The sequence below is a fragment of the Paramesorhizobium deserti genome (genome assembly GCF_001558695.1).
Taxonomy (GTDB): Bacteria; Pseudomonadota; Alphaproteobacteria; order Rhizobiales; family Rhizobiaceae; genus Paramesorhizobium; species Paramesorhizobium deserti.
This window is the reverse complement of the sequence record NZ_LNTU01000004.1, coordinates 1-56,241: the sequence shown is the minus strand read 5'-3', so window position 1 is coordinate 56,241 and position 56,241 is coordinate 1. Positions and strand designations below refer to the sequence as shown.

The following is a 56,241-nucleotide window of genomic DNA, read 5'->3' as shown; positions in this document are numbered from 1 at the left end:
ATCGCCTCACGAATGGCCGGTCGGCCCACGCCAAATCGCTCCATCAGAACGCGTTCGGAAGGCATCTCGTCTCCGGGCTGCAACTCACCTGACGTGATCATCCGTTCTAGTCGATCAAACACCTCGTCGGACAGTTTCCGACGGACAATTTGTTCGATGGGTTGGGTCATAATATCCTGCTGCTCAAATATCACCTCCCTACCATCATCTCCGTTGCTTCACAAAGCAACGGATCGAAAATCCATTCGCACCGAAATTTTGCTTTGCATAAATTGGGGTGCTCATTATACCAGTTGATGAGTTATAGCCATGACAATTCGAGCGGGCGAGAGGAGCAACTGCATTTCATGATGATTACGCTGACTTACCGCATCGAGACACCGGGTAGCGTCGAGGCAATGGCGGACAAGATTGCAAGCGATCAGTCCACCGGAACCTTCGTGCCGGTTCCCGGTGAGACCGAGGAGCTGAAGTCACGTGTCGCCGCGCGCGTACTGGCGATCCGCCCGCTCGATGACGTGAACCAGCCGACCTGGCCCGAGGTAGCTCATGGCACGCGTCTGCATCGTGCGGACGTCGACATTGCCTTTCCGCTGGACGCGATCGGAACTGATCTCTCCGCGCTGATGACCATCGCGATTGGCGGCGTGTTTTCCATCAGGGGCATGACCGGCATCCGCATCGTGGACATGAAACTGCCCGATGTATTCAAGCATGCGCATCCCGGACCGCAATTCGGCATTCCCGGCAGTCGGCGTCTCACCGGCGTTGAAGGCCGACCGATCATCGGGACGATTGTCAAACCGGCGCTGGGGCTGCGTCCGTACGAAACCGCGGAACTGGTCGGCGAGCTGATCAAATCCGGCGTCGATTTCATCAAGGATGACGAGAAGCTCATGAGCCCGGTCTACTCGCCGCTGAAGGAGCGGGTCGCGGCGATCATGCCGCGGATTCTCGATCACGAACAGAAGGCCGGCAAGAAGGTGATGTACGCTTTCGGCATCTCGCACGCCGACCCCGACGAGATGATGCGAAACCACGACATTGTCGCCAAGGCCGGCGGCAACTGCGCCGTCATCAATATCAATTCGGTCGGCTTCGGCGGCATGAGCTTTCTGCGCAAGCGCTCCAATCTGGTGCTGCATGCTCATCGGAACGGCTGGGACATGCTGACGCGGGATCCGGGCGCCGGCATGGACTTCAAGGTCTACCAGCAATTCTGGCGGCTGCTCGGCGTCGACCAATTTCAGATCAATGGCATCAGGGTCAAATACTGGGAGCCGGACGAGAGCTTCGTTTCCTCCTTCAAGGCGATCAGCACGCCACTCTTCGATGCCTCCGACTGCCCGCTGCCGGTCGCAGGCTCCGGCCAGTGGGGAGGGCAAGCGCCCGAGACTTATCGGCGAACCGGCCGCACCATCGACCTCCTTTACCTCTGCGGCGGCGGCATCGTCAGCCACCCCGGCGGTCCGGCGGCGGGCGTTCGCGCTGTGCAGCAGGCCTGGCAAGCGGCGGTCTCGGACATACCACTGGAAACCTATGCCGAAGACCATCCGGAGCTCGCCGCCTCGATCGCAAAATTCAGCGACGGCAGGGGCGCCTGAATGAACAGGCGATCTTGCAGTACATCTTCAAGCAAGACGCAACAACATAATGGTTATCTCATCATACCAGTTGACATGTAAATAGCCATTTGCGACAAGTGACCGGCTTATCAGAGGAGGATGGTAATGCTGACCTTATCCGCGAAATTAAAGACCGCGAGCATTATTGCGATTGCCATGGCATCTTTTGCCGCGACGCCAGCTCTTGCCGAAGACATCACGCTCTGGACCCTCAATTTCGACAACAATGCTGGCAACGAGGCGCTGAAGAAGGCGGCGACGGATTTCGAAGCAGCAAACCCCGGAACGCATGTCGAGATCGTTCAGCGCGCCGTCGACGAGCACAAGACCGCCCTGCGCGTTGCCGCGGGTTCCGACAAGGGTCCCGACATTTACTTCAGCTGGGCTGGCCTCGGTCTCGGCGGCGAATATGTGAAGGCTGGCCTCTCCCTGCCCCTCGACAAATATTATGCGGAATACAAGTGGGACGACGAATTGCTGCCGTCCGCCGCGGCTTTCGCAGACCTTTATCCCGGCGGCAAGCACGGCGTTCCGTTTACCTTCAAGGGTGAGGCCGTTTACTACAACAAGAAGCTTTTCGAACAGGCCGGCATTCAGGAAGAGCCGAAGACCTACGACGAACTTCTCGCCGCGGCGGAGAAGCTGAAGGCCGGCGGCATTCCTGCCTTCACCTTCGGCGGCACAGTTAACTGGCACGTCATGCGCCTCATGGACGTCATCCTCGAAACCAAATGTGGCGCCGAAAAGCATGATGCGCTGAAGGCGATGACGTTGGACTGGACCAAGGAGCCCTGCGCAGCGGAATCCTTCGCGGAATTCGCCAAGTGGACGAAGGACTATACGCTGCAGCCCTTCATGGGCATCGACAACAAGCAGTCTTACAGCCTCTTCACCGCGGGCCGCGCGGCTATGATGCTTGAAGGCGACTGGCTGGTCAGCCAGATGAACGGCTCCGGCGCTAATCTCGACGATTACGGTATCTTCCCCTTCCCCACCAATACCAGCCGCCTCTATGGCTTCGCCGAGTACAATTACATCAGCACCAAGAGCAAGAACCCTGACATAGCCGCGAAATTCCTCGACTATTTCCTGTCGACGAAGGTGCAGCAGGATCTGCTCGGCCAGCTGAGCTCGACCTCAGTCAACGAGAACGTGCAATATACCAACCAGAAGCCGCTCGAGGCGGAATGGCTGGGCATCTTCCAGAAATATGACAAGGTCTACATGAACGGCGACCAGGCTTTTCCGCTGGATGTGACGACCGAATATTTCCGGGTCATCAATGAGGTTGCCTCCGGCGGTACCGAACCGACCGAGGCGGCCAAGCAGTTGCAGAACTTCATCGCAAGCAGAACCTGATTCCTCCCCAAGGCCAGCCGATCGACCCAATCATCGTCGCGCGGCTGGCCCATTCTTTCGGGAGTTGGCGGCAATTGCCACCAGGAGGACAGCATGTCACTTCGACAATCGACACATGATCCGCGCGTGCAAGCGCTCGTCCTACTCGTGCCGGCGCTGGCGATCTATGCGGTCTTCGCGCTCTACCCGATGATCAATGTGGTGATCCTAAGCTTCCAGAAATGGAATGGGCTCGATCCCAATCGGCAATTCGTCGGCGTTGCGAACTATACGGCGATCTTCACCCGGGATCCTGTTTTCTGGGTGGCCTTCCGCAACACGGTGATCTGGACCGTGATGAGCCTGATCTTCCCGCCGGTTGTCGGGCTGCTCCTGGCGCTCAGCCTCAACCAGAAGATATTTGGCCGCAATGGCCTCCGCGCTATCTTCTATCTGCCAGTCATCATAGCGCCGATCGCCGTCGCCACCATGTGGAAGTGGATGTACGATCCGTTCTTCGGCCTGTTCAGCCAGTTGCTCACCTCCTGGGGTATGCAGGGCTGGATCAAGGATTGGCTGGGCAGCAAGGATATCGCCCTTTATTCCGTCTTCGTCGCCTATCTCTGGCAGACGGTCGGCTTCTCCATGGTGCTGTTCCTCGCCGGCCTGCAGAACGTCCCCCAGACGCTCGTCGAGGCTGCGCGCATCGATGGCGCCGGCCGCTGGGCAGTGTTCAAGCACGTGACCCTGCCGGCATTACGCCCGACGATCACCATTGTTCTTGTCCTTTCCATTATCTCATCCCTGAAGGCCTTCGACATCGTCTATGGCCTCACCGGCGGTGGCCCGGCCCAATCCACCCAGATGCTGGCACTATGGGCCTTCACGCAGGCCATGCAGATCTTCGATTTCGGGCGGGGTGCAGCGATTTCCGTCGTCCTCCTGCTGATCACCATGGCAGTCGTCGTTCCCTATCTCAGATGGACCCAGAGGCACGAGGAGGTTGAAGCGTGACAGCAATGCCAACCAACCACGCCGCCGTGCATCTCGAAGTCCAACTGTCCTCGATAAAGCGGGATCCCGTTCTGATCGGCCTCTGGATAGCGCTTGTCGCCGTGGCGCTCGTCTGGGTCGCGCCGTTCGTCTTCATCGTCTTCACCTCGCTGAAGACGCCGGCGGCGGTGACGAGCACGGGTGCCTTCGTACCGCCAACCGAGCTTGCCTTTGAAAACTACAGTGCTGCCTGGAGCCGCGGCAATTTCGCGAACTCTTTCCTCAACAGCGTGATCATCACGGTTATCAAAGTTCCCCTCGGGTTGTTCCTGTCGGCCATGGCCGCCTATGCGCTTGCCAAAATCAGACTGAAGATCACCAAAGCCCTGCTGCTGCTCGTCGTCTTCGGCACGATGATCCCCTTCCAGGTGATGCTTGCACCGCTCTTCACCCTGGTCAATTCCTTCGGCCTGATCGACACCTATCCCGGCGTCATCCTTCCCTATATCGCCTTCGGCGTTCCCTACCAGGTGTTCATCCTGCACGGCTTCTTCAGGGGCATTCCCAAGGAGCTCTCGGAAGCAGCCCTCATCGATGGCGCAAACCACTTCACCATCTTCCGGCGGATATTCCTCCCGGTGTGCCTGCCCGTGCTGGCCGCACTGCTTATCCTCGATTTCGTTTCGACCTGGAACGAATTCGCCATGGCACTGGTGCTGCTGCAGGATCAGCGCATGTGGACCCTGCCGCTCGGCCTGATGTCCTTTCAAGGCCAATTTTCGAGCAATTACGGCCAGCTCAACGCGGCGATCGTCATGACCGTGCTTCCGGCGACGATCGTTTATCTCATATTCCAGCGCTACTTCGTGTCCGGCCTCACCTCCGGCGCCGTAAAGGGTTGATCGCGAAATCTTTTTTCAGGAGGAGAGACAGAATGTCCGATGCAACAGTCGAGAAATGGGGTGTGTTCGAAGCCTCCTTCGATGGACCCGCCGACGGCAATCCCTATCTCGACGTGGCATTCGATGCCATCTTCACGCACAAGAGCCGCGAGGTCCGCGTGCCAGGCTTCTATGACGGCAACGGCACTTACCGCATCCGCTTCATGCCCGATATCGAGGGCGAATGGTCGTTCAAGACGCGCTCCAAGACTACAGCACTCGACGGCAAATCCGGCGCATTGACCGCGGTGGCACCTTCGGTCGGCAATCATGGGCCGGTGCGCGTACGCAACAAATTCCACTTCGCCTATGCCGACGAAACCCCGTTCCTTTCCTTCGGAACGACCTGCTATGCCTGGACGCACCAGCCACTCGAAATGCAAAAGCAGACCCTCGAAACTCTGCGAAAAGCCCGTTTCAACAAGATCCGGATGGGTGTGTTTCCAAAGGATTATCCATACAATGTCAACGAGCCGCTGCATGCTTGCTTTGAACGCGGAGCGGACGGGCGGGAAGACTTCGACCGCCCGAACCCCGCCGCGTTCCAGCATTTCGAAAAGCAAGTCGCCGCACTCTGCGAACTCGGGATCGAAGCCGATATCATTATCTTCCACCCCTACGATCGCTGGGGCTATGCCGATATGTCAGCCGAGCAGGATTTTCGCTATGTCGAATATCTGGCCGCCCGTCTTGCCGCCTACCGGAACGTCTGGTGGTCGCTCGCCAATGAATATGATTTCCTGATCAACACCAAGCCGATGGAGCAGTGGGACCGTTATTTCCACATCCTTGAGGAAAACGACCCCTACCAGCACCTGCGCTCCATCCATAATGGCGACGTGACGGCGAATTTCGATCACCGCAAGCCATGGGTCACGCATACCTGCATTCAGAATCCCGACGTCAAGCGGACCCAGGAATGGCGCGATGCCTACAGCAAGCCAGTCATCAACGACGAACCCGAATATGAGGGCGACATCCTGCAATCATGGGGCAATCTTCACGCGCAGGAGCTCGTGCACCGCTTCTGGATCACCATGGTGCGCGGCGGCTATGCCGGTCATGGCGAGACCTATTCCCATCCCGAGGACCTGATCTGGTGGGCCAAGGGCGGGGAGCTGCGCGGCGAAGCCTGGAAGCGCATCGGGTTCCTCCGGGATCTGCTGGAGGCCGACGTCAAGCATGGCCTCGAGCCGCTCGGCGCCATCGGCCAATGGCCCTGGTCGCGCGTATCGGGCGCGCGTGACGGCGACGGCGATTTCCGCTTGATCTATTTCGGCGAGCATCAGCCGGTGGTCTGGTCCACAGGTCTGCCGGTCGACGGCGACGATTACGATGTCGATATCATCGACACCTGGGAGATGATGATCACGCCGGCCGAGAAGGTGGAAGCGCCCGTTCAGCATCCGACGCGTCATGGCTCGGTCGTGCGCGGCGGCAAGCCGGATGCGGCCTTCGGTGTCAAGATCCCGCGCAAGCCTTATCAGGCGCTGCGCGTGCGCAAGAAGCGTTGAAGATATCAAGGGGTGAAGAATGTCTGGCCTGAGCATCGGCAACGTCAAGAAATCCTTCGGCGCGGTCGACGTCATTCATGGCGTTGACGTTGAGATCGCCGATGGTGAGTTCGCCATTCTCGTCGGCCCTTCCGGTTGCGGCAAGTCGACATTGCTGCGAATGATCGCCGGGCTCGAGGACATCACCGGCGGTCAGATCCGTATTAACGGGCGGGTCGTGAACGACTTGCAGCCGAAGGACCGCGACATCGCGATGGTCTTTCAGAACTACGCCTTGTATTCGCAAATGACGGCTTCCCAGAACATGGGATTCGCGCTGGAACTCGCTGGCGCGAAGCGGCCGGAAATCGACAAGAAAGTCGGCGAGGCCGCGGCCATCCTCGGTTTGCAGCCCCTGCTCGACCGCAAGCCGGCCCAGCTTTCCGGCGGACAGCGACAGCGCGTCGCCATGGGTCGTGCGATCGTCCGCGATCCGAAAGTCTTCCTCTTCGACGAGCCACTCTCTAATCTGGATGCGAAGCTGCGCGTCAAGATGCGTGCAGAGATCAAGGCCCTGCACCAGCGCCTGAAGACCACGATCGTCTATGTCACACACGACCAGATCGAAGCGATGACCATGGCCGATAAGATCGTCGTGCTCCATGGCGGCCGCGTCGAGCAAATCGGCAGCCCGCTCGAACTCTACGACAAACCGCGCAATATCTTCGTCGCCGGCTTCCTCGGCTCACCAGCCATGAATTTTCTCGAAGGAACCATCGAGGATGCTGCCAACCCCGTACTGGCGATGACCAGTGGCTCGCGCGTAAAGCTCTCGCGGGCACCGGCCAATTCCGTAAACAGGCCGTTGACGCTCGGCATCCGTCCCGAGGATATCGCCTTCGGCGGTGAGAGCGGCGTCGATGCGGTGGTCAAGGTGATCGAACCCACGGGATCGGAAACCCACGTCGCCGTGGAGATCGACGGCAAGGAACTGACATGGGTTGTTCGCGAACGCGTCGAACTCGCCCCGGAACAACGGGTGAAGCTCTCCTTCGAAACATCAAAGGTCCATTTCTTCGACCAGCAGACGCAGCAGCGTCTGGACGCCTGATCCGTCGCGTAGACGAGCACAAAGGACTGGGCGTCCTTCAAGGGCTCAACTCCAAGACAATTGATCTTTCGGCAATCGACCGCTCGGATCAAATACCGCTACCTTGTGCGGGAGATCCGGCCCCCACTCCCAAAGCACCAAGTTTAGATCATCCGCTTCGGCGCCTGGCGCGAAACTTGGTGCCAGGATTCCCGCAACGCCTTGCGTTACGAGCCGATCGTACACAGACCACGACGAGGGACGCTCACCGTCGGCAAGGGCATTCGCCCATGCGCAGGCCATCTCGTCAAGGTGGACCGAATAGGCTTTTCTCCCCTCCTCCGTGGTCAGGTCCGCTACATCTTCGCAGTCAATTGCGTAGGAGCATAAAACGCAGGGATCTATTCTGTGCGCAAATCCCTGATTGGCTTCCTTGACCGCCGTCATGATGCTCAAGCCGAGATAGAGCGCAGACACACCTTTCGGATTGAAACGCGCACCCCTGATCGCTGCTCCGTCGCCCGACGTAGGCTTGAAGGCCCATCTCGGATCATGCGCCCGGTAACAGGTCCCCACAAACCTCACGCAAATCCACCAAGAGCCATGTGATCGAGATAATCCCGAACGGCAGCGGCCTTGCCTTCCTTGACCAGCGCTTCCGCTGTTCGCGCCCCAAACGCTGGCAAAGGCTGGGCCCGATACCATGCCATGGCTTGCTCCTTACCACCGGCCCATTCGGTCACGCGGCTGATGATCTCCAGCATTTCAAGGAGGCGACTCTGCGTCTTCGGAGCACGGCTGCGCTCGGCGCGATAGAGTGTCTCTCGCGCCAGTCCCGCGGTCTCGGCAAGCTGAATCTTTGACATGCCGAATCCGTCCGCAAGCTGATCGATCGCAATCCTTCCGGCTTTATCCATATAGGACAAAACCAAGGGTTCGTTCTGCCTGGATACCTTCATGGCTTCGGCCATCATTGTCACCTTGTCATATATTATCACTCATTTTCTGTGCAAAATATATGACACAATGAGATGTTCCGCAATGCTTCGACGACAGGAACAACGGCAGATACGTCGACGCACGTCATCGAACCATGAATTGAGCCGGGGAAGCGCCTTTATGTGAAAATGGACCGGCACATACGAGAAGGTGCGCCGGTCAGGCGCGTCAGTTCTGGTGAGCGTAATTAGCCATGTTCCCGGGCGTGACCGGCTCAACCTGCAGGGATGGTTTTCTGGAAATCAGATTGGTGCAGGTCGCAGATCAAGCGCATACGATGATACGCGCGGCCTCCCGTGTCGGCAGCCGCGCGCCTAGACTTCTGCGTGAGCTTACACGCCGAGCTGCTGTTTCACCGGCAATTGCCGGATGCGCTTGCCCGTCGCCGCGAAGATCGCATTGGTGAGAGCCGGCGCGACCGGCGGAACACCCGGCTCGCCGACGCCACCGAGCGGCTGCGTAAAATCGGGGGCCGGCACCAGATGGATGTGAATCTCCTTCGGTGCGGCGTCAATGCGCGCCACCTCGTAGCCATCGAAATTACTCTGCTCGACGCGCCCGTCCTTGAAGGTGATCTCGCCGAAAAGCGTATTGCCGATCCCCATGATCGCCGCGCCTTCCATCTGGGCGCGGACGCGCTCGGGGTTCACCTGCGGCCCACAATCGACGGCCACGTCCATCCGCGGGATGGTCAGCGTGCCCTGATCGTCCACTTCGACCTCCGCCGCCACCGCCACATAGGTGACGAAGCTGTAATGGGCGGCAAGGCCGAGCCCCCTGCCCTTGGCCAGGTCGCGTCCCCAGCCGATCTTCTCGGCCGCCAGATTGATGACCTGCTTCAGGCGGCCGGTATCGAGCGGATAGAGCTTGGGGTCTTCCCCGTAGTTCCAGCTGTCGTCAATCATCGTCGGATCGATCTTGCGGTCGGGTCCGATCAATTCCAGCAGATAATCCTTGTGGTCGCGTCCAGCCGCATGGGCGAGTTCCGCCACGAAGGACTGGATCGCGAAGGCATGCGGAATGTTCGACACCGACCGGTACCAGCCGATCCGCGTCATTGCCGCGGCTTCGGGATTCTCGATCCGCACATTGGGGATGTCGAAAGGCAGGTTCACCAGTCCCATGCTGAGCTCGAACGGCAGTTCATGCTTCGGGTCCGGCCCGAAGATCGAGCCGATGGTCGGAGCGACGCTGCGGTGCAGCCAGGCGGCCGGCTTGCCGCTGGCATCAAGCGTCGCTTCGATCCGCTCCACGGAAACGGTGTGGTAATAGGAATGTCGGACATCGTCCTCGCGCGTCCAGGTCACCTTGACCGGCGCGCCGTCCATGGCCTTGGAAAGCAGCCCCGCCTCCACCACGAAATCCGGCTTCGATTTCCGCCCGAAGCCGCCGCCAAGCAGCGTCACATTGACGGTGACGTCCTCGACGGGAATGCCGAGCCGGCTGGCCAGCCGTTCACGCGTCGCCTGCGGCGCCTGCACGCAGGCCCAGGCCTCGCACTTGCCGTCGATGATGCGCACCGTCGCCGCCGGCGGCTCCATCGACGCCTGGGTCAGATGGGGAATGTAATATTCCGCCTCCTGCCGCTTCTCCGCCTTGGCCATCGCGCCGTCGACATCCCCGGCGTTTCTGACGACCTTGCCGGGCTTGCGCGCGGCTTCCTCCAGCGTCGCCCTATAAGTATCGGACGAATATGCCTTGTTGGGACCGTCGTCCCACGTAATGTTGAGCTTGGAGCGCCCCTGGATTGCGGCCCAACTGTTCCTGGCAATCACCGCCACGCCGCCGAGCGGCTGGAACTCGGATGGGATCGGCGTCGGCTCGATCGTCACCACCTTGAGCACACCGGGCACCTTCAGCGCCTCGGCATCATCATAGCTCGCAACCTTGCCGCCATAGACGGGCGGACGGGCGACGACGGCATAAACCATATCGGGCAGACGCGTGTCGATGCCGTAGTTGGCGCGGCCGGTCGTCATGTCGAACCCGTCGATCAGACCGGTCTCGCCCTTGCCGATATAGCGGAACGCGGAGGCATCCTTGAGCTTGACCGCATCCCCCTGCGGCACCGGCAGTTCCGCTGCCGCCTTGGCGACCTCGCCATAGCCGATACGCCGGCCGGATGGCTTGTGCACGATCTCGTGATCGGCAGCCTCGACTTCCCCCACCGGCACGTTCCATTGTTTGGCGGCGGCCTCCTCGAGCATGGCGCGGGCCGCGGCGCCGCAATGCCGCATCGGCATGAAGAAATGACGGATCGAGCGCGAGCCGTCGGTATCCTGATTGCCGTAGCGCGCTTCGTCGCCCTGCGCCTGGGCCACTTTCACCCTGGCCCAGTCCGCATCAAGTTCATCAGCGACAATGAGGGCAATCGAGGTGCGCACCCCCTGCCCCATCTCCTGCCGGCTACATGTCACTGTCACGGTGCCGTCATCGGCGATGGCCACGAAGACCTTCGGATCGTCGCGTATGCCGTTCGGCATGCCCTCGGCGCCATATTTGGCGTCCTGCGCTCTTGCCGACATATTGCCGGGAATGCCGACCGCCAGCACGAAGGCGCCCGCGCCAACTCCAGCGAGCAGACCGCGACGGCTGATATTGGTGATCGGGGACGATGGGTTGAAATGATGAGTCATAGCTTGGTCCCCTCAGTCGCGGCAGCCGCCTGCTTGATCGCGGCGCGAATGCGCGGGTAGGTACCGCACCGGCAGATATTGCCACTCATGGCGCTGTCGATATCCTCGTCGGTCGGTTGCGGCGTATCCTTCAAAAGCGAAGCGGCCTGCATGATCTGGCCGCTCTGGCAATAGCCGCATTGCGGCACGTTGAGCTCGCGCCAGGCGACCTGCAGCGGGTGATCGCCATTGGCCGCCAATCCTTCGATGGTGGTGATGGAGGTGCCCTCGGCATCGGCGATCGTCGTCTGGCAACTGCGCATGGCCGTGCCGTCGACATGGATGGTGCAGGCGCCGCAAAGCGCCTCGCCGCAACCGAATTTCGTGCCTGTCAGACCGAGTTCGTCCCGCAGATACCAGAGGAGCGGCATGTCGGGGTCGCCGTCATATTGCCGTTCCTCACCATTCACACGCAGTATCGCCATTGTTGGGTACCTCCTCAGGCCGGATCGTTGGAAAACAACCGAAAAGACCGGAGTATCATCCCCTATCCGGTTGAGGTAAAGGGCGCGCGGGACGGATCACTTATTTGTGTGTGAAGTGGCGGACTACTCACCTGTCCATCATCCGCAGAACGGCTGCCCTGCTCCGCTATGGTCGCTCTACGAATTGGGCGAGCTGCCCGACGACGGTCCCCCACCCGTCATAGAAGCCCAACTCCTCATGCCGGTTACGATCGACATTGTTCTTGTGCATGACATGGGCGAGGTAGTCGGTGCCGTCCGGATGGTCCCTGAAGGAGATGACCGCTGTGATAAAGGGCTGCTCCGCGGGCCGCCATCCACCGATCAGTGCATTGGTGAAAACGAGCCGTTCGCCTTCGCGGATATCGAGAAAGCAGGCGTCGAGATGCGGCATGAAATCGCCGTCTTCGCTCATCTCGGTCACGAACGCACCGCCGGGATGAAGATCCAGTTTTGCCACACGGCACTTGGCCGGCGCCGGAATCCACCACTGCGCCAGGCTCGCCGGGTTTGTCCAAGCGTTCCAGACAGCGGCACGAGGCGCCTTGATGATACGCGATATCGTCAGGTCGAGATTCGGATTGAACGATTGGCTCATTTGGATTTTTCCTTTTCCTGTTCGGTGATGACGAATTGTTCGAGCCTGTCGGTGCGGCCTTCCCAGATGGCGCGCTGTTCGGAAAGCCAGTCCTGGACGACGGCAAATTGCTTCTTCTCGATCGCGCATGTTCGGACCCGACCTTCCTTGCGTGTACGGATCATTCCGCTGTCCTCGAGAATATGGATGTGCTTCATGAAGGATGGCAGAGCCATGTCGAACGGCTCCGCCAATTCACTGATGCTTGCGGGACCTTTGCCCAACCGCCCCAGCACCGCACGGCGGGTGGGATCGGCAAGCGCTTGAAAGATACCGTTCAACTGCCCTGAATACTGATCCATAAGGCTAAGTATCATGGCAAAACACTTAGCGCAATGGCTAAGTTTCAGATTTGATGGTTAGGGAAATCCGTGGCCAATCATGTCACGACGCGTGGACTTTATGCCGATATCGGAATAACGCGCATAATGCCGATATCCGGATTGTGCCGGCATCTGTTTTGTAGAGCCGGAAGCGGTCGCCTCCGGCTCATAGGTATCGGCATAATCAAAGGGATTCGAGGAAGGCGAGGAGTTTATCATCCGGCCGATATCTTCCCGGATTGGCAGCGGGGGCCGTTACTCGGGCAAGCGCCTTCTCCTTGAGTCGCAAATCCGCATGAACATAGATCTGCGTGGTCTCGACATTCTCGTGCCCAAGCCATAGCGCGATAACGGTCTGGTCGACCCCATGGTGTAACAGCTCCATCGCGGTGCTATGGCGCAGGACATGGGGGCTGACCCGTTTGCCAATCAGCGACGGACACGATCTCGATGCGGTGAGCACGTGCCGGCGCACGATGTCTTCCAGAGCGTCGCGACTGAGCCGCGTTCCCTTGATGCTTGGGAACAGTGGATCGTCCTCGGCGCCCCCACGCTCTTTCAGCCAGACTTCCACCACCTTGACGGTTTCCCGTCTCAGAGGTGTGGTGCGATGCTTGCGGCCCTTGCCTTCGCAGCGAATGTGAGCCCCTCGGCGGATATGTTCCCGAGATCATCGGCACCCTCGGGAAAGCGGAAGTCCAGGAACTGCTCGGCAAACCGCCAACTGTCGATGATTGTGCGTTCGCTCAATCCCCGCTGGCGCCGCAAATAGTCTTCGTAGGCCGCACGCAATTCCAGGCGCGCGGCTTCTTTTGGTGACAGAGCTGGACGTTCCCGCGTCACACCGTGCTCCGAGAGGAAGCGAACGAAGTGTTTCATCACGAACCTTGCATAGGTTTCACGGGATTCTATCCATCCCATGGCAGCGACGAGTTCGAAGGTCGTGTTTCATCGAGATCGCATGCTGCGATCCCCGCAGCACGTATTGCCTTGGCAACATCATTTATGCAGCTCAGGTAGATTCTGACTGTGCTCTCCGCGTGATCGTGCTCGACCATCTCATCGACAAAGGCGACGAGATGGCCCTCGAACAATGAGAAGGCACAGGCATAGAAGTATCGGTATCGATTGATCGTCATTGTGATCTCCTTGTTTTTCAAACAGGGAGAGACGGCGAGCTCTTTGCACATAGCGCAAGGTACATGTCTCTTCACGGGACGAGCGAGCAAGCCATTCTATTTAATCCCTGCTTGGCGTGCGCCCGAATCACAGATGCCAGTTGCCGGCCGCATCCTTGATGGCGTTCGGCACAAGTGGTCCGGCATGGCGCTGGAATTCAATCCGCGGCGGAATGCTCTAACACAAGCTGCATCTTCATCCGCGTGATTGACTCGGGCCCACCCGCTGCAAGGTTTTCCGCGACGGTGCCCAATTCGGAGTCGGCAGCACGATAGCGATTCCCCCAGGAACCCAGATCCACCAGCATCGGCAGAAGATCGATCCCGGCCTGTGTCAGGCGGTAGACCGCTTTGAGCTTATGTCCGGGATCGTCGTGGCGCGTCACGATCCCCTCCTCCTGGAGGGTCTGCAGCCGGTCGGAGAGCGTGCGCGACGAAATACCTTCATCCGATTGCAGGAACTCCCTGAAGTGCTTTTTGCCTGCGAACATCATGTCGCGAATGATCAACAACGACCATCGGTCACCAATCAGTTCGAGTGACAGGTTGATGGGGCAGTTCGATTTATTCTTGGTTGACATTTCAGTTCCATTTTTAAATCACTTTACTATTGACATCATTTGGACTCGACGTCAACAGTTCCAATTGTAAAGCATAGTTGGAGCCGCACTGGCTTCCATCGTTCTTGGAAAAGGAAAAAGCTATGACCGAGGTGGATCAATCGAGGGGAGGCAAGCGCACCATCGTGGTGGTAGGCGCAACCAGCGAGGTCGGCGCCGTGGCATCGGCAAGACTGCAGCAACAAGGCCACACGGTGAGGGGCGTGGCTCGGGGTCTGGGCGTTGCGCTCACGGATCAGCACGCGCTGAATCGCACCTTTGCGGGTGCGGACTGCGCCTATGTCATGATCCCGTTCGACGTTCGGGCGCCGGACCCTCATCGCTTCGAGCGCGAAGTCGGCGATCGACTGGTCGAGGCGACCTCACGTCACGCCGCCTAAACTGGTAACCATTTATGGAACTGGACGATTCCGAAAATGAGAAAGCTAATTCTTCAGATGCAGATGTCAGTCGACGGCTTTGTTGACGCCGATGGCGACCACGATTGGCAGGTTTGGGGCTGGGGTGACGACAACCGCTGGGACGAAGCGCTCAAGCTGGATTTCAATGCCCACTTCCGGTCCATCGACACCATATTGTTGAGCCGCATGATGGTGGAGGAAGGCTATCTGTCCCATTGGGGCAATGCGGCGAAGAGATACCCGCAGGACCCGTTCTATGCCTTCGCGCAACGTATTATCGATGTGCAGAAGGTGGTGCCAAGCGACAGGCTGGAAAAGTCCCGATGGGAGCGTACGGTGGTCAGAAGCGGAGACCTTCCGCGTGAGGTTGGCGCGTTGAAGGCCGAGGAAGGTAACAACATCGCTGTTTTCGGTGGCACGGGATTTGCTTCGGCATTGATCGCGGCCGGGCTGGTGGACGAGTTCCAATTCTACATCAATCCTGCAGCTCTCGGCGGCGGTACCCGCATCTTCGACCAGAATGGCTTCCGCAAGCTCTGCCTCCTTGGCTCGAAGGCCTATGAATGTGGCATTGTGGTGAACCGCTACGCTCCGGCCGCCTAGGCGTGGTTCAAAATCACCTGGTGGGACAGGCTAACTCTGGGGTCGTCTCGGCCCTGGGAATAATCTTGTTGGACCATAAATGATGATTTCCAGCAGGCGTCAGCTTTCGAGGGCAAAGCCCAAGACGGTATGCGCCCCGGCCGATTTGTGCCGTAGCGCGAGCAAAATGGGGACGGCTGCAACAGGGTCCGATCTTTCATCTTCCCTAGATCGCTCTGATTATGCCTACATCATCGAACCAGAAGCCACTGCTTTCGGCTCCACAACGCGGATACCGGCATAATCCTGATGTCGGCATTATCCGCCGGCGCGTGCACGACAAATCAGTATCAGCTCAGAATCGATCACGCAGCGGACCAGGGTCTGGCGACATGACATGACCGCCGGCACTTCTTGCGACCATCGCAATGATGATTTCGTAGAGTTCGTCTTTCGCCTGCGCGGCCGTGATGTCTCCGGCCGCGGCCGCGCAGGATAGACCCTCGGCCGCACCGAGCATTCCCCAAAGACCGGCGGAGGCGATGTCACCGGTTGCCGAGAAGGGTGCAAGCAGGACCCGGCATTTTTCGATGAACGCCGCCTCGTATTGACGCTTGGTTCTTTCAAGCTCCGGCGAACCGGCGAGCGCCGCGATCACATCCGGTATCTCACGGCCCTGCAGAAGCACGCAATCGACATAGGACGAGGCGATCACCGCCGCCTTGGCCGCCAGTGTCGGCTCACTCGCCTGGAGCGCGGAATCCATGATCGTGGTCTGGCGTGCGTCGAATTCCTGATAGAGCGCCATCAGCAATCCCGACCGTGTGCCGAAATGGTCATAAACGACCGGCTTCGTCACATGCGCCTGCTCCGCAAGCCGCCCGAGCGTCAGGGCTTCCGTCCCCTCTTCCCGGATCAGCCGCCATGCGACATCCAGAAGCTGGCGGTGCCGATCCTCCCTCGCCAGACGGCGACGCGGCTGCGCACTGGATGTCTGTTCTCTGGCCTGACTTGACATGCTTATATACCAATAGTAACTTACTAAAAGTATATAAGACCCGTCCTTCCTTTGCAACCAGTCCACTGGAGTTTGCCATGCATACGCTTATCGTTGCCTCGCACCCTGACCGCGGATCGTTCACCCATAGCGCCGCCGCGCATCTTGCCGAGGGCGTCTCCCTGTTCCCCGGCAACTCCTTCGAGATAGCCGATCTTGCGGCGGAGGGGTTCGATCCCCGCTATACCGCGGCTGACATTGCCCTCCATCTCAGAAAAGCGCCGCCTCCGGCCGATGTCGCCGCCGAGCAGGCGAGGATCGACCGCGCCGATGCCCTCGTGCTGGTCTATCCCGTCTATTGGTGGTCGATGCCAGGGCTCCTCAAGGGATGGATCGATCGCGTCTTCGCCAATGGCTGGGCTTATGACGACGATTTCGAAACCAGAGTGGTGAAGAAGCTTCAGCATCTCCGGATCCATCTGGTGGCCATCGGCGGCGCCGATCTGCGCACCTACGCGCGGCACGGCTATTTCGGGGCCATGAGAACGCAGATCGATCATGGGATATTCGATTATTGCGGCGCACCGGTCGTGACATCCGAGCTCCTGCTGCCGTCGGAAACGGGGGATATGTCTCATCATCTCGAGACTGCGCGTAATTTCGGCCGCAATCTTTTCAGCGCATCACGGCAAAGCGAAGCCGCATGAACATCTGGGTTACGGGCGGATTTGCTCCGGATTATCCCGATGCGTTACCATTCTTCGCGGCGGGACAGGCGACGCCGTTTCCCTGCGGGAGCTTTCCATCGGGATGGCCCGCCAGTTCCGGATTGGGATCATAGAACGGGCCGACGACCAGAGGCCGGTCCGGCAATACCGATTGATCCGTGTCGGAGATCAGCGTCGTCTCTACACGTTGCAGTTCTTTGCCTTCCTTATCCAGGATGCGGATCGTCACCTGATAGGGCCGATCAGCGACGACACAGTGGACAGGCGGGCTTTCGACGGTGATCCTGTCGAGCGTCGGCCAGATTTTTTGGCGTTTTAAGAGCGGCGGGCCACCGGCCGGGTTCTCGAACTCCGCTTCAAACTCGGTGCCCTCCGGCAACGGCCGCAGTTTGGCAAGCGTAACGAGATAGGTGGCGACGGCATTGCGGTAGTTGAAGACGAAGAGCCTGCCATTGATTTCGACATGATTTTCCGCCGGCACATCCCGGCATCCGGCAATTAGCGTCATTATGAGGATCAGGATAAGGGCGCTCGCGCTCGCCCAACCCGTTATTTTCCGATCCTCAATGCGATGCACGGTCTTTTCCAGTCCCGGCACGCTTGCGCTCGTAGTGACGCTTGGCCTTCGCCCGGTTGCCGCAGACATTCATGTCGCACCAGCGGCGGCTGCGGTTGCGGCTGTTGTCGATATAAAGCCAATGGCAATTGGGGCAGACGCGGATGCGCGACAGGCGTTCCGGCTGGATCAGCCGCAGGCCGGAAAGGAATGCAGCCGCGCCGAGCGGCAAGATTTTTCCTTCCCGCAAATCAGGGCCGAGCGGCAGCGCCATTTCAGGCGGAAGCCGGTGCGTCAGGACCGCCCCACGCGAAAGAAAGGCGGCGAGAGCGCCTGCACCGACCGCCGCCCCCTCGATCGCCGTCCGGCGAAAGAGCGCGTTGATCGCCTCGCGCAGCGACAGCATCTCGCCGGTCTCCGTTTCGTTGCCAGGCGGCATCAGCACCGCGCCGCCAAGTTCTTCGGCGCGATATCGGACCGCGGCTTCCGCAAAACGGGGAATTTCCTCTCTGTCCTCAAAACGGTCGAAACGACGGTCGGGCATCTCACGATAGATCACCGTGTTCACCATATCGAGCGCCAGGGCGCCCCCGCTGAAGCGATGCTCGTTCCATTCGATTGCCATGGAAAAATTATAACTGGTAAAATGCATTTTACAAGTTAGGTTTCGTGAAACCGGATTGAGTGGCATGAGCTATTTCCTTCAACTCCTGGCGAGCGGACTGCATGTGGGCGCGCTCTTCGCGCTGCTCGCCTATGCCTATGTGCTCGTCCACGGGCTGACGGGGCGCACCGATCTTTCCTATGGCGCGGTCTTTGCCTTCTCCGGCCAGTCCTTCATCCTGGCGACGGGCTTCGGCTGGTCGGTGCTCTGGCTGACATTGCCCGCCGCACTCGGTTTCGCTGCGCTGGCGACACTTGCCGCCTGCGGGGTCATGGCCTTCGCCGTCGCGCGTTATATCTACCGGCCGCTGGCGGGAGCGCCGCGCACCTCAATGCTGGTTGCAAGTCTCGGCTTCGCCCTCTTTCTCGTGGAGCTGTCGCGCCTGTCGGCCGAAAGCCGCGACTATTGGCTTCCGCCGATATTGTCTTCGCCGGTCCATATCGCCGGCCAAGCCTGGTCCGTAACGCTCACGCAGTTGCAGGTGATCGAGATCATTGCCGTGACGATCGTCATAGGCCTGTGTCAGCTTGTTCTGGAGAAGACGGCAGCCGGCCGCATCTGGAGAAGCGTCAGCGACGATCCGCTCGCCGCCGCCTTCTGTGGCATAGATTGCACCTTTGTACGGACCGCGTCCTTGTTCGCCTCCTACGCGCTGGTTGCGCTGACCGGCTTTCTGGCCGCTCTTTATTACGGAAGCATCAATTTCAGCACCGGACTCATTTTCAGCCTGAAGATCCTTTTCGTAACCGTGGTCGGCGGCTTCCGCTCTCCGCTGCATGCCGCTCTGGGCGCCATGGCCGTCGGCGTCATCGATGTTCTCTGGAAAGGCTATTTCTCGCTGCTATGGAGCGACGCGGCGGTTTTCATCCTGCTGGTGTTCCTGCTCGTCGTCAGAAAACCGCCCGAACCGGAGCGGATTTAGGTGCATCTCCGTTGCCCAACTGTCGGCGAAGAAGTTCTTAGGAATGCCGCGGCATCATGCAGGTGGTAAGAAGGGCCGGTGAAACAGGATGGAGAAGATCTGAATGCTGATGATACGAAAGCACAGGACCGGGCTTGCAGTCCTTTCAGCTCTCCTGCTCGCCGCGGGCATTGCCGCCTCAAAACTCCATGCGCAATCGGACGCGGATCCGACCTGCAAGACGACGTTCGTCAAGGTCACGTCCGATGCGCCGGCCTGCGGTTTCGCGCTGAGCGGAACGGGAACTTTCACCCTGGACGGACAAACCCTCGCCGATCCGCTGGTTGCCTCCTACGAAGATAGCGGCGGTGGCCAGAAAGCCATTGCCGCTAGGCAAATGATGCTGTTCCCGCCCTCCCCTTCCGGCCGGTTTCGCATCGTCCAGGCATGCGACGGCACGGGAGCGGATGCGCTGTGCTGGCAGACGCTCGTTCTCGATCGGGATAAAGCAAAGCTCCAAAACATCTTCGCCGGACGCTACGGACCCGAGCAATGGCAGAGCTGGAGCCCGGACGAGCAGCATGTCGCGCTGGTCAACAAGAGCGAGGAGGCCTCGTGGCTTCATGTGATCGATCCCGAAAGCGGCAATTCACAGGACTTTCCCGGAGACGATTCAACGGAGAACTGGACCATAGAGCCACAGACGCTACGTTGGACAGGGCCTCGCAGTTTCACCGTGACCGTCAAAACCTGCGAGCAATGCGTGGCGGCGCGGAAAGAGATAGCGTTCTGAACAAACGCAAGGTCACCGGGCAGCCGATGGAAAGCGGAAAACTGATCCAAGCACGCGGGTACCTTCTATGCAGGAAGATCAATTCTTCAGGGAACACCTCGACGCCCGCGCAATATACCGAGCCATCAAGGACGCGGTCCGGGAGATCGGCGCGGCGCAGATACGCATTTCCAAAAGCCAGATCGGTTTCTATCGCAGACATCCGTTTGCTTCTGTCTGGAAACCAGGACAATATCTCCACGGCAAGGTTCCGCCACTGGCGCTATCGATCTACCTACTGCGACGCGACCGATCCTCCCGCTGGAAGGAAGTCACCGAAGCGAAGCCTGGCCGTTATACCCATCATATGGAGCTTCGCTCTGCCAATGATATCGACGAAGAGGTCCGGCTCCTTCTCGTTGAAGCGTGGAAGGCTGCGGATTAGCTGATCGGCTTTGATGCGAAACCGAAAGCATATCAGTAGAATTATGCGAGATCGGCAGCCCCGCCATCTTCGTCATCGAACGGGATAATCAGGATTGACGTGGCAATTCGTGGCGGAAAAACCAATCGGAACGGATTTCATGTCGGCGCTTTCTGGCATATTTTATAATTGAAACCGCCGCACCTGTCGGATCCACTCTATGTCCGATAATGTCCAGAATCGCTATCTTTCTATCAATATACAGGAATTCTTCCGAATTATCGACCAGCTTAGCGGACTTCCCCTGCGAAACGCACCGCATTATTGTCGCTTCTCGGCTTGGCTATATCCCGTCATTCGTGCGGCCGTACCGCTCGCCTTCAGGGCGGCCATGATCATCGGTCCGATCGAGAACTCTCCCGCCTGCGCTTTTTGTGTCAGTGTTCGCAAATAGGCGCCGGCGGATTGGATATGCTGGGCGCGCTGGACGATGCAGGCAATCGTTACCGCGGCATTCTCCGGCCCGAGCACGCGCGTTGCATCGTCATAAGCCGAGGACGAAATGCCCAGATATCCTTTGACCTGTGCAGCCGTTGCCATCAGATCGCGCCAGTTGGCGATACCGCTGGCGGCATAATCAGTGATCTCCGGACACGCACGCAGGACGAGATCGAGCGGATAAGTCTTGGACGATTCTTCAGAGCACTGAACGGTTACCGGTTCTTCATTCAGTTCTTTTCCTAAATCTGATTTAGATTCATTGAAGGATTCTGATTCTGAATTAGATAGCTGCCGTTCATTTTGGGATTCAATGCCGCTTAATTCTCCGGCATTCACATGGGATTCCAAGAGCTTATCAATTTCCTCCCGTAGGGCGGCCAGTTGCGCCGCAATCGGTTCCAGATCGGCGAGGATGGCCCGGCGCGGGATCGCCGCGACAATCACCCTGAACTGCGCCCACAGCGCATCCCAGGGCCCCGAGATGACTTCTTCCCGGGCGGATTCGATCAGCTTCTGGATATCGCGGCGATGGAGTGTGATGCGCTGCCTTGCGAGCCTCAGGGCCCGGTTTTCCGCCTGGACCCGTTCCGCCGCCTGCTCGAACTCTTCCGCCCGCGCGAGCAAAGGGGCCAGCGAGAAGCCGAAGGCCTCGTCAATGCCGCCTTCCCTGCCCCGCCGGGCATAACGCTTGCCGTTGGGGCTGTCGCGGCGGATGATCAGTCCGCAATCGACCAGAGCGGCCAGATGCCGGCGCAGCGTGGCGTCAGCCATGCCATGCGCCCTCAGTGCCAATTGCGCATTGGATGGGAAGACGACGAGGCCGTGTTCCTGGGATAATTCCGTCTCGGGATAAAAGCTCAAAAGCGCGTTCAACACCGCCAGCGAGCGGTCTGAAACGCCGATGATCGTCTTACCCTCGCAAAGCCAGCGATAGATCCGCCATTTGTCGGTTTTCTTGCCCTCGGGGATTTTGTCCGCCTTGATCTGACTTGCCATCATGGCAAGCGACATCGTTCGCCGCCCGAAGGGCGTCGTTATGCCAGCACTCTCCATTTTCCTTCACCTTCGATCAGGCAAAAGAAATCCGCTCGCCAAATGACGCTAAAGACTCTTGACAGTGATTCGTGGAAATGTGATTCTCTGACTGCTTACATCTGAGAAGGGCTTCCACGACTGCGTCGTTGGGGGCCTTTTTCTTTTGCGGTTTCTAGTCTCCTGTTTGTTTCGCTCTTTCCGTATTCCGGAAATCCTCGTAGAAACGGTCGAGATTCTCGGCCAGATATTCTCCAAACCGGCCTGCATCCCGGGCTTTCAGTGCCAGGCTGAAGGACTTTCCGGTATTGCGGATGTCGCCGGTAACCTGCTTGTCGGGAGCCGCCCAGGCACGTGTGCTCTTCGGCTCGATCGCCTTCTTGACCGGCTTTTTCCGGGCGCCGCTCAGATGATTGAACAACAGATCGAAGCGCTGCTCCTGATCGGCTGCTGTAAATTCTTCGTCCGTCACGAAATCGGATGCGATTTCGGTATTTTTCGGCCGTTCGATGAGCTTGCGCAGCTCCAGCCAGCGGTCGCGCCCGATACCCTTGGCTGGGCCGATCGCCTCAATGATCTTCGCCGGAATCGCCTTGGGGATGGTCAGCATCTTGCTGAGCGTCTGATAATCCACCGATAGCGCCGACTGGATCGTCTCGCGCCCATAGCCGAGCGTCTCCAGCCGTTCGGCGAACATCACCCGTTCGATGAAGGTCAGATTGGCGCGGGCGGCGTTCTCCTGGCCCTGGGCTATGATATGGTCGATATCGGCCAGCGCCTTGACCACGGCACGGACGGGCCGGCCAAGCTCACGGGCGACCCTCACCCGGCGATGGCCGAAGACAATCATATAGCGGCCATTCTGCTCGGGATGCGGGCGCACCAGGACGGGTGTATCCTGACCTCTCTCCCGCACCGCCGCGAGCAGCTCCTGATAGGCCTGGTCATCAGCCTTCATGCGGTCCGAGACGAATGACCCATCGATCAAATCGGGGTCGATTTCGACGATCGTCTCCCCCTCGGTGAGCTTAGATGCCTGCCGCGCAAGCTCGTCGATGGAGGAAGAAATGGATTTCGCCGCGCCGAATTTGCGAAAACCGGAATCCTGCTGGCTGTCTTCCGCAGATTCCGGCGGCTCCGCGCGCATCAGACTGTCGAAGATGTTTTTCCTAGCCATTTGATCCCATTCCCTGATTGTCTCTAGCCATCTGTTTTTTCATCATAAAATCCTGATTTAGACGGCAGTCTATCTCGATCTTCCCCATGCCTGGTGGATCAGTTCCCGGATTTCCGAATTGACGGCCTCGAGTGATTCCATTGCGCGTTCATAGGTAGACCGGGTCATTCCGGATTTTTCGACCTCGTAGAGGGTCTGTTTCGTCAGGCCTGCATCGGAAATCGCCGTGGATTTCAGCATCTGGTTCTTCAGCATCTGCTTTGCGAGCATGGATTGCATGAAGCCGACCATCTGGGCCTGCGGAATATCCGTTGGCTCATAGCGTGTGACGAGATATCGGAACCAGTCGAGATCGACCGCGCCGCCTGCCCTGCGAATGGTCTTCAGGATATCGCCGAGCATCAGCAGGAACTGCGACATCGACATGAGATCCAGCATCTGCGGATGGACGGTGATCAGTACCGACGAGGCGGCGGACAAGGCAGTGAGCGTAAGATAGCCAAGCTGTGGCGGGCAATCGATCACGATGATGTCGTACTGGTCGTCCACTTGGCGCAGCGCCGCCTCGATACGGTTCCAGAAGGTCTTTCCCTCCGTCGAATTCCGGTCCTGCATGGCGAGCGGCGTATCGTATTCGTACTCCTGCAGCTCCAGCGATGCGGGAATGATGCTGAGCCCGGGGAAATTGGTCGGGCGGATCACATCAGCGATGGGCTTGCGCTCCGCGTCATAGCGGATCGCCTCATAGATCGAGGGATATTTGTCGAGTTCTGGCTGGATGCCGTGCAGGGCCGAAAGCGAGGCCTGTGGATCGAGATCGACGGCCAGAACCCGGTGACCGGTGAGGGCGAGATGCTGCGCGAGATGCGCGGCGGTAGTGGTCTTGCCGGAGCCGCCCTTGAAATTGACGACGGCGACGACCTGGAGCTTTTCGCCATTGCGGCGATGCGGCACATATTTCTTGACGTCCGCACGGCCGTTGCGATCGAGATAATGGCGCAGTTCCATGATCTGCTCGGCCGAATAGGTGCGTCTGCCGCCGGCATGGATATGCGGCTCAACACCCTTTCCCTCCAGATGCAGCTTTTTCAGATTGCTGGTGGAAACGCCAAGGAAATAGGCTGCCTCCGCCAGCGAAAACTGCCGCAGGGTCTTTGATGCGTTCGGCGGAAAGGTCTCCAGACGGAGCTGATTCAGCCGCTTGGAGATCTCGCGCCCCTGCGACAAAATGATGTCATCAAAGGGTGTCATTTGCTGGGGAGCGGAGAAATTCATTTTTTCAGACCTTCAAGTAACGGCATTCGAGCGAAATTTTCGCTAATACCGTCATTATGTCCGATTCTCCGGGCTCGGCAAGAAGTTTTAGGTTAATAAAAGGTTAAGACTATTGCGTGGCTGTCGGGCCTCAATAGTTTTTCTGAAAGGGGCCGGCAACAACCTCAAGGCTCGTCCGTTGAAATTGCTATTGGCCTGGGGCAATGGTGATGCCCCTGCCCGGCTTTCGGCGGGCATGTCCGCCAGTTCCGCTGCATGTCGGCGCGAATATATTGCAGATTCGCTGACCGAAGCGAAGCCGGGCCTGTTTCAACCGGGGGGGCATGTCATGCACTGTCGAGCCAGGAGTGCCACAAGGTGCATTTAAAGCCATTTCGCTTGCTTTCATGGCCTGAGAAATGACTTATCTCATTGAAATAATACGAGTAATCGACGAATTAGACGGCCGTCTAATCCGATGGCGCACGAAAACGGAAATTGCCGGGGGGGACATGCTAGACGAAGCGGCGCGCCGCTTCGACGGCAAGCCCCAGTCCTACCGATCCGAACTGATCAGCCTGAGCGATATGGGCATCGGGGAAGCGCGAGGTGGCGGCTATACGAACCTGTGGAACCAGCGCGCCGCCGCCGGTGAGAATCACAGTTTGGATGGCTTCAACGCCGACGCCTGCGCCAAGAAGGGCATCATCGATCGCCGCGCCGATTTTTACCACCAACTCGGCGCTTGCCGTCTCGAATGCTTCGCGTGTCACGGGAACTTCAAGCGACAGGCCGTGTTCCTTCAGCCGGATGATCGCTGCGCTCGCGTCGGTCAGCTCGATCTTGGCCTTCTCCACCTGGGCGGCCAGCCTGTGGCCAGACCTGTGCTCCAGAAGATGCAGGTAACGCTCCAGCTTCTCTGGTTCGGCTGCCTCGCGCTGCAATGACTGGATGTCGTATATCGTCTTGGCCGTATAGAGCTGATTGATCTTGTGCCATGTCGCCATGTCGTTGAAATACCAGACCGGCAGCCGGCGCTTGCCGTCCTTCGTATTGCTGCCGAGTCCCATTTCGGGCATCACCCTGGCGATGTTCAGCTGTCGGTCGAAATCCGTGCCGCCGACATGCACGCCCGACGTACTCAGGATGTCGTTGCGCCGATCACTGGCGCCGCTTCTCGCGGGCGAAAGCCGCAGCACCGAGAAATCTGATGTGCCACCGCCAATATCGACGACCAGGGCGAGCGCCTCGGCATTCAGCGTTCGCTCGAAGTGCAGCGCCGCCGCGACAGGCTCGAACTGGAATTCGACATGCTTGAAGCCCTCCGCCCGCGCCGCCGCCTCGAGCTGGTCCTGCGCCGCCCTGTCTGCCTGCTCGTCACCGTCGATGAAGAAGACCGGCCTTCCGAGGACGACATGCTCCGGCGCGTCCTCATTCTGCGCTTCCAGCCTGCCGCGCAGATGACGCAGGAACCAGCCGATCAATGCCTGGAAAGTTACGCGATTGCGGCCGATCTGGGTCGTCTCCTTGATCAGGCTGGTGCCCAGGATGGACTTGAGGGCGCGCATGAAGCGGCCTTCGGCGCCGTCCATATATTCGTGGACCGCGGAGCGACCAAAATGGACGCTGCCATCCTCCAGGCTGAAGAAGAGCGCCGAGGGAATCGTCACTTCACCGCCTTCGACCGGAATCAGGAACGGATCGCAGCCTGGCGCACACAGACCGACGGTGGAATTGGTGGTGCCGAAATCGACGCCACAATGAAGACGGGACATGGAAAGCTCGCAGGACGTTGCTGGGTGCAGTTGCGCACGGTGATCGAAACGGGAGGGCCTTCTAGCCAATTGCGGCACGGATGGAAACCCTCAGTGACTGATGCTCAGCCCATGCCGGCTGCCAGAGCCGGTCGCTGGGCGCCAATTTCCCAAAAACTTATCCCACAGTTCCCGCCCTGCCCTTATCCTTGCCCGCAGTTCTTCCCGCGGGAACGCGGCTCGCGACGGCGGGTCTCGCGGGGAAGAACCGGCGCCTCCGACGGCGGGAAAACGTATCCCGTCGTCCGGGGAGGCTCCGTCCAAGGGTTCCCCTGCCGGGACTACGCCCGGTGTGTGCTGGACGAGCACTTAAGGGGAGGGCCGAGACGGGACGTGGCAGCCTAAAGCTGCCGCGACGATCCCTAGCCTTCCCCGAAGCGGAACGGACGGAGACGGAAATCGCCGGACGGACGGTCCTGTGACCGCGGTCAAACTCACTACCAAGGATCGAGCGTTCGCATGACCGCCCGTCTTCCCATTCCCGGTTCGGGGTGTTCTTTCTCAACGGCCAGACGCGGAAAGCGGGCGTGGTGATGATCACCTGCTGTCTTCCGCTACCAGCGACGGGGATGCAAATCCAGCATCCGAGCTTTGAGGGTAGCGGAAATAGACGAGCAGGGGAGGGGGACCTTCTCCTCTTCCTTTGCGGAAGAAGGGGTGATCGATAAGCGGTTTGAACGGCGGAAGGTGGATGGGAACTCGGTTCAAATGCTTGCCGCAGACCGCCAGTAGGCCTATGCTGGCTTCATTCAGTGATTTTCCCCGCATTTCATGGTCTGCGCATCATTATCGGACATAAAGCTCGCACGACATGTGCGGCGCTTTTATCTCTATTATGCTACAGAAACCGCCGTTTGATTTCTCGGCCCAGGCACGCCTAGTCGCGCAAAAACAAGAAACCCCGCCTTCGGAACTGATCAAATAGCCCATCCGATTTGCGCGATAGGATACGCCAAGTCACGACAGATAAGGGAAAATACTAATTTTTTCGATTTCACTGCTCCGAAATCTCTACCCGAGAGTACGCCCGAATTTCCCTTCAAGTGCTTACGTACTGCATTCGCCGTCGCTCGGCGATTATGTCGACGCACTGGAACAAGGGGACCCGGTGTAGATCGCGGAAATGATGATTTTGTTGGGCCCATCGCCTGGCAGCGGCAGCTGTGGCCTTCGTCGGCCGGGTGGTGGGTAGCAACGCATTGCGCATCCTGCTCGGGCAGCCGGAGCCCGACGACTTGGAAAAGGAGAGCCGGTGCATGCAGGCGCGGGATGATGCTCTCGGTGCATTCAGGTTCGCCCCCGGATAGCAGGAGACCGGACTTCCAAGAAGTCCACGATTCCCTCGAAGCTACCGCGGCGTGATCTCACGTTGCCGAGCCGTATGGCTCTGCGAAGGCCGCTTGGCGGTGGATCGCGCCGCAGATCGTCGGCTCGCTCGATGACCACGACATTGTGGCGAGCTACTTCAGGCTATCGTTAACGCCCGCCCTCCTTCCGGCGTTGCCCAGCGAAGCCGCGTAGATGGTCGATCAGCGCGCGCAGCTCGGAGCGATACTTCGGCGGCTCGGATAGTAGAGATAGAAGCCGGCGAAAGGCGGGCAGAAGTCCTCCAGGAAGGGAATGAGCTCGCCCCGGCTAATCGGCGCGCGAAAGCTCTCCTCCATGCCGAAGGTGATGCCGGCGCCGACGACGGCCACCTTGATCATCAGCGCCATGTCGTTGGTGGTGATTTCCGGCTCGACCGAGACGCTGAATTCCTTGCCGTTCTCGGCGAACTCCCAGCGGTAGGGCGGCTTTGGGCGCCGGCCGCCAGCCGATGCAGCGGTGGGCGGCGAGCTCCCGCGGATGTGAAGGCACGCCGAAGCGGTCCCTGTAGGCAGGCGAGCAGACCGCGAGCTGGCGTCCATCCCCGCTGACCGGCACCGCGATCATGTCCTGCTCGATCACCTCGCGAAGGTGGACACCCGCGTCGTAGCCCTCGGCGACAATGTCGAACTCCTCGTCGGTCACCACGATGTCGAGCTGAACGTCCGGGTTCGCCTCGATGAAGTTCGCGAGGAGAGGCCCCGAAAGAAAGCGGTCGGCGATCGACGAGACCGCCAGCCGCAATTGCCTGCGCGGGCGCCCGCTGAGGCTTCCGGTTGCCTCGGTCGCCGCCCGCATCTCGGCAATGGCTGGCGCCACCTGCGCATGGAGGTGTTCGCCGGCCTCGGTAAGGCTGACGCTGCGCGTCATTCGGCGGACCAGCGCAGTGCCCAATGTCTCTTCGAGCCGCCTTATCGTCTGGCTGACCGCCGAGCGGGTTACACCGAGCCGCCCGGCCGCCGCACGAAAGCTCCGTTCCTCGGCCACCAGGGCAAATACGGGCAAGGCGTTGAAGTCCGGCTGCATTGGTTAGTGAAACTATCCATTGTGGGAAGCAATGGGCGACTTATCGTAACAGTCACTTGAATCTACCTTTCTTGCAATCCTCGCGAAGCGGTTCATGACGGAAAGGAAATCAACATGCGTATCAGTCTATTCTCGCTCATCGCGGTCGCAAACATGGCGCTTGCATCGCCAACAGTGGCGCAGGCGCAATCGGGGACGGCCGCCCAGTGTCAAACCTCAGGCGCAAATTCGGTCCCAGAGCTCCACAAGGAATGGATCCTTGTCGGGTGGGACAAGCCGGTCGCCGGTCAATCCTGGGATTTCCGCGAAAAGCTCGGCAAGTACTATGACTGGGAAGCCAACGATGTCGTGCTCTATGACGACATGTCTCCGGATTTCCAGATTGCTCGCTCGCCGGAGGAATACCGCGCGTTGTGGGAATCGTCGTTCCAGGCGCTACGCCGGGCCCACCACCTCGTCCTGAACGGCCCAGAGGTGATCGCCGGCGATAAGCTGTCGACGTCGACACTGGAATTCGCCGCGCGACTCGAACCACCCGAGAGCCAGCCGATCATCTCGGTTCGCGCGCGCTCGACGCTCGTGTGGCGGTGCACTAGCGACGGGTGGAGGATCGTGCGCGAACACAACAGCACACGTAGGATTACACCTGAGGAGTCCCGCCAACTCTTCGGTTTCTGACCCTGAACAGGCCGAGCTGGGGAGTGTGCCGCGACGCGGGCAGGCCGTAGCGCACTACCGGATCACCGATACACGGCATGTTTGGAGCCGCCGCGCCATGAAACATGTCGTTGCGCCCTGTATCTCGATGCGCACAAACTTGCTGTTCCGCTCGAACTCCACGCGGTCGCGCCACTAGGTGTGGCCGAGCAAGTCGCGCGGATGCTCGGGGGCGGCTGTTTCGGTCGAGATGTGCTGGTGCCGAGGCGGTGGTCGTGAGCGAGCCATCGGCGGTTTGCCCCGCCCAACGCCAGCATCGCATTCATAAGAAATCGCGCCATCCGTCCATTGCCGTCAGGATAGGGGTGAACGTAGCCGACAAGCCAGTGCCCCAGCACAGTCCGGACGGCGGGCTCGGTCTCTTTTTCCAGTAGGGCGAAGAGCGCATCCATGCCCTCCGGGACTGCTTCTAGGCGGGGCGGCACATGCCACGATCCGCGCAGGTAAACCGGATGGTTGCGATATCCGGCGAGGGCGCTCGGCTTGAGAATGCCCGCCACCACGGACGGCCTGAACAGTTCGCGATACCATTCCCGGTGCTGCTCGTGTACGAGCGCCCCAGCAGGCGCGCCATCGAGAATGGCGGCCACGGAATCTTTGACTTTCTGGAAGGCCTGCCAGTAACCGCGCGCGTGACGCTGTAGCCTTCAATCGATAGCGAATGGTAGGCATCGCTTTGATAGATGTCCTCCACGAACTTCATGTAGCTGCTTTTGTCAGCGGGCAGCCTTGGTGCCTTCGGAAAAATCTCCATCACTGGCGCGCGCTGGCTTTCGCAGATGGCGTTAAGCCGGGCGACAAATGGGCGGCACGCCCACGACGATGGCGGGCACATAAGGCCGCTCGGCAAAGGGATCACTTTCGCGAACGCCGTAGCCCGCGCTTTTCATGGTTTTGATGATCTCGTCGGCAAAGCTGGTACGGCTTATGCGGCGGAACGCTCCGGCGATGGCGGAATGTCCGCCATCAAGCAAGCGCCCAAGGATACCGGACACGTCGCGCACGGCGGCCAGCACGACCTGCGCCTCGATAGGTGTCCGTTGGAAAAAGGCTTCCGGCACTTTCACGAGGGCGGGCATCTGCTGCGTAGACGCGAAGGCCGTTTTTCTCCGCCATGTCCTCGGGTGGGGGCATCTCCTTGACCTTAAGATCATAGAGGGAGGTGCCGAAGAGGAGCTGAAGGTTGTTGTTGGCGCCTTTTGGACTATTGGCGATGACCTGCGGCGGGATCGCGGTCGCTTCCGCGTGCAGCAGGAGCGACTGCTCCGGTGACAGGAACCAGTCATTGCCGAAACGGTCGCGGCAGTAGCGTGCGCAGAACTCCCAGAAGGACGCACGCCATGGTGTGGTGTCTCCCGGCTGGGTCTGCGGCCCGCTCGACGTGAGCCACCCTTTGATGACATCGCGCAGAAAGCCATGCTGCATAAGCCGCTCCCGATGGACACGGCTGAAGTCGCTGGATTTGAATATGCGCTGCCCCCGCTTTGCAGTTTCTGCAAGGCGCTTAAGGAATCGGCGAGCTTTTCGTTCGGTGGGGCCATGGCTTCATGTCAAGTTTTTTGTGTTGTGCAATCACACGTAAATTATGTTAATAAATTGAAATCAAAATGTTAACTGGCATTATGGTTACGCGGCCAGGGCGCATTCCGCAGGCTCAATCAACGCGCCAAGCCGTGCCAAAATGGGCGATGCCGACTGCATCAGATCGACGGTCGCAAACCTGATCTGATGGCCCTGAATCTGGACGCTCTCATCGAGATCGCCTCCCACAACCGGATGCAGGAACATACCCTCAGCGCTCAATGACAGCGGATCAGCCAGTGCCCCCGGCCGCTGGCGAACAGCTGCAACTATGTCGGGGTGTTCGGGTACCCAAACCACGCCCGCGCCGCAAGTGGCAAAGACCGTTATACGCATTTGCGTCTAAATCATCATTACACGCATACGCGTATATTCAGCTAATATACGCAATCGCGCATATTCACAATCTATACGGACTCGCGTATGTTGTAGTAGAGGTGCCCCATGACTGATTCCATCGCCCGTAACGAGAAGCAGCTCGGCGCTATCCTGCGCCGCGCCCGGAAACAAGCCGGACTGACCCAGTCAGGCCTCGGCGATCATATTCATTTACGCCAGGGAACGGTCTCCCGATTAGAGGCCGGTGAGCCGGCCGTCCAGCTGCGCACGCTGATGGCGGCGCTGTCCGCGCTCGATCTTGAACTGGTGGTCCGGCCACGCAGCAAGGGAAACGCCGCTGACATCGAGGACCTGTTCTGATGGCCCGCCGCCGGACCCACGCCCCGCTCAATGTCTTCCTGAACGGCCGCTTGGTCGGGGTGCTGCGGCGCGAATCCACGGGCGCGATCGATTTTCGCTACGACCCGGATTGGCTGTCCTGGGACAACGCTTTCGCCGTCTCCCTGTCCCTGCCGCTGCGCGAAGATCGGTATATCGGCGTGCCGGTGGTCAATGTCTTCGACAATCTTCTGCCGGACAGCGACGCGATCCGTAAGCGTGTTGCCGAACGTGTCGGGGCGGACGGCACTGACGCTTACAGCCTGCTCACCGCTCTCGGCCATGACTGTGTTGGCGCGCTGCAATTTTTGCCAGACGGAATCGATCCCGGCCCCACCGGCGGCACTGACGGCCAACACGTCGATGACAAGGCCATTGCCGATCTCATCAACAATCTTGCCGCTGCCCCACTGGGCATGGGCGAGGATGACGATTTCAGAATCTCTATTGCCGGTGCGCAGGAGAAAACGGCGCTGCTACGCAAGGACGGCCAGTGGTTCAAACCGATCGGCACGACCGCCACCACCCACATCCTGAAACCCGAGATCGGCCAGTTGCCCAACGGGATCGACCTCTCAAACAGTGTCGAAAATGAATATCTCTGCCTCAAACTGCTGGAAGCGTTCGGCGTGCCGGTCGCCACCGTCGAGATCGCTGACTTTGGTGAACGCCGCACACTGATTGTGGAGCGTTTCGACCGGCGCTGGACGAAGGATGAGCGCCTGATCCGCCTGCCGCAAGAAGATTGCTGCCAGGCACTCTCCATACCGCCGACCCGCAAATACCAATCCGATGGCGGTCCCGGCCTGCGCGAGATTCTCGAACTGCTCAGAGGCAGTGATACGCCGGATAAGGATATTGCGACCTTCATGCGCGCCAACATCATCTTCTGGCTGTTGGGCGCGACTGACGGCCACGCCAAGAATTTCAGCGTCTTTCTGACGCCCGGCGGACGCTACCAGATGACGCCGCTCTATGATGTGCTCAGCGCCCAACCGAGCCTCGATGCCCATCAGATCGTGCGCAAAAAATTCAAGCTCGCCATGTCTGTGGGCAAGAACCGCCACTATGCGCTCAACGACATCGTCCCCCGGCATTTCGTGCAGACGGCAGAAATCGCCGGCATTGGCACATCGTTGATACGCAGCCTGTTTGCTGATCTCGCTGCCAAGGCACCCCGTCAGGCGTCTGCCGTGATCAATGCACTTCCTTCCGGCTTCCCGCAAGACATGGTTGAATCCATCAGCAACGGCATCGCCCACCGCGTCCGTCTGATCGAGACCTTTTTATCTGGAGACCTCGGCGCCGATGACGAATAAGACAGCCGCACCACGTATCGCCCTCCTTGGTTGGGGTTCCCTGATCTGGGATAAACGACCGGACTTCGACAGGCATCACGGGGAATGACTTGCGGACGGGCCTGTGCTGCCGCTGGAATTTTCGCGCATTTCACAAACGCGCCGGGGTGCCCTCACGCTAGTAATCAACCCTGAGAATGGGGAGAACTGCACGGTCCAGTATGCAATTAGCACGCGCAAGGACCCTGACGATGCGATTGCCGATCTCCGATGCCGGGAAAGCACCGTCATGCGCCATATGGGTTTCTGGTTTGCTGATAGTCGTCGCAACTGCCAACTGCCTGTTCCCGATACCATCCCGATCTGGGCGCAAAGCAAAAGCATTGATGTTGTGGTGTGGACCGGTCTGCCGACCAAATTCAAAAACGAGACCGGCGAAGATTTTTCAGTCGACTCCGCCATCCGCCATCTCCAAACGCTGACGCCCGAAGGCAAAGCCATGGCCGCTGAATATGTCTGGCGCGCCCCTGACCTGGTACAGACGCCTCTGCGCGCCGCACTCCAGAGCGCCCCCTGGTTTCCACCCCCGGCGGATAACACCCTTCCGGTGCGTAGCCTGCTTCGATGGTGGGCTCCCGAGCCTCCTTGACTTGCGAAGGATCGCCACCCGAATGGGCCGAGACGGCTGGCGGCTCGGTGCATTGCGTAGAGCCTGACCCGAGAGGGGCGAGCCCATACTACCGTTCCCGCTCAAAATCCTTGTTATCATCGTCGCGCTCACTCCCCCGCTTCGAACGTGACGGCTTGATCCGCCGCCCGCCCGTTCCGCTCTCATCCCCCACTTCATCGCGGTCCCTAGCCGCCTCCAGGTACTCATCGGCCAGCGGCAATTCGGTCCAGTGCGGCTCCGGCACATTCGGGGCCGGGGTTTCTAACACCTCCGCCTGATCCCTGGGCACCGCGATCTCATTATCCCGCCGCCGTGTCCGCTGCCGCCGACGAACAGCGCCTTTACCATCGTCTCCACCACGCCCGCCTTGCGTGCTCTCACCTTTACTTGATTGCTGATAGCGCTGCGCGTCCCGATGTTTGTGGAGCTTGCTGATGACGAAACTGACGCCGGTTACGCGGCCAAGAAAGGCCGCAAGGCCCGTCGGCTTCGCAGCAGCGCGGGCTTCTTTCACGCGTCGGGCTTCATCCAGATAGCGCGTGCGCAACTGCCGCCGCACTGCTAGCTGCTGCTGTGCCAGTGCTCCGCCCTCGTGACGATGCCGCGCCTTCATCGCGGCTTGCGCTGCCTCGGCCTTCTCTCTGCGCGCTGTCTGCGCTGCTTTTAGAAGATCGAGCTTCTTGGCATCGCGCCCGGATTTAACAAAATCCTCACGCGCCTGGCGCAAACCGAGCTGGGCACAGAGGCCCACAGCCACGCGGTTGCAGGCCTGGATGCCATCCGCCGGATGATCCGGCAGAAGCAGCAGGCTCTTGCCCCACGTTTCTAGGCCGGCCCCGGCGCGGCGGTACCGGGCTCAAGCTTAAATTTGTGAGACGGGTCTCCGCGCCATGATCGACAACGTCGAAGTTGACGACACAGAAATCCGCATCCACGGACGAAGAACGATTCTGGAAAGGCTGGTAATGGGCGGCGGGGCCTCTCCCGCAGGAGTGCCCAGTTTTGTGAAATGGCGCGCCCGAAAGGATTCGAACCTCTACCCCCCAGATTCGTAGTCTGGTGCTCTATCCAGCTGAGCTATTGGTGCCTACGCCATGCTGCCTAGCCCGCCCGACTTCGGAAAGCTAAAGCTCAGGCGACGTAAACCCCATCCTTACCGGTACGGATCGGCGGCGTCGCGCAAGCCATCGCCGAGGAAATTGAAGGCCAGGATCACCAGAATGACCGGGATCATGGGGAACAGCAGCCAGGGATAGAAGGCGATGACGCTGACGCTGCGCGCCTCGGTCAAAAGAATGCCCCAGCTGGTGATCGGTGCGCGAAGGCCGAGCCCCAGGAAGCTCAGCGCCGTCTCGCCGAGGATCATGCCGGGGATCGAGATGGTCGCCGTCGCGATCAGATGCGACATGAAGCCGGGGATGAGATGGCGGCGGATGATGCGGCTGCCCCTGGCGCCCATCAGCTGGGCGGCCAGCACATAGTCCTCTTCGCGCAACGCCAGGAGCTTGGAGCGGACGGCGCGCGCCAGGCCGGTCCAGTCGAGGAGGCCGAGGATAACGGTGATGCCGAAATAGATGAGGATGGGGCTCCAGGTGATTGGCATGATCGCCGCGAGCGCCATCCATAAGGGGATGCTGGGGATAGACTGGAGCACTTCGATCACCCGCTGCACGATCAGGTCGAAAACGCCGCCGTGATAGCCGGCAAGGCCGCCGATGACGATGCCGAGCAGGAAGCTGAACGTGATCCCGACCAGCCCGATCGTCAGCGAGATGCGGGCGCCATAGATGATGCGCGACAAGACATCGCGTCCAAGCCGATCGGTGCCGAGCAGGAAAAGCTCGCCGCCTTTCGCGGGACAGACAAGGTGGAGATCGCTCTCGAAGAGCCCCCAGAACCGGTATTTGTCGCCCCGGCAGAAGAAGCGGATCGGCTGGATCATGTTCCTGTCGTCGGAATATTCACGCTTCAGCTTATCCATGTTCAAGGTCATCTGCCGGCCATAGACGAACGGCCCGACGAATTGTCCGTCATGGAAGAGGTGCACCGGTTGCGGCGGCGCATGGATGAAATCCATGTTCCTGGTATGGAGATTGTAGGGCGCCAGGAACTCGCAGATCAGGATCATCAGATAGAGCGCCAGGAGGAAGACGCCCGATGCCAGGGCAAGCCTGTGCCGCCGGAACTTCCACCACATCAGGCGCAGTTGCGAGGCCTGGTAGACGCGCTCCTGCTCCTTCGTCATCACCTCGACCGACTTGGGATCGAACGGTGCGGTCGAGACGTAATGCTGGAGCGGCGCGCCGGGAGGGGGGAGGGGAGAGTTCATTTGGTGCTGCCGCCCTGCAGGCGGATCCGGGGGTCGAGCAGCGCCAGCGCCAGATCGGAGATCAGCACGCCGATGACCGTCAGGAAAGCGAGGAACATCAGGAAGGAGCCCGCCAGATACATGTCCTGGCTTTGCAGCGCCTTGATCAGCATCGGGCCGGTGGTTTCCAGTGACAGCACGATCGCCGTGATTTCGGCGCCGGAGATGATCGCCGGCAGGATCGAGCCGATATCGGAGATGAAGAAGTTGAGCGACATGCGCAGCGGATATTTGACCAGCGTGCGGAAGGGTCCGAGGCCCTTGGCGCGGGCCGTGATGACATATTGCTTGTGAAGCTCGTCGAGGAGATTGGCGCGCAGGCGCCGGATCATGCTCGCCGTGCCGCCGGTTCCGATGATGACGACGGGGATCCAGAGATGTTCGAGGATCGACTTGGCTTTGTCCCAGTCCATCGGCTGGCCCAGATATTTCTGGTCCATGAGATGGCCGATCGAGGTCCCGAACCAGATATTGGCGAAATACATCAGGATCAGCGCCAGCATGAAATTCGGTATGGCGAGGCCGATGAGGCCGAGAAGGGTCAGCCCGTAATCGCCCCAGCTATATTGATGGGTCGCCGAATACATACCGATCGGGAAGGCGATCAGCCAGGTAAAGACGATGGTGACGAAGGAGACGAGGATGGTGAGCCACAGCCGGTCGCCGACCACATCGCGGACCGGCAGTTCATATTCGAAGGAATAGCCGAAATCGCCATGCAGCATGCCGCCGACCCAGTGGAAATAGCGCAGCACCGGCGGCTTGTCGAAGCCGTATTCCTTGCGCAGCATCTGGATGCGTTCGGAATCCACGCTTTCGCCCTGGGCCCTGAGCTCCGCGATGTAGCTGTCGAAATAATCGCCAGGCGGAAGCTCGATGATGGTGAAGATCAGGGCCGAGATGATCAGTAATGTCGGGATCATGACGGCGATGCGCCAGACGATGTATCGCAGCACGGTCAGCCCTCCTCGCCAAGCCAGAACGTATCAGGCATGTAGACACCGAAATAGGAGGTGGGGTCAAAGCCGTAGAGCGCCTTGTCGGGCAGGTTGCGCAGTCGCGTTGACGCCACCACCGGCTGGAGCGTCCCGTTGACGATGCCGATCGAAAACACCTGGTCGGTGTAGATCGAAAGCATCGCGTGCCATATCTTCGCCCGGTCGCTTGATGTGGCCGACCGGCGCCAGCGCTTCAGAAGCGATACGAGCTCGACCGCCTCGGGGAGATCCGGCGCTTCTCCCACCTTGCCGTGGGATATGTAATAGGCGCCCCAAAGCGGCCATTGCAGCTGCTCTTCGGCCGACGGCGCCAATTGGTCCGGGCTCATGTCGGGCGTGGGGACTGCATTGTCGATGCCCGACCACATCGACATCATGATTAGACCCGCACTCGCCCGGCTGCGGAAGACATCGCGTTGCGATGGCCGGATGAAGAGCGCGATTCCGATCTGGCGCCAATGGTCGGTGACGAGTTCGAGCACATCCGTCTCGAGCGTGCTTTCGCCTGAGGTTTCCACGATGATTTGTGCGGAGCGGCCATCGGGCAGGAGCCGCAGTCCGTCATCGTCGCGTGTCGTAAGCCCTATCTCGTCGAGCAAGGCATTGGCCTTGGCAGGATCATGGGCGATCCAGGCCTGGGCGAATTCGGGACGATAGAGCGGGCTTTCGGGAAGGACCGTATCGGCGCTCTCCGTCGCCAGTCCGTAAAACACCGCCTTGTTGATCTCGCGTCGGTCTATGGCAAGCGATAGCGCCCGGCGCAGGCGCACGTCGCGCAACAGCGGCTTCCAGACCGGATCAGCGCAATTCAGGTTCGGCAGCAGCGCCAGCCGCGAGCCTTGCGTGCGCTTCCAGAGATGGACCTTTATCGGATAACGCTTCTCCGCGTCTTTCAGGAAGGCATAATCGGGGAAATCCAGCCCAAGGCTTTGAAGGTCGCTTTCGCCGGCGCCGGTCTTGGCGGCGATGATGGCCGAGGAGCTGGCATTGAGGACGAAGCGGTCGATATAGGGCAATTGCCGGCCGTTCTCATCGACCCGGTGAAAGTAAGGATTGCGCTCGAAGACGAATTGTTCCGCCGGCGGGTTGGTTGTGTTTCGCCAGGGATCGAGCGTCGGCAATTCCGGATTTTCGGGGCGGTATTGTCGCGCCATGCGGATATGGAGCGCGACCCAGTTGCGGGCCTGATATTCCTTCATCAGCCCCGAAAGCCGGAAGGGATCCTGATATTTCTTGTGGAACTGCTTGAGATAAGTTGAAGGCAGCACAAGGCTCAGCGCCTGGGCGGCCGCCAGTTTCGGCAGAAAGTCGGGATTGGGCGCATCCCAGGAATAGCGGACGGTCAGTGGATCGACGATCTCGAAACGCGGCGGCTTGCCGTCGACCCGCAAGGCGGTGACGGGACCTCCGCGCGAAAGCTCCTCATTGAGCCAGACATCTTCCAGGCAATAGCGGAAATCCTCCGGCGTCAGCGGCGTGCCGTCGGACCATTTGTGTCCCTCGCGTATCCTGAAGGTGAAGATACGATCCTCGCTCACCTCGAAACTTTCGAGGATATCCGGAATCATGTTAAATTTTTCATCATAGCCGATCAGCCGGGCATAACCGTTGATCGTCATCAGCCGGATGTCCTTCTGGCTGCCGATCAGCGTCCGCACGGTGCCACCATAGCGGCCGGGCTCCCTGCCCATGGCGGTCAGATTGACGATGCGAGGCATTTTCGGCAGACGATTGGCCAGCTTCGGCAGCATGCCGGATCTAAGCGATTGCTCAAGAAAAGCCGGCTCCCGGTCCTCCGCGCCCCGGTCCTCCGCGAGAGGCCTGCCGGGAGCGAAAACCGATGCCATCAGGCCGAGTACGGTGCGCCGATTCAACACGGGCGCAACTCCGTGATGTCGGCGGTGCGGCGAGCGAGCACCAGGTGCCCGCCGCCGAGATCGAGCGGCGCCAGCGCATCGGCTTCACCATCGTCGCGGAATTGCGGTCCCCACGCTCTCATATCAGCCGCTCCGGTCAGCTTCAGCGTCTTGAAATCCATTGGCCGGTCGAGATCGGGAAACGGCACCGCCGCCACCAGCGACCGGGTGTAGGGGTGTACCGGCTTGCGCAGCAGGATCTCGCGCGGCGCCAGCTCCACGATACGGCCGCGGCACATGACGGCGATGCGGTCCGCCATATAGTCGACCACCGCGAGATTGTGCGAGATGAAGAGATAGGTCAGCCCCAGCTCCTTCTGCAGGTCCTTCAGGAGGTTGAGGATCTGCGCCTGGACCGAAACGTCGAGGGCGGAGACCGGCTCGTCGCAGATCAGGAGATCGGGCCCTAGCGCCAGCGCCCGCGCGATGCCGATGCGCTGGCGCTGGCCGCCGGAAAAGCTATGGGGATAGCGATGGATGAAGCGCTGATCGAGCCCGATCGCCTGCATCAACGCCTTGACCTTGGCGAGACGCGAGCGGGCATCGCCGCGCCCGTGGATCTCCAACGGCTCGCTCAGGATATCCTGCACCGTCATGCGGGGCGAGAGCGAGGATACCGGATCCTGGAACACCATCTGGATCCTGGTGCGCAGCTCGCGCAATGCCGCCCCTTCCGCCGCCAGCACATCGATCGGTCCGGTCGCGCTGTTGAGGACGACCGATCCGCCGTCGGCGGTGACCGCGCGCATCAGGATCTTGCTGACGGTCGTCTTGCCGCAGCCGCTTTCGCCGACGAGCCCGAGGCATTCGCCGCGCCTGATGTCGAAGCTCACGCCGTCCACGGCGCGGACGGTCGTCTTGTGCTCCTTGCCCAGCCAGTCGGATTTGCGGGTGGTGAACGTCTTTTCGAGGTTCTTGGCCGACAGCAGGATTTCCCGATCCCTGGAGGAAGAGACCTTGCGCTTGCTCAACAGGCTTTCGACATTGACCGGAACCTCGCGGATTGCGGCGAGCCGTTCGCCGGGTTTCAGATCGAAATGCGGGACCGCGGCCATCAGGCCCTTCAGATAGGGGTGGGCCGGCCGGCGGAAGATCGCCTCGACGGGCCCGGCCTCCATGATCTCGCCGTGATAGATGACCACCACCTCGTCCGCGATATTGGCCACCACGCCGAGATCGTGGGTGATCAGCAATATGGCCATATTGAACTTGGCCTGGAGATCGCGCAGCAGTTTCAGGATCTGCGCCTGGATCGTCACGTCGAGCGCTGTCGTCGGTTCGTCGGCGATCAGCAGGGCCGGCCGGCAGATCAGCGCCATGGCGATCATCGCGCGCTGCCGCATGCCGCCTGAAAGCTCGAAGGGATACATGTCATAGGAACGGGCGGGATTGGCAAAGCCGACGAGACCGAGCATCTCCTCGGTGCGCGCCTTTCGCTCCGCCGCCGACGCGTCGGTGTGGATCTGCATGGCTTCGCCGATCTGGTTTCCGATTGTGTGCAGCGGCGAAAGCGAGGTCATCGGCTCCTGAAAGATCTTGCCGATGCGGCTTCCGCGCAGCGCCCGGATCTGGGGCCCATCCCGGGGCATCTTGAGGATATCCACGGTCTCGCCGGGTGTTTCCGGGTCAGAGAACAGGATGCGTCCAGTGATATGGGCGGTGTGGGGCAGGATGCCCATCACGGCCTGGCTGATCACCGATTTGCCGGAACCGGATTCGCCGACGAGCGCTGTCACCTTGCCGGGCAGGACACGAAGGCTGGCGTGCCGGACTGCCCGGATCGGCCCACCGATAATCGCAAACGAAATGCCGAGGTCTTCGATCCTCAGCAGATCCGTGCTTGACACCATCCCGACAGCCCCGCATTCGAGCATTCGCCGCCCCGCTGCGGCCCATTCTGAAGAGGAAGCTTAGCCCACTGCCACTTGCCTGCCTAGAGCCGGAAGACACTAATCTGGCTGAAGGCCGCTTGGCAGGAGAAGGGCCATTCCATGGCATGGCACCAACAAGAAGACGATGCGACAGCGCTTTAACGACGCTGTCGACATCGCGCGGTTGGTAAGCAATTGTCGGCCGCGTGCGGTTCCTCCTCGATATGCAAAGGGGACCGGAACGCTGTGAACGGACGGTGGAGCCGGCTGGAAGAAAAAGCCGGATTATCTGGGAAGGAAGCCCGGTTCCGCCATCTCGAATTGCGTGAAGTCGAAGCCGGGGGCAACGGTGCAACCGACCAGCGTCCAAGCGCCGAGGCTTTTTGCCGTCTGCCACCAGCCGGCCGGTACCACGCCCTGCGGGCGTTCGCCGTTCCCGAGATCAAGCCCGAGGCGGATCGTCCGGCTGGCGTCGCCGTTGGAGAGCTTCAGTTCGAGCGGGCTGCCGCCATACCAGTGCCAGACCTCGGCTGCATCCTTTACACGATGCCAGGCGGAGACCTGTCCTGCCTCGAGCAGGAAATAGATCGCCGTCGAATGGCCGCGCCCGCCGGCTGCGGCGTTGTCGCGGAAGGTTTCCACAAACCACCCACCCTCCGGGTGCGGCTGCATGGCGAGCGTCTCGCGGATATCTTCGGGTGTCAGCGTCATCAGGAATGATCCTTGCACTTGGGGGATTTCCGGCGAAGATTTTCTCATCGCCGATTCTCAGGGTCGAGAATGTATCGATCAGCGCACGGGAACAAGTTTGGCGGAGGAAAGACGCCACTTCTCGGCATCAGCGGGCGCGCCAATACCGGGTACGATACGATGCAGCCTGTAATGACCGCGAAAGTGTTGGGCGCCTCCGTTCTTGAGAGTAGCATGAACGTCAACCGGCACATCCACCCATTGCTGGCTCATGCCGGCGTCGCCGTTGGTCGGGGAGCCTGTGATCACACTCGATCGCGCGGTGGCCATGAAGCCATCGCGAAAGGTGGTGAAGCTCTTGCCGCTCGCCTGGCCCTGCTGATCCCACAGCTGATAGGCGGTGCGATAATCTTTTCTGTCAATCGCGGCGTAATAGGCTTCGACGGCACGCCGGGGATCTTCTTCGGCGGTGGCCGGAAACGGCGCCAGTACGGCGATCGCGGCGGCGAACAGGGCGCGCAGCATTTTCATCTCCTTCATGGAGGTAACCGGCTTGGGGCCTGTGGAAATGAACGTCAGAATTTATAGCCGATCCCAAGGGAAACCGAGGGCTGCAGCTTCTCCTCGACGATCGGGCTATCGGCAGCATCTCCTGTCAATATGCCGAGACCTGCCTGGCCACGTACGAGCCAGTGTTCATCCAGCAGATATGTCGCGGACGCAGAAACATTGACGCGTTTGAGGCCCGCCTTCGGCTTGTACTCGGGCAGCCCGGAGGCTGCGGACTGCGTGGAATTGACGCCGAAATAGGCCTCCATATGCTTGTCATTCGCCACGATCGCCTCGGCTTTCGCACCAAGGATGAGCTTCTCGGTTACAGGCGCCGAATATTCGATACCGAATGTGCCGATAAGGCTTTCACTGCCGCTGATCGTTTGCTCGACCGCTGCGGAGAGTTCGACCGGGCCCAACGCATAGGCCGCCTTGACCCCGACCGTGGCGGCAAGATCGATATCGCCAAGGCCTCGAAGCCTGTCGCCATCGTCCTCATCTCTCCCTGATTCGTAGCCGACCGTGCCGGAAAGCGAAAAACCGTTGTGCTTGAGGGCCGTGACGGTGACCCCCTTGGGGTCGATTTCGAGCCATTCGCCATAGGTGAACTTCACGAAGGGGATGGGGCTGACCTTGAAGTCCTCACCTCCCTCATATTCCGGTTTGTACATCGCGCCGGCGCCCAGGATCAGGCTCCAGTTCCGCTTTGGCTCGAACCGCTGCTCGAATCGCTCCTGGTCGAAAGCCCGCTCCGGAGGAGAAAGATCGGCGGCCGACGCAGCGTCCGTCATTCCCATGATTCCCATTGCAAGGCCGAATATGCAGGGCGAAACGCGACGGTCATTTTGAATTGTCGAGAACATGGAGGCTCCAAGGCGGGTTGGTGGCGCCGCACGGATTTTCACCGAGCAGCGAGACCGGGGACAGACGCTACTTTTCACGAGCGCCCCGCTTCGGACATGTCGTTATATTAAGCTTTGTTACGATCAGGCATTAACGGCGGCGGCGGGCCGAACACGCGGCCGGACAGCAATAAAACTTAACAATCCTTACGGGCCGGGAGCGCGTCCTTCATGTTACGATCCATCAAAAAAGCAACGGATGGAGGGGTTATGCTATTGCGCGCGTCGCTCGGGTTGCGGACGATCCATGGGCAGATCACCGCTCTCGTCGTCATTGCGCTGTTGATTATTATCTTTCTGACCATTCCGATGCTCGAACATCTGGTCCGTTACGATTACAGGGGCAAGGATATCGAGCAGGTCGCCGAGCAGGTCCAGACGGTCAGCGAGCTTCTGGCGGCCTCGCAACCGGATGAAAGAGAAACGATTCTTGGTGCCGCCCGACGAGCGGGGCTGGATTTGATGCTGCTGCCCCTTTCCCTCAGCAAACAATTCACGACATCCTCACCTCGGGAGAGCCTCTGGGGCAGAGCAATAGAGCAACTGATCCCTCCCGATGGTGCGGTTCCTCCCTGGGGCGGCTGGAAAACATTTCTGGATGGCAAGCGCGTCGTTGCGATGCGGGTAGACGATACGTCTATGCTGGTCACGGTGATTTCCTCCAATCCTTTTCAGACCAGCGATTTCCTGAGGCGTGTAACATATTATCTGGTCGCGCTCATCATCCTCATTCTGCTTTTCTCCGCTTTTGCCGTTCTGGCGATCATGCTGCCGCTGCGCCGGCTGGCCCAGGCGGCAATGAATGCGGATATCGCGCATGAAGGGGAGGTGTTCGAAGAACGCGGCAGTACGGAAATCATCACTTTGGCGCGGGCCTTGAACAGCATGCGCAAGCGGATTGCGAACATGGTGGAATCCCGCACGCGCATGCTGCGGGGTATCAGCCATGATTTGCGCACGCCGCTGACGCGGTTGAGATTGAAGGCCGAACGGCTGCCAGAAGGAACAAACCGTGACGCGATGCTGTCCGATATCAATCACCTCGACCGATTGTTGAGCGAAAGCCTCGATTATCTGCGCGACAATTACCGGAAAGAGGGTTTTGAGCGGACGGACATTGCCAGCACTCTCCAGACCATCTGCAGCGAATTCGCCGATGTCGGCTTCGACGTGACCTATCATGGGCCGAACAGGCTGATCGCGAACTGTAAGCCGCTCGCGATCACGCGCGCCGTCACAAACCTATGCGATAACGCCACAAAGTTCGCGAATTCGGTGGTGGTGGAGTTGCGCACCGATCCCGGGGGGATGATCATAGATGTCATCGATGACGGCCCCGGCATTTCCGAACCCTACCGAAAGCGCGTTCTGGAGCCTTTTTTCAAGATCGACGCCGCGCGAAACGACGCCAATGCCGGCTTCGGGCTGGGACTTTCGATCGTTGCCGAGATCGTGCAGGCCCATGGGGGCGAACTGGCGTTTCTCGACCGGCGTGAGGGCGGCCTTGTCGTCAGACTCACGCTTCCTCAACCGTCGCGGTGAACATATAGCCGCCAAGCCTGACTGTTCGCAGCAGCGTCGGCTCCTTGGGGTTGACCTCGATCTTCTGCCGGAGGCGGCTGATATGGACGTCAATGCTGCGCTCGATCGGACCGGCAAGGCCCGAATGCGTCAATGAGAGAAGTTCCTCGCGGGTGATGATGCGGCCCGGATTCCGGCAAAACGCCAGCAAAAGGTCGAATTCCGTGGTCGTCAGTGCGACGCGGGCATTGCTGGGGTCGTGAAGCTGGCGGCGCATGGGGTCGAGTTGCCAGCCATCGAACCGGAGCTTTCGCGGGCTGGTGTTCTTGACCAATCCATAGGAGGCCCTCCGCAACAGGCTGCGTACACGCGCGACAACTTCCCGGGGGCTGAACGGCTTCGCCACGTAATCATCGGCGCCGACTTCCAGTCCGACAATCCTGTCGACCTCCTCACCAAGGGCCGTCAACAGGATGATCGGAATGGTGTTTTCGGAGCGAATTTTCCTGCAGATGCTCAAGCCGTCCTCGCCCGGCAGCATGACATCGAGGATGATGAGATCGTATGAATTATTGCGCAGAAGCGATTGCATTACGCGACCATCTTCGGCAACGGTCGGGATCATGCCGTTATCCTGCATGGTCAAGGCAAGCAGATTAGCGATTTCCGAATCGTCCTCGACGATCAGAACTTGAGCATTTTCCGTATTCGGTTGCATGAAGCCTATCAAAGCGTGATGTATCACGCTCTAACCCTTTGTTTTCGCCGCCTGATCTTATCCAAAAAGCCTGCAACTTTTCGGGATCATGCTCTAGCCCAATCCGCATTACCCATGCACACCGAAGAGAGCCCGGATATTTCGCTTTGTTAAGTTATGTTGCGATGTTCCGGAATGCCATTCCTTCAGAAATCTGGCGATTGTACGTTGAAGAGCAGTCTGAACATTCGCCCCATCCGATCGCCAAAGCTCGAAACGATGAGATGAAGCGAGGGGATGACGATCAGCGAAAGAAGCGTGGATGCCAAAAGCCCGCCGATGACGGCAATGGCCATGGGCGCGCGGAATTCGCCGCCATCACCCACACCGAGGGCAGACGGGATCATGCCGCCGGCCATGGCGAGGGTCGTCATGACGATCGGGCGAACGCGTTCGGAACAAGCCTCGATGACGGCATCGAGCCGCGAATGCCCATGCGCCTCCCGCTCGATTGCAAAATCGAGGAGCATGATGGCATTCTTCGTGACGATGCCCATCAGCATCAGGATGCCGATGACGACTGGCAGTGATATGGCGCTGCCGCTTAAGTACAGGGCCGCGGCAACCCCGCCAATCGATAGGGGAAGAGAAGCAAGGATCGTCCACGGCGCCAGCACGCTGCCGAACAGCAGGATCAGGACGACGAGCACAAGCATGATGCCCGATCCCATCGCTACGGCGAAGCTTTCGAAGACGGTGCTTTCCGTATCGGAGTCTCCAGTTGCCTGAAGGCCAACGCCTTCCGGCAGGTTCCTGACGCTATCGAGCTGAAGCAGCCGCTCCATTCCTTGGCCGGATGTCAGGCCGTCGGCCATGTCCACGCCGATCTCGATCCGGCGTTCGCGGTCAAGCCGCTCTATCGCCGACATCGTCTCGTCAAAGCTGATATCAGCCACGGCGGATAGCGGGACATGGGCGCCATCGTCAGACGGGACGGTCAGCATTTCAAGCGTCGGCAGATCGTCTCGGGCGTTGCGGTCGATGACGACCCGGATGGGGATCTGTCGTGTGCCATCGGTAAAGCTGGGCAAGCGGCTGTCGACATCGCCGATGGTCGACACGCGGATCGTCTGGGCGATCGCCGCCGGCGATACGCCGAGCATTGCAGCCTTGTCCGTCTGAACCCGCATTCTCAGTTCCGGGCGCATGGCGGCATTGTCGAGTGCCGGATCGACAAACGCCCGATCGGCTGAAAGCTCCGCTACGATGGCGTTCGCGGCTTCCAGAGCCGCCTCCCCATCGGTCGAGAGCAGGGCGAAGGACAGATCGCGCCCGCCGCGCGCGTTGAGGAACCGCAACTTCACGTCGGGGATAGACGAGAGGGTCTTTTCCATTTCCGCTTCGATTGCAAAGGATGAGCGGTCTCGCTCGGTCTTGTGTGATAGGTCAATGAGAATGACCGCATAGCGCACGTCTTCCAACCCGCTGATGCTTGTACCGGCGCGGGCGAATACGCCCTCGACCTCCTTGAACGTCCGGATGCGCTCCGCGATTTCATCCGATACCACGCGGGTCTCGTCGAGCGTGGAGCCGGGCGGCAGTTCAACCGAGAGGGTCAGGCGCCCGGTATCCTCCTCCGGCAGAAAGGCCGTCGGTAATGATGACAAAGCGAGCATTGCCAGGGCGAAGGAGCCGGCGGCGAGCCCGACGGTCGCCCACCGCCAGTTTAGGCTGATACGCAGCAACCGCTCGTAGGCCAGGATGAAGCGCCCTCTTTTCTCCCCGGCCCGCGGGCTTCCGGTCATGAAATAGGCGGCCATGACGGGAGTGATCAGCCGCGCCACCAGCAGCGAAAAGAAGACGGCGATGGCAACCGTCAGGCCGAACTGCCTGAAATACAGGCCCACCTCGCCGCTCATGAAGCCGACAGGCGCGAATACGGCGATGATGCTGGCGGAGATGGCGATCACGGCGAGGCCGATTTCGTCGGAAGCGTCGAGCGCCGCCCGATATGCGCTTTTGCCCATGTCACGATGGCGGACGACATTCTCGATTTCGACAATGGCATCGTCGACGAGGATGCCCGTCACCAGCGTGATCGCCAGCAGACTGAGGATATTGAGGGAAAAGCCCAAGTGATCGATCACGAAGAAGGTCGGAATGATCGACAATGGCAGCGCCACCGCGGCGACGATCGTCGCCCGCCCGTCGCGCAGGAACAGGAACACGACCACGACGGCAAGCGCGGCGCCCTCGAACAATGTGCTCATGGCCGATGAGAAATTGCCTGATGTATAGGTGGAAATGTCATCCACGAGACTGAAGCGCACATCCTTGTCGCGAGCGCCAAGCCCCGCCAGCGCCCTGGAGACCCTGTCCGCGACGGATACCTCGCTTGCGCCCTGGGCGGGATAGACCGCAAACCCGACGACATCCGCGCCATCGAGCGTGGCGAAGGAACGTGCTTCCGCCGCACTATCCTGAACGCTTGCCAGATCCCCCAGCCGCACGGCCGCTTGGGAGGAAAGCGCGATGCGCTGATCGGCAAGCTCCGAGACGGTCTTGGCGGCCGCCATGGTCGTCAGGGCCTGCTCACGGCCGCCAAGTGCGCTTCTCCCGCCGGAATTCTCGATCTGGGTTCTGAGCAGGCTTTCGTTGATGGCGCTTGCGGATAGTGAAAGCGCCTGCAACCGGTCGCGGTTGAGCTCGATGCGGATCTCCCGGGTCACGCCGCCGACACGCTCGATCCGCCCCACGCCCGGCAGGCCTTGCAGGGTACGGGTAACCAGATCGTCCACATACCAGGAGAGATCAGCAACCGTCATGGTCGGGCTGCTGACGGCGTAGGTCACGACGGATCGCGCCTCTTCCTCGACCCGCTCGATAACCGGCTCGTCGATCGTCGCAGGCAGGTCGGAACGGATTTTTGCCACCGCATCGCGCACGTCGACGACCGCCCGGTCCGGCGAGACGACACCCAATTCGAACTCGACACTGGTCACTGAGCGGCCCTGACCGATGGTCGAAGTGATTTTTTCGATGCCGGTCAGCGACGCCACGGCATTTTCCACCAGCCGCGTCACCTCGGTCTCAAGCTCGGTCGGTGTCGCGCCAGATTGCTCGATGGTGACCTTGACGAGCGGGGTGATGATCGGCGGGAAATAGGTGATCGGCAACCGGGAGAAACTGTAGAGACCTGCCACGGTCAAGATCACGAAGAGTAGAATCGATGGCAGCGGATTGCGGATCGCCCAGGCCGAGATATTAGCCTTCATCAACGCACTGTCCCTTCTGAATCGTCAAATGAGACCTTTTGGGGGACCTCTCGCTTTGGGTCGGCTTCAGCCGATACGGCGACGGGCTCGACACGATCCTGGTCTTTCAGGAAGCCGCTCGCCTTCAGAACAACCGTTTCGCCATCCTCCACACCTTCGATGATCTCGACGCGATCGTCCTGACGCGCGCCGATCCTGACATTCCGGATTTCAGCGATGTTGTCCTTGACGATAAAAACGCTATGGGAGCCGCGGATGCTTCTGACAGCGGTTCCCGGCAGGAGGACGTTCCTCCGCCTGGACGTGTCGATGACGCCGCGTGCAAACACGCCCGGAACGAGGTCTTCACCCTCATCGAGCTCGACGCGAACGGTGCCACTCCGCGTCTTTGGGTCGAGTTGCGCCGCATTGAGCCGTAACGTGCCGGTGACCGGCTTGTCATGGCCGGGAATGGTCACTGCCACGCGCATGCCTTCACGCAGCCGCACGAAATTCGTTTCCGTGACCTCCGCAACGAACTCGATCTTGCCGTCCTTTGCGATGCGAAAGAGGGGATCGCCGGAACCGGATGTCATGACACCGACGCGGGCATTACGCTCCAGAACGAGCCCGGACGCGGGCGCGCGCAAAGTGCTCCTCTCGACCGTCAGCTCGACCTCTTTTCTTTCCTGTGCGATCAACTGCCCGTCGGCTTGCGCCAGGGCGAGCGATTGCCGCGCAAGGGCGGTTTCCGCGACGGCGCGGTCATAAGCGTTGCGATTGTCGTCCAGAACCTGCTCGGAAATAATTCCTTTCGACCGCAGAGCCTGGTTGCGCTCCAGTTTCGCCCTGGCTTCGCGCTCGGCGACAAGCGCCACCTCGACCTTGCCGGCCTCGACGGCCACGGCGGCGTTTGCGCGAAGGGCGCTGACCGCATTTTTATCGAGCGCGAGAAGCGCATCGGTCTGCTCAAACCGGGCAAGGGGCTGGCCTTGCTCGACCCTTTCACCGGCCTCCACAAGGATCTGCTGTATTTCCCGACCTGAGACGGAGGGGTGAACCAGGATTTCCTCGCGTGCCGCAAGCGTTCCAACGACCGATATGCGATCCGTGACGTCGCCTCGCTTCGCAACAATGACCGTGACCGGCATCTTCTGCTGAGCCTCAGCAATCGGCATAAAGGCGGCGAATGCGAGTGAGGCAACGATCCCGCACCTGACAAGCGGCCGCGGCCGATAGAACGGTTTGAGCCACGGCTTGATGCTCATGAAAGACCTTTCTTCTCTTGCCCGGCATAATGAGCCCTCGGGCGAGTTCGGTCGCACATTAGCGTTCAAGGAAAATCGCGGTGTTGTATCGCATTAAGATTTGTTGCGCTTGAAAAGCGCCTGATCGCCCGCACTAGAGGCTTTCACATTGAAGTGGAAACGTCGCCTCCAACGTCATTCTCGGGCAGGTTTTGACCGCCCTCGACACTTCAAACGCCGGTAAATAGAGACGCCCAACTTCTTGCGATTTGACCTTTGATAGTCGCTGAAATACCCGTCAATTGTATTTCTGGTTGAAACCATATTTTGTAGGGGATTACTCATGCGTGAATTGACAGTGAATGAAATGACCTTGGTCTTTGGCGGAGAAGGTGGCGGGCAGGCTTCAAGCGGCAGCACGGGTAGCGGTGAGGCAGGCGGACGCAGCGATAGCGCTGGTGGCGGACCAGGAAGTGATTTAGGCCGAGGCAAGGGAACGACGAATGGCCTCACTTGGAATGAGCATGATGCACTTGTTGGTTCTTTGGCTGGAGGAGCGGCAACAGCCAAAGCAGGCGCTTGGGGCGCTGCCATAGGAGGCTATGTAGGCAATTATATAGGTGGCTACACGCGAAGTGCCACAATTGGAGCCGGAGAAGTTGTCGGGCGCGGGGGATTCAACGGAGACCTGAGTGGCCTTCGGTAATTTTGAAATTGGCGCCCCTTGAGAGGGGCGCTTTCGGAGGGGATAATGTCCTTACGCGACGGCATAGTATTTGCTATTCTTATTTTTTTGATATTCTCAATGTACCAACTTATTGAAAAGAAACTTTCCTTTTTACGTGCAGCTCCCAGGTCGCTCGTAGGGGTACTTTCAGTTATATTAGCGTTCGTAATAATGAAAATACTCCAAGCTATTTAAATAATTATTGATATTTTATTGAACATTCGGGCGGATCTCAATCAAAATAAAAGTCTATTCGTGCTGAATGTCTTTTTCACAATTAGTAAAAGCGCCAGAAACATAATTTGCAACAAATTTACCTTACAGCACCGGAGAGCATTGTGATCGAACCAACTGCCCACCCCGGTAGAATACTTCATGCCTGATCAAGCCGGGACGGAGTCGCTTTACCGTCAGGAAGCGCTTGCGGCCCGACGTGACGCCTGGTTAGGGCGGCCAAGTCTATTGCAGCCCATTTCGGTTTCATTGGCGACCGGAATGGGCGTCTTTGCAATGGCCGTGATCGTGGGCGTCCTTACGCTGTGCGATTATACCCGGCGCGTTCGCGTATCCGGGGTGGTCACGCCAAGCACCGGCGTGACCCATATATTCGCGCCGCAACCGGGGCGGGTCATCAGCGAAGCAGTGGTCGAAGGCGCTTTCGTACGGCGCGGCGACGAACTCTACACCGTTGGGATTGATTATAAGACAGGTCTCGGGATCACCGAAGAGATCGTCAAAGCGCAGCTATTAGCCCGAAAAGCCGAGCTTGAGGCGGCAATCTCACAGAGAGCCATTCTCGATGAAGTTGATAAAAAGGGATTGTTTGCCCAAGGCATTTCGACACAAAACGAAATCGAACGTGTCGATGCTCAGATAAACCAGGCCGAAGAATATATCGCTTTTCTGGGACCACAGGTGGAGAAGTATCGAAACCTCGTTGGTCAGGGTATTACCACGCAGCGCGAGTTCGAATATCGCCAGCAAACCTATATTCAGACCCGGCAGGAGCTGGAGAGCCTCAAACGTCAGCGTGTCCAGCTCGTTGGACATCTCTCGGAAAACCGCACCAGGATCGCGGGGTTCGATGCGAATGCAGCGCTTTTGATGGGCGAGCTTCGGCAGCGTATCGCATCGATTGAGGAGCAGCTGGCGCAGGGTGAAGCCCGGCATGCCATTGTGGTGACATCTCCTCGTGACGGAACGGTTGCGGCCGTGCTTGCCAGATCGGGGCAGATGGTGGCCGCGGGCACGGAGCTTGCTACGATACTGCCGGCAAATGGGCAGATGGAGGTCCATCTTCTGGCGGAAAGCAGCGCCATCGGCTTCGTGCAAAAAGGGGTTGGCGTGCTTTTGCGGTATGCAGCGTTTCCGTATCAGAAATTCGGCCAGTATCCTGGAACAGTCACCGAAGTTTCCCGCGTTACCCTGGCTCCAAACGAGCAGGGCGCAACCTTCACAGGTCAGCGCGCCCAGAACGTTCCCAGATACAGGATCACCGTTCAGCCGGACAAGCCGTTCGTCAGGGCCTATGGAAAACCGGAGCCGTTGCGCGCCGGAATGACGGTTGAAGCCGATCTGCTGCTCGACACAAGACCGCTTTATCAATGGTTGTTCGAACCGCTCTATAGCCTACGCGGCAAGATCGTCGGTTCCGCGCCCGGATTCCAGTCATGAATCCCGTTTCCAGATTGTCATTTGGCTTCCGGCGGCCGCTGCCCGTGATTTTACAAACGGAAGTCGCCGAATGTGGCCTCGCCTGCCTTGCCATGGTCGCCTCCTATCACGGCCACAGGATTGATCTCGGTGCCCTCCGGCGCCGGTTTTCAGCCTCGATGAAAGGCTTGTCGCTGATCGATATCTCGCGCTTTGCGTCAGGTTTGTCGTTGGCGGCGCGCGCGGTGCGGATCGAACTGGAAGAGCTTGTCAATCTCCGGCTCCCATGCATCCTCCACTGGAAATTGCGCCACTACGTCGTGCTGGAGCGTGTCACGTCAAAAGGCGCAATCATCAACGATCCGGCTGTCGGCCGCCGCCACATTCCCCATTCCGAGATATCGGAGTACTTTTCCGGTATCGCCCTCGAACTTTGGCCGACAGGCGGTTTTGAAAAGAAGACCGAGCGCGATCGTATTCGGCTCTCGGATCTGTTTCGGCGTGTGGTCGGTCTCAAGCGCGCCCTGGCGCAGATTTTTCTTCTTTCGCTTTGCCTTGAGTCATTTGCACTGCTCGCTCCGATTGGATCGCAAGTGATTTTCGACGAGGTCATTGTTGCGGCCGACCATGATCTGCTCACAGTGGTGGCCGTGACCCTCGGTGCTTTGCTGCTGCTCCAGACAATGACAGGTCTCGCGCGGTCCTGGGCGACGCTGATCATGGGCACCAGTCTCAGCGTGCAATGGACCGCAGCGCTCTTCGATCACCTCCTGCGTTTACCGTTATCCTATTTCGAGAAGCGGCATATCGGCGACATTGTCTCGCGGTTTGGTTCTCTGGGACGGATCCAGTCCGCCATCACCACGGATCTGGTTGGCGCCGTCCTGGACGGAATCATGGCCGTGGGAGCGCTGGCGATGATGCTGCTTTACGGCGGCTGGCTGACGATCGTAGCCATCGTTACGATTGCCCTGCATCTCCTCGTTCGCATAGTCGCATACCGGCCATACCGCGACGCCAACGAAGCGGCGATCATCCAGGGCGCGAAGGAAGACTCGCACTTCATGGAGACCATTCGCGGTGTCGCCAGCATAAAAGCGCTCGATCTCCACGAGAAGCGGCGGGGTGCCTGGCTGAATTTGCTGATCGAGGCCACCAACGCCAATCTGCGGATTCAAAAACTGGATTTCGTGTTTGGGACAATCGGTGGGCTTCTTTCAGGCGCGGATGGCATCATCATGCTAGTTCTCGGAACCCGCGCAGTGTTGGCTGGTGACATGACGCTCGGAATGCTGGTCGCCTTCCTGGCTTATAAGGATCAGTTCGTCGGCAGGGTCAGCGCTTTGATCGGGTTGGCTATCAGCCTGAAGATGCTCGGGCTGCACGCGGAGCGCATCGCGGATATCGCGCTGGCGGCCCCTGAGGAGGATGCAACCAGGATTTTCCCTGCTCCCACGCCCCGATCCTCTCCGGCGCATCTAACCCTGCGGGACATATCCTTTTCCTACGGCGAAGGACTGGCCGACGTGCTGCACGGAATCGATCTCGAGGTCATCCCCGGCGAATGTGTGGCTATCGTCGGGCCATCCGGGTGTGGAAAAACGACGCTTCTCAAGATCATGTCAGGGCTGATCACACCGACCGGCGGAAAGGTGTTTGTCGATGGCGAGGACATAAACAGCGTCGGCCTCACCAACTATCGGCGCATGACGGCCACCGTGCTCCAGGAAGACCGACTGTTCGCGGGAACGATCGCCGAAAATATTGCCCTTTTCGATCATGAAGCCGACCAGTCATGGATCGAAGAATGCGCCCGCATGGCAGCGATCGCTGACGAAATTGATGCCATGCCCATGCGCTATGATTCCCTGGTCGGTGATATGGGCAGCACCCTCTCAGGCGGCCAAAAACAGCGCCTGTTCCTGGCGCGGGCTCTCTATCGGAAACCGCGCATCCTGTTTCTGGATGAGGCGACCAGCGATCTCGATGAATCCAATGAGCAGAAGATCAACAATGCGGTCGCGGCCTTGGCGATCAGCCGTGTGATCGTGGCCCATCGCCCCTCGACTATCGCATTGGCGGAGCGTCACATCACCCTTGCCGCACCCACCGAAAGGAAATTGCTTCAACTGTAGGACCGCTCACCGGGTTTCCGTAAACCGGTCCTCGTCAGTTGTCCTTTTGATATCCGGAGAAAATGATGTTTCGACTAAGTGAGGTACTAAACCCTTCGGCGATAGAGGAAATCACGTCGTCCCTGGATAAGGCTCCCTGGCAGGACGGCAAGATCACGGCCGGGTGGCAGGTCCGGGATGCAAAGAACAACGAACAGGTGCCCACCGAAGCGCCGGAGCTGGGTCGCCCGCGTGACATCGTCACTGATGCACTTATGCGGCATCCTGCCTTCATGATGGCAGCGCGCCCCAAGTTTATCATGCCTGCGCTGTTCAGCCGCTACGAAACCGGCATGACCTACGGCGACCATATCGACGATCCCATCATGATGGGACATCGAACGGATCTGTCACTCACCCTGTTTCTCACGGATCCCGACGATTATGATGGCGGCGAATTGATCATCGAGACGGCCAGTGGGACCGAGGCCGTGAAGCTCGCAGCAGGCGATGCGGTTCTCTATCCATCCACCTCGATCCATCGCGTAGATCCGGTCCAATCGGGTACCCGGCTGGTCGCGGTCACCTGGATACGCAGCTTCATCCGCGACGCGGGCGCTCGTGAGATTCTGCTGGACCTCGACATGACCCGGCAGGCGCTGTTCCGGCAGTATGGCCCCACGCGTGAGTGCGATCTTCTCGCCAAAACTGTTGCTAACCTGACCCGGTGCTGGGGAGATGACTGATGCTCCATGAATGTCCGGTAGCAGATATATTCGTTGAGGTGACGGAAGCGTCATTGATATTGTCCGTTGAAAGGAGCCGACATGGCTAAATCAAACGTATTTTCCGGAATGTCATTCCGGCGAGCGCTTCTGCTTTGTCTGCCACTTCTTGTGGCAATCGTTTCAGAAAACGCTGCCGCGACTGAAGCACAGCCCGATCGGCAGAAACAAAGGTATGAAGCCGCGATAATTCTTGCCGAACGTGGCGATCGGGACGCGCAGCTCGAGATCGGACTAATGTACCTGAACGGAGATGGCGTCGAGCAAAGCAATGCCATGGCCGGGTCATGGTTCCGCAAGGCCGCGGAAAACGGCAGTGCTCGCGCGGTTGTGGAAATCTACAGACTGTATTCCAACGGCAAAGCGACCGCCTATGCCAATGAGCAGAACGTTGCGGTCATTAAAAAGATGGCCCGGAAAGGACAGGGAGCCAGTCAGATAATGCTCGGGTTGATGTATCAGGAAGGAGGCTATGGCATCCAGAAAGACGAAGTGGAAGCTTTCAGATGGGTGCAGCGGGCAGCCGAGCAGGGCTATTCTCTGGCGGAAGGCTTATTGGGTGCGGCCTACGCCGATGGCATAGGCACTCAGCGGGACCCCGAGAAAGCCAAGATGTGGTTCCAGCGAGGAGCAGAGCATGGCGATCCCGTATCTCAGTATCAGATGGGAATAAGGTATCTGACGGGAGATGGCGTAGCAAGGGACCCCCAAAAGGCGTTCCTGTTACTGCAACAGGCCGCCGATGGAGATTTTCCATCATCGAAAACCGCGCTTGGCCTGATGTACGGTATTGGCATAGGCACTCCGGTGGATAAAAAGCGAGCCATTGAATTGCTTCGTAAGGCTGCCGGCGAAGGAGACGCTGAAGGTAAAGTTTATCTTGATCAGCTTCTAAAGAACGGTGTTATCGAACGGCTTCCAGAAAAATTCCGACAACAAAAGTAGGTGCGTAGGTTGTCCGCCTCCGGTCCAGAACGCGTCGTTCGACGATCCTCTTGGTGACGACCGCATAGTCCGTTCCTTGCTCGTTCAGAGCCGGGCTCATCAACGCTCACTTTCCAGCCTTCCCGGCCGTTTGGACAGGGGTCGCCGACCAGGAGCCCGGTCGGACGGTAAGCGTCCTCACAAAGGTGACGGAAGCGCCATTGATATTGTCCGTTGAAAGGCGCCGACATGGCTAAATCAAACGTATTTTCTGGAATGTCATTCCGGCGCGCGCTTCTGCTTTGTGTCTCGCTTGCTGGAGTCTTTGTTGCGGGTGATCTGCCCCCTTCAAACTGGACCAGTTATGGTTAGAGTTTTCCGGTGGATTTTCCTGGCTGGGAAAGGAACGGAAGACGATGAAGGCATCGCAGTTTTCGGATGCTCAAAAGGCATTCATTCTGAAGCAGGG

Annotated in this window: 55 protein-coding genes and 1 pseudogene (1 of these 56 only partly in view); 22 read left to right on the top strand and 34 right to left on the bottom strand. The window is 59.5% G+C overall.

The features are described from left to right. A protein-coding gene (locus ATN84_RS08445) for a transcriptional regulator NanR (RefSeq protein WP_068881258.1) crosses the window boundary here: on the bottom strand, positions 1–170 show its 5' portion. 535 nt of this gene lie to the left of the window's left edge; 170 of the gene's 705 nt are visible here — the first part of the coding sequence; the start codon lies at positions 168–170; the stop codon falls past the left edge of the window. Positions 171–347: 177 nt separating this feature from the next. Here ATN84_RS08445 and oiaX point away from each other — a divergent pair, with 177 nt between their 5' ends. The 6 genes from oiaX (at position 348) to ATN84_RS08415 (ending at position 7,501) form a co-directional block, all read left to right on the top strand. Further along, the gene (gene oiaX / locus ATN84_RS08440) at positions 348–1,604 is read left to right on the top strand and encodes a 3-oxo-isoapionate-4-phosphate decarboxylase OiaX (protein ID WP_068881236.1); all 1,257 of its coding nucleotides are present in this window, start codon (positions 348–350) and stop codon (positions 1,602–1,604) included. 126 nt (positions 1,605–1,730) lie between these two features. Further along, entirely contained in the window at positions 1,731–2,984 is a 1,254-nt protein-coding gene (locus tag ATN84_RS08435) for an ABC transporter substrate-binding protein (protein ID WP_068881235.1), read from the top strand. A 93-nt stretch (positions 2,985–3,077) separates the two neighbouring features. Next, positions 3,078–3,977, top strand: coding sequence for a carbohydrate ABC transporter permease (locus tag ATN84_RS08430; protein ID WP_068881234.1), 900 nt, complete (start codon positions 3,078–3,080; stop codon positions 3,975–3,977). A gap of 5 nt (positions 3,978–3,982) precedes the next feature. Next, entirely contained in the window at positions 3,983–4,858 is an 876-nt protein-coding gene (locus ATN84_RS08425) for a carbohydrate ABC transporter permease (RefSeq protein ID WP_068881233.1), read from the top strand. Between the two features lie 32 nt (positions 4,859–4,890). Next, positions 4,891–6,411 (top strand): DUF5060 domain-containing protein, encoded by a 1,521-nt coding sequence (locus ATN84_RS08420; RefSeq protein ID WP_068881232.1) that lies wholly within the window; start codon positions 4,891–4,893, stop codon positions 6,409–6,411. 19 nt (positions 6,412–6,430) lie between these two features. Further along, the gene (locus ATN84_RS08415) at positions 6,431–7,501 is read left to right on the top strand and encodes an ABC transporter ATP-binding protein (RefSeq protein ID WP_068881231.1); all 1,071 of its coding nucleotides are present in this window, start codon (positions 6,431–6,433) and stop codon (positions 7,499–7,501) included. A 45-nt stretch (positions 7,502–7,546) separates the two neighbouring features. On the opposite strand, the gene ATN84_RS08410 is transcribed toward ATN84_RS08415, so the two are convergent. The 10 genes from ATN84_RS08410 to ATN84_RS08365 all read right to left on the bottom strand — a co-directional run bounded on the left by ATN84_RS08410 (position 7,547) and on the right by ATN84_RS08365 (position 14,337). Next, a complete protein-coding gene (locus tag ATN84_RS08410) occupies positions 7,547–8,065 on the bottom strand; it encodes an RES family NAD+ phosphorylase (protein ID WP_068881230.1) in 519 nt (172 codons plus the stop codon). Then, positions 8,062–8,451 (bottom strand): MbcA/ParS/Xre antitoxin family protein, encoded by a 390-nt coding sequence (locus ATN84_RS08405; RefSeq protein WP_068881257.1) that lies wholly within the window; start codon positions 8,449–8,451, stop codon positions 8,062–8,064. The genes ATN84_RS08410 and ATN84_RS08405 overlap by 4 nt, the downstream gene beginning before the upstream one ends. A 360-nt stretch (positions 8,452–8,811) precedes the next feature. After that, on the bottom strand, positions 8,812–11,115 hold the full coding sequence (locus ATN84_RS08400) for a xanthine dehydrogenase family protein molybdopterin-binding subunit (protein ID WP_068881229.1): 2,304 nt from the start codon (positions 11,113–11,115) through the stop codon (positions 8,812–8,814). After that, positions 11,112–11,579, bottom strand: coding sequence for a (2Fe-2S)-binding protein (locus tag ATN84_RS08395; protein WP_068881228.1), 468 nt, complete (start codon positions 11,577–11,579; stop codon positions 11,112–11,114). The genes ATN84_RS08400 and ATN84_RS08395 overlap by 4 nt, the downstream gene beginning before the upstream one ends. Before the next feature lie 166 nt (positions 11,580–11,745). Next, complete coding sequence (locus ATN84_RS08390; protein WP_068881227.1) at positions 11,746–12,216, bottom strand: SRPBCC family protein; 471 nt, start codon at positions 12,214–12,216, stop codon at positions 11,746–11,748. Continuing rightward, the gene (locus tag ATN84_RS08385; protein ID WP_068881226.1) at positions 12,213–12,557 is read right to left on the bottom strand and encodes an ArsR/SmtB family transcription factor; all 345 of its coding nucleotides are present in this window, start codon (positions 12,555–12,557) and stop codon (positions 12,213–12,215) included. Before ATN84_RS08385 ends, ATN84_RS08390 begins: the two co-directional genes overlap by 4 nt. 205 nt (positions 12,558–12,762) lie before the next feature. Beyond that, a complete protein-coding gene (locus ATN84_RS08380; RefSeq protein ID WP_244491032.1) occupies positions 12,763–13,176 on the bottom strand; it encodes a tyrosine-type recombinase/integrase in 414 nt (137 codons plus the stop codon). Then, a complete protein-coding gene (locus ATN84_RS08375) occupies positions 13,173–13,457 on the bottom strand; it encodes a hypothetical protein (RefSeq protein WP_068881224.1) in 285 nt (94 codons plus the stop codon). Before ATN84_RS08375 ends, ATN84_RS08380 begins: the two co-directional genes overlap by 4 nt. A gap of 29 nt (positions 13,458–13,486) precedes the next feature. Next, positions 13,487–13,717, bottom strand: coding sequence for a hypothetical protein (locus tag ATN84_RS08370; RefSeq protein ID WP_153020158.1), 231 nt, complete (start codon positions 13,715–13,717; stop codon positions 13,487–13,489). A gap of 197 nt (positions 13,718–13,914) precedes the next feature. Further along, positions 13,915–14,337: a winged helix-turn-helix transcriptional regulator gene (locus ATN84_RS08365; RefSeq protein ID WP_068881222.1), complete on the bottom strand. Its 423-nt coding sequence runs from the start codon at positions 14,335–14,337 to the stop codon at positions 13,915–13,917. Positions 14,338–14,459: 122 nt separating this feature from the next. Between ATN84_RS08365 and ATN84_RS08360 the strand changes: the two genes are divergently transcribed. Both ATN84_RS08360 and ATN84_RS08355 read left to right on the top strand, forming a co-directional pair. After that, complete coding sequence (locus ATN84_RS08360) at positions 14,460–14,756, top strand: SDR family oxidoreductase (RefSeq protein ID WP_068881221.1); 297 nt, start codon at positions 14,460–14,462, stop codon at positions 14,754–14,756. Positions 14,757–14,792: 36 nt separating this feature from the next. Beyond that, complete coding sequence (locus tag ATN84_RS08355) at positions 14,793–15,380, top strand: dihydrofolate reductase family protein (protein ID WP_068881220.1); 588 nt, start codon at positions 14,793–14,795, stop codon at positions 15,378–15,380. A 334-nt stretch (positions 15,381–15,714) separates the two neighbouring features. Here ATN84_RS08355 and ATN84_RS08350 read toward each other — a convergent pair whose 3' ends face one another. Continuing rightward, a complete protein-coding gene (locus tag ATN84_RS08350) occupies positions 15,715–16,377 on the bottom strand; it encodes a TetR/AcrR family transcriptional regulator (RefSeq protein WP_068881219.1) in 663 nt (220 codons plus the stop codon). Between the two features lie 77 nt (positions 16,378–16,454). Between ATN84_RS08350 and ATN84_RS08345 the strand changes: the two genes are divergently transcribed. Continuing rightward, on the top strand, positions 16,455–17,063 hold the full coding sequence (locus tag ATN84_RS08345; RefSeq protein WP_068881218.1) for an NAD(P)H-dependent oxidoreductase: 609 nt from the start codon (positions 16,455–16,457) through the stop codon (positions 17,061–17,063). A 31-nt stretch (positions 17,064–17,094) separates the two neighbouring features. On the opposite strand, the gene ATN84_RS08340 is transcribed toward ATN84_RS08345, so the two are convergent. Together ATN84_RS08340 and ATN84_RS08335 are read right to left on the bottom strand one after the other, a co-directional pair. Beyond that, the gene (locus tag ATN84_RS08340; protein WP_068881256.1) at positions 17,095–17,592 is read right to left on the bottom strand and encodes a hypothetical protein; all 498 of its coding nucleotides are present in this window, start codon (positions 17,590–17,592) and stop codon (positions 17,095–17,097) included. Positions 17,593–17,647: 55 nt separating this feature from the next. Continuing rightward, positions 17,648–18,265: a CGNR zinc finger domain-containing protein gene (locus tag ATN84_RS08335; protein WP_082766177.1), complete on the bottom strand. Its 618-nt coding sequence runs from the start codon at positions 18,263–18,265 to the stop codon at positions 17,648–17,650. A 64-nt stretch (positions 18,266–18,329) separates the two neighbouring features. Here ATN84_RS08335 and ATN84_RS08330 point away from each other — a divergent pair, with 64 nt between their 5' ends. The 3 genes from ATN84_RS08330 to ATN84_RS08320 all read left to right on the top strand — a co-directional run bounded on the left by ATN84_RS08330 (position 18,330) and on the right by ATN84_RS08320 (position 20,422). Next, positions 18,330–19,226, top strand: coding sequence for a branched-chain amino acid ABC transporter permease (locus ATN84_RS08330; protein ID WP_068881216.1), 897 nt, complete (start codon positions 18,330–18,332; stop codon positions 19,224–19,226). Between the two features lie 103 nt (positions 19,227–19,329). Further along, the gene (locus tag ATN84_RS08325) at positions 19,330–19,998 is read left to right on the top strand and encodes a TolB-like translocation protein (RefSeq protein WP_068881215.1); all 669 of its coding nucleotides are present in this window, start codon (positions 19,330–19,332) and stop codon (positions 19,996–19,998) included. A 67-nt stretch (positions 19,999–20,065) separates the two neighbouring features. After that, positions 20,066–20,422, top strand: coding sequence for a DUF5655 domain-containing protein (locus tag ATN84_RS08320; protein ID WP_068881214.1), 357 nt, complete (start codon positions 20,066–20,068; stop codon positions 20,420–20,422). A gap of 300 nt (positions 20,423–20,722) precedes the next feature. Here the strand turns inward: ATN84_RS08320 and repC are convergent, their stop codons facing one another. The 5 genes and pseudogenes from repC to ATN84_RS08295 form a co-directional block, all read right to left on the bottom strand. After that, positions 20,723–21,955 (bottom strand): plasmid replication protein RepC, encoded by a 1,233-nt coding sequence (gene repC / locus ATN84_RS08315; protein ID WP_068881213.1) that lies wholly within the window; start codon positions 21,953–21,955, stop codon positions 20,723–20,725. Positions 21,956–22,109: 154 nt separating this feature from the next. After that, complete coding sequence (gene repB, locus ATN84_RS08310; protein ID WP_068881212.1) at positions 22,110–23,111, bottom strand: plasmid partitioning protein RepB; 1,002 nt, start codon at positions 23,109–23,111, stop codon at positions 22,110–22,112. A 69-nt stretch (positions 23,112–23,180) separates the two neighbouring features. After that, on the bottom strand, positions 23,181–24,386 hold the full coding sequence (gene repA, locus ATN84_RS08305; protein ID WP_068881211.1) for a plasmid partitioning protein RepA: 1,206 nt from the start codon (positions 24,384–24,386) through the stop codon (positions 23,181–23,183). A 494-nt stretch (positions 24,387–24,880) separates the two neighbouring features. Beyond that, positions 24,881–26,140 (bottom strand): Hsp70 family protein, encoded by a 1,260-nt coding sequence (locus ATN84_RS08300; RefSeq protein WP_068881209.1) that lies wholly within the window; start codon positions 26,138–26,140, stop codon positions 24,881–24,883. Between the two features lie 1,515 nt (positions 26,141–27,655). After that, positions 27,656–28,570: pseudogene (locus ATN84_RS08295) on the bottom strand (LysR family transcriptional regulator). Positions 28,571–28,684: 114 nt separating this feature from the next. Here ATN84_RS08295 and ATN84_RS08290 point away from each other — a divergent pair. Beyond that, on the top strand, positions 28,685–29,248 hold the full coding sequence (locus ATN84_RS08290; protein ID WP_244491027.1) for a YybH family protein: 564 nt from the start codon (positions 28,685–28,687) through the stop codon (positions 29,246–29,248). Positions 29,249–29,310: 62 nt separating this feature from the next. Here ATN84_RS08290 and ATN84_RS27720 read toward each other — a convergent pair whose 3' ends face one another. After that, positions 29,311–29,787 carry a Fic family protein gene (locus tag ATN84_RS27720; protein WP_244491031.1) on the bottom strand — a complete coding sequence of 159 codons (477 nt, stop codon included), beginning with the start codon at positions 29,785–29,787 and terminating at the stop codon, positions 29,311–29,313. Here ATN84_RS27720 and ATN84_RS27715 point away from each other — a divergent pair. Then, on the top strand, positions 29,740–29,931 hold the full coding sequence (locus ATN84_RS27715; RefSeq protein WP_244491033.1) for a hypothetical protein: 192 nt from the start codon (positions 29,740–29,742) through the stop codon (positions 29,929–29,931). The two genes, ATN84_RS27720 and ATN84_RS27715, sit on opposite strands and share 48 nt — an antisense overlap. A 141-nt stretch (positions 29,932–30,072) precedes the next feature. On the opposite strand, the gene ATN84_RS27710 is transcribed toward ATN84_RS27715, so the two are convergent. The 3 genes from ATN84_RS27710 to ATN84_RS26755 form a co-directional block, all read right to left on the bottom strand. Further along, positions 30,073–30,303 (bottom strand): hypothetical protein, encoded by a 231-nt coding sequence (locus tag ATN84_RS27710; protein WP_244491026.1) that lies wholly within the window; start codon positions 30,301–30,303, stop codon positions 30,073–30,075. Then, positions 30,254–30,712 (bottom strand): hypothetical protein, encoded by a 459-nt coding sequence (locus tag ATN84_RS27705; RefSeq protein WP_244491025.1) that lies wholly within the window; start codon positions 30,710–30,712, stop codon positions 30,254–30,256. The genes ATN84_RS27710 and ATN84_RS27705 overlap by 50 nt, the downstream gene beginning before the upstream one ends. A 201-nt stretch (positions 30,713–30,913) precedes the next feature. Further along, on the bottom strand, positions 30,914–31,204 hold the full coding sequence (locus ATN84_RS26755; RefSeq protein ID WP_153020157.1) for a hypothetical protein: 291 nt from the start codon (positions 31,202–31,204) through the stop codon (positions 30,914–30,916). Positions 31,205–31,312: 108 nt separating this feature from the next. On the opposite strand from ATN84_RS26755, the gene ATN84_RS08280 reads away from it, so the two are divergent. From ATN84_RS08280 to ATN84_RS08270, 3 genes are all read left to right on the top strand, one after another. Further along, positions 31,313–31,567: a helix-turn-helix domain-containing protein gene (locus ATN84_RS08280; RefSeq protein WP_068881208.1), complete on the top strand. Its 255-nt coding sequence runs from the start codon at positions 31,313–31,315 to the stop codon at positions 31,565–31,567. Beyond that, positions 31,567–32,904 carry a type II toxin-antitoxin system HipA family toxin gene (locus ATN84_RS08275; protein WP_068881206.1) on the top strand — a complete coding sequence of 446 codons (1,338 nt, stop codon included), beginning with the start codon at positions 31,567–31,569 and terminating at the stop codon, positions 32,902–32,904. Before ATN84_RS08280 ends, ATN84_RS08275 begins: the two co-directional genes overlap by 1 nt. A 103-nt stretch (positions 32,905–33,007) precedes the next feature. Next, entirely contained in the window at positions 33,008–33,532 is a 525-nt protein-coding gene (locus tag ATN84_RS08270) for a hypothetical protein (RefSeq protein WP_153020156.1), read from the top strand. A gap of 88 nt (positions 33,533–33,620) precedes the next feature. Here ATN84_RS08270 and ATN84_RS08265 read toward each other — a convergent pair whose 3' ends face one another. The 8 genes from ATN84_RS08265 to ATN84_RS08225 all read right to left on the bottom strand — a co-directional run bounded on the left by ATN84_RS08265 (position 33,621) and on the right by ATN84_RS08225 (position 42,739). Further along, a complete protein-coding gene (locus tag ATN84_RS08265) occupies positions 33,621–34,310 on the bottom strand; it encodes a hypothetical protein (RefSeq protein WP_068881202.1) in 690 nt (229 codons plus the stop codon). 396 nt (positions 34,311–34,706) lie between these two features. Next, positions 34,707–35,882, bottom strand: coding sequence for an ABC transporter permease (locus ATN84_RS08255; RefSeq protein ID WP_068881200.1), 1,176 nt, complete (start codon positions 35,880–35,882; stop codon positions 34,707–34,709). After that, positions 35,879–36,877 (bottom strand): ABC transporter permease, encoded by a 999-nt coding sequence (locus ATN84_RS08250; RefSeq protein WP_068881198.1) that lies wholly within the window; start codon positions 36,875–36,877, stop codon positions 35,879–35,881. Before ATN84_RS08250 ends, ATN84_RS08255 begins: the two co-directional genes overlap by 4 nt. A gap of 2 nt (positions 36,878–36,879) precedes the next feature. Then, complete coding sequence (locus ATN84_RS08245; protein WP_068881197.1) at positions 36,880–38,796, bottom strand: ABC transporter substrate-binding protein; 1,917 nt, start codon at positions 38,794–38,796, stop codon at positions 36,880–36,882. Beyond that, a complete protein-coding gene (locus ATN84_RS08240; protein WP_068881254.1) occupies positions 38,790–40,685 on the bottom strand; it encodes an ABC transporter ATP-binding protein in 1,896 nt (631 codons plus the stop codon). Before ATN84_RS08240 ends, ATN84_RS08245 begins: the two co-directional genes overlap by 7 nt. Before the next feature lie 306 nt (positions 40,686–40,991). After that, complete coding sequence (locus ATN84_RS08235) at positions 40,992–41,417, bottom strand: cupin domain-containing protein (RefSeq protein WP_201026339.1); 426 nt, start codon at positions 41,415–41,417, stop codon at positions 40,992–40,994. A gap of 78 nt (positions 41,418–41,495) precedes the next feature. Then, positions 41,496–41,936 carry a hypothetical protein gene (locus ATN84_RS08230; protein WP_153020155.1) on the bottom strand — a complete coding sequence of 147 codons (441 nt, stop codon included), beginning with the start codon at positions 41,934–41,936 and terminating at the stop codon, positions 41,496–41,498. Between the two features lie 35 nt (positions 41,937–41,971). Further along, positions 41,972–42,739 carry a MipA/OmpV family protein gene (locus tag ATN84_RS08225; RefSeq protein ID WP_082766176.1) on the bottom strand — a complete coding sequence of 256 codons (768 nt, stop codon included), beginning with the start codon at positions 42,737–42,739 and terminating at the stop codon, positions 41,972–41,974. A 321-nt stretch (positions 42,740–43,060) separates the two neighbouring features. Here ATN84_RS08225 and ATN84_RS08220 point away from each other — a divergent pair, with 321 nt between their 5' ends. Then, complete coding sequence (locus ATN84_RS08220; protein WP_068881194.1) at positions 43,061–44,392, top strand: ATP-binding protein; 1,332 nt, start codon at positions 43,061–43,063, stop codon at positions 44,390–44,392. Here the strand turns inward: ATN84_RS08220 and ATN84_RS08215 are convergent. The 3 genes from ATN84_RS08215 to ATN84_RS08205 all read right to left on the bottom strand — a co-directional run bounded on the left by ATN84_RS08215 (position 44,367) and on the right by ATN84_RS08205 (position 49,590). Next, positions 44,367–45,089: a response regulator transcription factor gene (locus ATN84_RS08215; protein ID WP_068881193.1), complete on the bottom strand. Its 723-nt coding sequence runs from the start codon at positions 45,087–45,089 to the stop codon at positions 44,367–44,369. The genes ATN84_RS08220 and ATN84_RS08215 overlap by 26 nt on opposite strands. 185 nt (positions 45,090–45,274) lie before the next feature. Next, on the bottom strand, positions 45,275–48,343 hold the full coding sequence (locus tag ATN84_RS08210; protein ID WP_068881192.1) for an efflux RND transporter permease subunit: 3,069 nt from the start codon (positions 48,341–48,343) through the stop codon (positions 45,275–45,277). Then, positions 48,343–49,590: an efflux RND transporter periplasmic adaptor subunit gene (locus ATN84_RS08205; RefSeq protein ID WP_068881191.1), complete on the bottom strand. Its 1,248-nt coding sequence runs from the start codon at positions 49,588–49,590 to the stop codon at positions 48,343–48,345. The genes ATN84_RS08210 and ATN84_RS08205 overlap by 1 nt, the downstream gene beginning before the upstream one ends. Before the next feature lie 1,201 nt (positions 49,591–50,791). Between ATN84_RS08205 and ATN84_RS08200 the strand changes: the two genes are divergently transcribed. The 4 genes from ATN84_RS08200 (at position 50,792) to ATN84_RS08185 (ending at position 55,793) form a co-directional block, all read left to right on the top strand. Continuing rightward, a complete protein-coding gene (locus ATN84_RS08200; protein ID WP_068881190.1) occupies positions 50,792–51,970 on the top strand; it encodes an HlyD family secretion protein in 1,179 nt (392 codons plus the stop codon). Next, a complete protein-coding gene (locus ATN84_RS08195; RefSeq protein WP_068881189.1) occupies positions 51,967–54,084 on the top strand; it encodes a peptidase domain-containing ABC transporter in 2,118 nt (705 codons plus the stop codon). Before ATN84_RS08200 ends, ATN84_RS08195 begins: the two co-directional genes overlap by 4 nt. Positions 54,085–54,146: 62 nt before the next feature. Further along, positions 54,147–54,809 (top strand): Fe2+-dependent dioxygenase, encoded by a 663-nt coding sequence (locus ATN84_RS08190; RefSeq protein ID WP_068881188.1) that lies wholly within the window; start codon positions 54,147–54,149, stop codon positions 54,807–54,809. 81 nt (positions 54,810–54,890) lie between these two features. After that, on the top strand, positions 54,891–55,793 hold the full coding sequence (locus ATN84_RS08185; RefSeq protein WP_068881186.1) for a tetratricopeptide repeat protein: 903 nt from the start codon (positions 54,891–54,893) through the stop codon (positions 55,791–55,793). Positions 55,794–56,241 lie beyond the last annotated feature (448 nt).

What these genes read in the sequence shown, in the direction of transcription:
- oiaX (WP_068881236.1), top strand. Translation starts at nt 348, where the DNA reads ATGATGATTACGCTGACTTACCGCATCGAGACACCGGGTAGCGTCGAG.
- ATN84_RS08435 (WP_068881235.1), top strand. Translation starts at nt 1,731, where the DNA reads ATGCTGACCTTATCCGCGAAATTAAAGACCGCGAGCATTATTGCGATT.
- ATN84_RS08430 (WP_068881234.1), top strand. Translation starts at nt 3,078, where the DNA reads ATGTCACTTCGACAATCGACACATGATCCGCGCGTGCAAGCGCTCGTC.
- ATN84_RS08425 (WP_068881233.1), top strand. Translation starts at nt 3,983, where the DNA reads ATGCCAACCAACCACGCCGCCGTGCATCTCGAAGTCCAACTGTCCTCG.
- ATN84_RS08420 (WP_068881232.1), top strand. Translation starts at nt 4,891, where the DNA reads ATGTCCGATGCAACAGTCGAGAAATGGGGTGTGTTCGAAGCCTCCTTC.
- ATN84_RS08415 (WP_068881231.1), top strand. Translation starts at nt 6,431, where the DNA reads ATGTCTGGCCTGAGCATCGGCAACGTCAAGAAATCCTTCGGCGCGGTC.
- ATN84_RS08405 (WP_068881257.1), bottom strand. Translation starts at nt 8,451, where the DNA reads ATGGCCGAAGCCATGAAGGTATCCAGGCAGAACGAACCCTTGGTTTTG.
- ATN84_RS08400 (WP_068881229.1), bottom strand. Translation starts at nt 11,115, where the DNA reads ATGACTCATCATTTCAACCCATCGTCCCCGATCACCAATATCAGCCGT.
- ATN84_RS08395 (WP_068881228.1), bottom strand. Translation starts at nt 11,579, where the DNA reads ATGGCGATACTGCGTGTGAATGGTGAGGAACGGCAATATGACGGCGAC.
- ATN84_RS08390 (WP_068881227.1), bottom strand. Translation starts at nt 12,216, where the DNA reads ATGAGCCAATCGTTCAATCCGAATCTCGACCTGACGATATCGCGTATC.
- ATN84_RS08385 (WP_068881226.1), bottom strand. Translation starts at nt 12,557, where the DNA reads ATGGATCAGTATTCAGGGCAGTTGAACGGTATCTTTCAAGCGCTTGCC.
- ATN84_RS08375 (WP_068881224.1), bottom strand. Translation starts at nt 13,457, where the DNA reads ATGAAACACTTCGTTCGCTTCCTCTCGGAGCACGGTGTGACGCGGGAA.
- ATN84_RS08370 (WP_153020158.1), bottom strand. Translation starts at nt 13,717, where the DNA reads ATGACGATCAATCGATACCGATACTTCTATGCCTGTGCCTTCTCATTG.
- ATN84_RS08365 (WP_068881222.1), bottom strand. Translation starts at nt 14,337, where the DNA reads ATGTCAACCAAGAATAAATCGAACTGCCCCATCAACCTGTCACTCGAA.
- ATN84_RS08360 (WP_068881221.1), top strand. Translation starts at nt 14,460, where the DNA reads ATGACCGAGGTGGATCAATCGAGGGGAGGCAAGCGCACCATCGTGGTG.
- ATN84_RS08355 (WP_068881220.1), top strand. Translation starts at nt 14,793, where the DNA reads ATGAGAAAGCTAATTCTTCAGATGCAGATGTCAGTCGACGGCTTTGTT.
- ATN84_RS08350 (WP_068881219.1), bottom strand. Translation starts at nt 16,377, where the DNA reads ATGTCAAGTCAGGCCAGAGAACAGACATCCAGTGCGCAGCCGCGTCGC.
- ATN84_RS08345 (WP_068881218.1), top strand. Translation starts at nt 16,455, where the DNA reads ATGCATACGCTTATCGTTGCCTCGCACCCTGACCGCGGATCGTTCACC.
- ATN84_RS08340 (WP_068881256.1), bottom strand. Translation starts at nt 17,592, where the DNA reads ATGACGCTAATTGCCGGATGCCGGGATGTGCCGGCGGAAAATCATGTC.
- ATN84_RS08335 (WP_082766177.1), bottom strand. Translation starts at nt 18,265, where the DNA reads ATGGCAATCGAATGGAACGAGCATCGCTTCAGCGGGGGCGCCCTGGCG.
- ATN84_RS08330 (WP_068881216.1), top strand. Translation starts at nt 18,330, where the DNA reads ATGAGCTATTTCCTTCAACTCCTGGCGAGCGGACTGCATGTGGGCGCG.
- ATN84_RS08325 (WP_068881215.1), top strand. Translation starts at nt 19,330, where the DNA reads ATGCTGATGATACGAAAGCACAGGACCGGGCTTGCAGTCCTTTCAGCT.
- ATN84_RS08320 (WP_068881214.1), top strand. Translation starts at nt 20,066, where the DNA reads ATGCAGGAAGATCAATTCTTCAGGGAACACCTCGACGCCCGCGCAATA.
- repC (WP_068881213.1), bottom strand. Translation starts at nt 21,955, where the DNA reads ATGGAGAGTGCTGGCATAACGACGCCCTTCGGGCGGCGAACGATGTCG.
- repB (WP_068881212.1), bottom strand. Translation starts at nt 23,111, where the DNA reads ATGGCTAGGAAAAACATCTTCGACAGTCTGATGCGCGCGGAGCCGCCG.
- repA (WP_068881211.1), bottom strand. Translation starts at nt 24,386, where the DNA reads ATGAATTTCTCCGCTCCCCAGCAAATGACACCCTTTGATGACATCATT.
- ATN84_RS08300 (WP_068881209.1), bottom strand. Translation starts at nt 26,140, where the DNA reads ATGTCCCGTCTTCATTGTGGCGTCGATTTCGGCACCACCAATTCCACC.
- ATN84_RS08290 (WP_244491027.1), top strand. Translation starts at nt 28,685, where the DNA reads ATGCGTATCAGTCTATTCTCGCTCATCGCGGTCGCAAACATGGCGCTT.
- ATN84_RS27715 (WP_244491033.1), top strand. Translation starts at nt 29,740, where the DNA reads ATGGTTGCGATATCCGGCGAGGGCGCTCGGCTTGAGAATGCCCGCCAC.
- ATN84_RS27705 (WP_244491025.1), bottom strand. Translation starts at nt 30,712, where the DNA reads ATGCAGCATGGCTTTCTGCGCGATGTCATCAAAGGGTGGCTCACGTCG.
- ATN84_RS26755 (WP_153020157.1), bottom strand. Translation starts at nt 31,204, where the DNA reads ATGCGTATAACGGTCTTTGCCACTTGCGGCGCGGGCGTGGTTTGGGTA.
- ATN84_RS08280 (WP_068881208.1), top strand. Translation starts at nt 31,313, where the DNA reads ATGACTGATTCCATCGCCCGTAACGAGAAGCAGCTCGGCGCTATCCTG.
- ATN84_RS08275 (WP_068881206.1), top strand. Translation starts at nt 31,567, where the DNA reads ATGGCCCGCCGCCGGACCCACGCCCCGCTCAATGTCTTCCTGAACGGC.
- ATN84_RS08255 (WP_068881200.1), bottom strand. Translation starts at nt 35,882, where the DNA reads ATGAACTCTCCCCTCCCCCCTCCCGGCGCGCCGCTCCAGCATTACGTC.
- ATN84_RS08240 (WP_068881254.1), bottom strand. Translation starts at nt 40,685, where the DNA reads ATGGTGTCAAGCACGGATCTGCTGAGGATCGAAGACCTCGGCATTTCG.
- ATN84_RS08235 (WP_201026339.1), bottom strand. Translation starts at nt 41,417, where the DNA reads ATGACGCTGACACCCGAAGATATCCGCGAGACGCTCGCCATGCAGCCG.
- ATN84_RS08230 (WP_153020155.1), bottom strand. Translation starts at nt 41,936, where the DNA reads ATGAAGGAGATGAAAATGCTGCGCGCCCTGTTCGCCGCCGCGATCGCC.
- ATN84_RS08225 (WP_082766176.1), bottom strand. Translation starts at nt 42,739, where the DNA reads ATGACGGACGCTGCGTCGGCCGCCGATCTTTCTCCTCCGGAGCGGGCT.
- ATN84_RS08220 (WP_068881194.1), top strand. Translation starts at nt 43,061, where the DNA reads ATGCTATTGCGCGCGTCGCTCGGGTTGCGGACGATCCATGGGCAGATC.
- ATN84_RS08215 (WP_068881193.1), bottom strand. Translation starts at nt 45,089, where the DNA reads ATGCAACCGAATACGGAAAATGCTCAAGTTCTGATCGTCGAGGACGAT.
- ATN84_RS08210 (WP_068881192.1), bottom strand. Translation starts at nt 48,343, where the DNA reads ATGAAGGCTAATATCTCGGCCTGGGCGATCCGCAATCCGCTGCCATCG.
- ATN84_RS08205 (WP_068881191.1), bottom strand. Translation starts at nt 49,590, where the DNA reads ATGAGCATCAAGCCGTGGCTCAAACCGTTCTATCGGCCGCGGCCGCTT.
- ATN84_RS08200 (WP_068881190.1), top strand. Translation starts at nt 50,792, where the DNA reads ATGGGCGTCTTTGCAATGGCCGTGATCGTGGGCGTCCTTACGCTGTGC.
- ATN84_RS08195 (WP_068881189.1), top strand. Translation starts at nt 51,967, where the DNA reads ATGAATCCCGTTTCCAGATTGTCATTTGGCTTCCGGCGGCCGCTGCCC.
- ATN84_RS08190 (WP_068881188.1), top strand. Translation starts at nt 54,147, where the DNA reads ATGATGTTTCGACTAAGTGAGGTACTAAACCCTTCGGCGATAGAGGAA.
- ATN84_RS08185 (WP_068881186.1), top strand. Translation starts at nt 54,891, where the DNA reads ATGGCTAAATCAAACGTATTTTCCGGAATGTCATTCCGGCGAGCGCTT.